The sequence below is a fragment of the Gracilibacillus pellucidus genome (assembly GCF_033949965.1).
Classification (GTDB): Bacteria; Bacillota; Bacilli; order Bacillales; family Amphibacillaceae; genus Gracilibacillus; species Gracilibacillus pellucidus.
In genome coordinates this window covers 115,343-173,013 of record NZ_JAWZSR010000001.1, presented here as the reverse complement: position 1 = coordinate 173,013, position 57,671 = coordinate 115,343, and the positions used below count along the sequence as shown (strand labels likewise).

60 protein-coding genes, 1 tRNA gene and 1 riboswitch (2 of these 62 running past the window's edge) are annotated in these 57,671 nt (G+C 36.3%); of the genes, 21 read left to right on the top strand and 40 right to left on the bottom strand.

Features of this window, described 5'->3' with window-relative positions; genetic code table 11:
* Positions 1 to 817 carry the 3' portion of a MerR family transcriptional regulator gene (locus tag SH601_RS00825; protein ID WP_319956318.1) on the top strand. 14 nt of this gene lie to the left of the window's left edge, so the window shows 817 of its 831 coding nt (coding positions 15-831); its start codon lies off the left edge, out of view; its stop codon occupies positions 815 to 817.
* 12 nt (positions 818 to 829) lie between these two features.
* Here the strand turns inward: SH601_RS00825 and SH601_RS00820 are convergent, their stop codons facing one another.
* Positions 830 to 2,137, bottom strand: coding sequence for a Na+/H+ antiporter NhaC family protein (locus SH601_RS00820; RefSeq protein WP_319956317.1), 1,308 nt, complete (start codon positions 2,135 to 2,137; stop codon positions 830 to 832).
* A 99-nt stretch (positions 2,138 to 2,236) separates the two neighbouring features.
* Positions 2,237 to 2,337, bottom strand: a riboswitch (SAM riboswitch).
* A 318-nt stretch (positions 2,338 to 2,655) separates the two neighbouring features.
* On the opposite strand from SH601_RS00820, the gene SH601_RS00815 reads away from it, so the two are divergent.
* On the top strand, positions 2,656 to 3,012 hold the full coding sequence (locus tag SH601_RS00815) for a cupin (RefSeq protein ID WP_319956316.1): 357 nt from the start codon (positions 2,656 to 2,658) through the stop codon (positions 3,010 to 3,012).
* A 40-nt stretch (positions 3,013 to 3,052) separates the two neighbouring features.
* Here SH601_RS00815 and SH601_RS00810 read toward each other — a convergent pair whose 3' ends face one another.
* From SH601_RS00810 to SH601_RS00790, 5 genes are all read right to left on the bottom strand, one after another.
* On the bottom strand, positions 3,053 to 3,544 hold the full coding sequence (locus SH601_RS00810) for a PTS sugar transporter subunit IIA (protein WP_319956315.1): 492 nt from the start codon (positions 3,542 to 3,544) through the stop codon (positions 3,053 to 3,055).
* 310 nt (positions 3,545 to 3,854) lie between these two features.
* Complete coding sequence (locus SH601_RS00805) at positions 3,855 to 4,616, bottom strand: sugar phosphate isomerase/epimerase family protein (protein WP_319956314.1); 762 nt, start codon at positions 4,614 to 4,616, stop codon at positions 3,855 to 3,857.
* Positions 4,617 to 4,628: 12 nt separating this feature from the next.
* Complete coding sequence (locus SH601_RS00800) at positions 4,629 to 5,669, bottom strand: Gfo/Idh/MocA family protein (RefSeq protein ID WP_319956313.1); 1,041 nt, start codon at positions 5,667 to 5,669, stop codon at positions 4,629 to 4,631.
* A gap of 17 nt (positions 5,670 to 5,686) precedes the next feature.
* Complete coding sequence (locus SH601_RS00795; RefSeq protein WP_319956312.1) at positions 5,687 to 6,655, bottom strand: sugar phosphate isomerase/epimerase family protein; 969 nt, start codon at positions 6,653 to 6,655, stop codon at positions 5,687 to 5,689.
* A gap of 123 nt (positions 6,656 to 6,778) precedes the next feature.
* A complete protein-coding gene (locus SH601_RS00790; protein ID WP_319956311.1) occupies positions 6,779 to 7,822 on the bottom strand; it encodes a Gfo/Idh/MocA family protein in 1,044 nt (347 codons plus the stop codon).
* Positions 7,823 to 8,022: 200 nt separating this feature from the next.
* On the opposite strand from SH601_RS00790, the gene SH601_RS00785 reads away from it, so the two are divergent.
* Positions 8,023 to 8,784: a helix-turn-helix transcriptional regulator gene (locus SH601_RS00785; RefSeq protein WP_319956310.1), complete on the top strand. Its 762-nt coding sequence runs from the start codon at positions 8,023 to 8,025 to the stop codon at positions 8,782 to 8,784.
* Between the two features lie 5 nt (positions 8,785 to 8,789).
* Here SH601_RS00785 and SH601_RS00780 read toward each other — a convergent pair whose 3' ends face one another.
* The 4 genes from SH601_RS00780 to SH601_RS00765 all read right to left on the bottom strand — a co-directional run bounded on the left by SH601_RS00780 (position 8,790) and on the right by SH601_RS00765 (position 11,899).
* A complete protein-coding gene (locus tag SH601_RS00780; protein WP_319956309.1) occupies positions 8,790 to 9,464 on the bottom strand; it encodes a response regulator transcription factor in 675 nt (224 codons plus the stop codon).
* Positions 9,465 to 9,503: 39 nt separating this feature from the next.
* Positions 9,504 to 9,836, bottom strand: a complete 333-nt coding sequence (locus SH601_RS00775) for a helix-turn-helix domain-containing protein (protein WP_319956308.1) — start codon at positions 9,834 to 9,836, stop codon at positions 9,504 to 9,506.
* A gap of 32 nt (positions 9,837 to 9,868) precedes the next feature.
* A complete protein-coding gene (locus tag SH601_RS00770; protein WP_319956307.1) occupies positions 9,869 to 10,975 on the bottom strand; it encodes a glycosyltransferase in 1,107 nt (368 codons plus the stop codon).
* Between the two features lie 483 nt (positions 10,976 to 11,458).
* On the bottom strand, positions 11,459 to 11,899 hold the full coding sequence (locus tag SH601_RS00765) for a DUF5392 family protein (protein ID WP_319956306.1): 441 nt from the start codon (positions 11,897 to 11,899) through the stop codon (positions 11,459 to 11,461).
* Positions 11,900 to 12,192: 293 nt separating this feature from the next.
* Here SH601_RS00765 and SH601_RS00760 point away from each other — a divergent pair, with 293 nt between their 5' ends.
* Entirely contained in the window at positions 12,193 to 12,912 is a 720-nt protein-coding gene (locus SH601_RS00760; protein WP_319956305.1) for a metallophosphoesterase family protein, read from the top strand.
* 14 nt (positions 12,913 to 12,926) lie between these two features.
* On the opposite strand, the gene SH601_RS00755 is transcribed toward SH601_RS00760, so the two are convergent.
* Positions 12,927 to 15,020, bottom strand: coding sequence for a heavy metal translocating P-type ATPase (locus SH601_RS00755; RefSeq protein WP_413775083.1), 2,094 nt, complete (start codon positions 15,018 to 15,020; stop codon positions 12,927 to 12,929).
* Positions 15,010 to 15,360 carry an ArsR/SmtB family transcription factor gene (locus tag SH601_RS00750; protein ID WP_319956303.1) on the bottom strand — a complete coding sequence of 117 codons (351 nt, stop codon included), beginning with the start codon at positions 15,358 to 15,360 and terminating at the stop codon, positions 15,010 to 15,012. The genes SH601_RS00755 and SH601_RS00750 overlap by 11 nt, the downstream gene beginning before the upstream one ends.
* A gap of 175 nt (positions 15,361 to 15,535) precedes the next feature.
* Between SH601_RS00750 and SH601_RS00745 the strand changes: the two genes are divergently transcribed.
* Genes SH601_RS00745 through SH601_RS00735 form a run of 3 tightly spaced genes read left to right on the top strand, consistent with a single transcriptional unit; the run spans position 15,536 to position 17,457 of the window.
* Complete coding sequence (locus tag SH601_RS00745) at positions 15,536 to 15,910, top strand: GntR family transcriptional regulator (protein ID WP_319956302.1); 375 nt, start codon at positions 15,536 to 15,538, stop codon at positions 15,908 to 15,910.
* On the top strand, positions 15,900 to 16,760 hold the full coding sequence (locus SH601_RS00740) for an ABC transporter ATP-binding protein (protein WP_319956301.1): 861 nt from the start codon (positions 15,900 to 15,902) through the stop codon (positions 16,758 to 16,760). The genes SH601_RS00745 and SH601_RS00740 overlap by 11 nt, the downstream gene beginning before the upstream one ends.
* Entirely contained in the window at positions 16,753 to 17,457 is a 705-nt protein-coding gene (locus SH601_RS00735) for a hypothetical protein (RefSeq protein WP_319956299.1), read from the top strand. The genes SH601_RS00740 and SH601_RS00735 overlap by 8 nt, the downstream gene beginning before the upstream one ends.
* Before the next feature lie 45 nt (positions 17,458 to 17,502).
* Here SH601_RS00735 and SH601_RS00730 read toward each other — a convergent pair whose 3' ends face one another.
* The 4 genes from SH601_RS00730 to SH601_RS00715 all read right to left on the bottom strand — a co-directional run bounded on the left by SH601_RS00730 (position 17,503) and on the right by SH601_RS00715 (position 20,309).
* On the bottom strand, positions 17,503 to 18,108 hold the full coding sequence (locus SH601_RS00730) for a histidine phosphatase family protein (protein WP_319956298.1): 606 nt from the start codon (positions 18,106 to 18,108) through the stop codon (positions 17,503 to 17,505).
* 13 nt (positions 18,109 to 18,121) lie between these two features.
* Positions 18,122 to 18,778 carry an HD domain-containing protein gene (locus SH601_RS00725; RefSeq protein WP_319956297.1) on the bottom strand — a complete coding sequence of 219 codons (657 nt, stop codon included), beginning with the start codon at positions 18,776 to 18,778 and terminating at the stop codon, positions 18,122 to 18,124.
* Positions 18,779 to 18,851: 73 nt separating this feature from the next.
* Positions 18,852 to 19,325: a tRNA (uridine(34)/cytosine(34)/5-carboxymethylaminomethyluridine(34)-2'-O)-methyltransferase TrmL gene (trmL, locus tag SH601_RS00720; RefSeq protein ID WP_319956296.1), complete on the bottom strand. Its 474-nt coding sequence runs from the start codon at positions 19,323 to 19,325 to the stop codon at positions 18,852 to 18,854.
* 159 nt (positions 19,326 to 19,484) lie between these two features.
* On the bottom strand, positions 19,485 to 20,309 hold the full coding sequence (locus SH601_RS00715; RefSeq protein WP_319956295.1) for an amidase domain-containing protein: 825 nt from the start codon (positions 20,307 to 20,309) through the stop codon (positions 19,485 to 19,487).
* Positions 20,310 to 20,417: 108 nt separating this feature from the next.
* Between SH601_RS00715 and SH601_RS00710 the strand changes: the two genes are divergently transcribed.
* The 4 genes from SH601_RS00710 (at position 20,418) to SH601_RS00695 (ending at position 21,785) form a co-directional block, all read left to right on the top strand.
* On the top strand, positions 20,418 to 20,618 hold the full coding sequence (locus tag SH601_RS00710; RefSeq protein WP_319956294.1) for a helix-turn-helix transcriptional regulator: 201 nt from the start codon (positions 20,418 to 20,420) through the stop codon (positions 20,616 to 20,618).
* Complete coding sequence (locus SH601_RS00705) at positions 20,615 to 21,073, top strand: hypothetical protein (RefSeq protein ID WP_319956293.1); 459 nt, start codon at positions 20,615 to 20,617, stop codon at positions 21,071 to 21,073. The genes SH601_RS00710 and SH601_RS00705 overlap by 4 nt, the downstream gene beginning before the upstream one ends.
* A 152-nt stretch (positions 21,074 to 21,225) precedes the next feature.
* On the top strand, positions 21,226 to 21,453 hold the full coding sequence (locus SH601_RS00700) for a hypothetical protein (protein ID WP_319956292.1): 228 nt from the start codon (positions 21,226 to 21,228) through the stop codon (positions 21,451 to 21,453).
* 185 nt (positions 21,454 to 21,638) lie between these two features.
* Entirely contained in the window at positions 21,639 to 21,785 is a 147-nt protein-coding gene (locus SH601_RS00695) for a hypothetical protein (protein WP_319956291.1), read from the top strand.
* Positions 21,786 to 21,805: 20 nt separating this feature from the next.
* On the opposite strand, the gene SH601_RS00690 is transcribed toward SH601_RS00695, so the two are convergent.
* From SH601_RS00690 to SH601_RS00675, 4 genes are all read right to left on the bottom strand, one after another.
* On the bottom strand, positions 21,806 to 22,318 hold the full coding sequence (locus tag SH601_RS00690; protein ID WP_319956290.1) for a methylated-DNA--[protein]-cysteine S-methyltransferase: 513 nt from the start codon (positions 22,316 to 22,318) through the stop codon (positions 21,806 to 21,808).
* Positions 22,319 to 22,321: 3 nt separating this feature from the next.
* Positions 22,322 to 23,464 carry a tRNA epoxyqueuosine(34) reductase QueG gene (gene queG / locus SH601_RS00685; protein ID WP_319956289.1) on the bottom strand — a complete coding sequence of 381 codons (1,143 nt, stop codon included), beginning with the start codon at positions 23,462 to 23,464 and terminating at the stop codon, positions 22,322 to 22,324.
* A gap of 1 nt (position 23,465) precedes the next feature.
* A complete protein-coding gene (locus tag SH601_RS00680) occupies positions 23,466 to 25,181 on the bottom strand; it encodes an ABC-ATPase domain-containing protein (RefSeq protein ID WP_319956288.1) in 1,716 nt (571 codons plus the stop codon).
* Positions 25,182 to 25,348: 167 nt separating this feature from the next.
* Positions 25,349 to 25,422 (bottom strand) — tRNA-Gly (locus SH601_RS00675).
* Positions 25,423 to 25,743: 321 nt separating this feature from the next.
* Between SH601_RS00675 and SH601_RS00670 the strand changes: the two genes are divergently transcribed.
* The gene (locus SH601_RS00670; protein WP_319956287.1) at positions 25,744 to 25,878 is read left to right on the top strand and encodes a lmo0937 family membrane protein; all 135 of its coding nucleotides are present in this window, start codon (positions 25,744 to 25,746) and stop codon (positions 25,876 to 25,878) included.
* A 25-nt stretch (positions 25,879 to 25,903) separates the two neighbouring features.
* Here the strand turns inward: SH601_RS00670 and zupT are convergent, their stop codons facing one another.
* The 9 genes from zupT to SH601_RS00625 form a co-directional block, all read right to left on the bottom strand.
* A complete protein-coding gene (gene zupT, locus SH601_RS00665) occupies positions 25,904 to 26,710 on the bottom strand; it encodes a zinc transporter ZupT (protein WP_319956286.1) in 807 nt (268 codons plus the stop codon).
* A 121-nt stretch (positions 26,711 to 26,831) separates the two neighbouring features.
* Positions 26,832 to 28,298 (bottom strand): PH domain-containing protein, encoded by a 1,467-nt coding sequence (locus tag SH601_RS00660; protein WP_319956285.1) that lies wholly within the window; start codon positions 28,296 to 28,298, stop codon positions 26,832 to 26,834.
* On the bottom strand, positions 28,291 to 28,773 hold the full coding sequence (locus SH601_RS00655) for a PH domain-containing protein (RefSeq protein WP_319956284.1): 483 nt from the start codon (positions 28,771 to 28,773) through the stop codon (positions 28,291 to 28,293). Before SH601_RS00655 ends, SH601_RS00660 begins: the two co-directional genes overlap by 8 nt.
* A gap of 101 nt (positions 28,774 to 28,874) precedes the next feature.
* Positions 28,875 to 29,627: a nickel pincer cofactor biosynthesis protein LarB gene (gene larB / locus SH601_RS00650; protein WP_319956283.1), complete on the bottom strand. Its 753-nt coding sequence runs from the start codon at positions 29,625 to 29,627 to the stop codon at positions 28,875 to 28,877.
* Positions 29,628 to 29,666: 39 nt separating this feature from the next.
* The gene (locus SH601_RS00645) at positions 29,667 to 31,130 is read right to left on the bottom strand and encodes a gluconokinase (RefSeq protein WP_319956282.1); all 1,464 of its coding nucleotides are present in this window, start codon (positions 31,128 to 31,130) and stop codon (positions 29,667 to 29,669) included.
* A 54-nt stretch (positions 31,131 to 31,184) separates the two neighbouring features.
* Entirely contained in the window at positions 31,185 to 31,985 is an 801-nt protein-coding gene (gene larE, locus SH601_RS00640; protein WP_319956281.1) for an ATP-dependent sacrificial sulfur transferase LarE, read from the bottom strand.
* 44 nt (positions 31,986 to 32,029) lie between these two features.
* Positions 32,030 to 32,800 carry an SDR family oxidoreductase gene (locus SH601_RS00635; protein ID WP_319956280.1) on the bottom strand — a complete coding sequence of 257 codons (771 nt, stop codon included), beginning with the start codon at positions 32,798 to 32,800 and terminating at the stop codon, positions 32,030 to 32,032.
* A 24-nt stretch (positions 32,801 to 32,824) separates the two neighbouring features.
* Positions 32,825 to 34,093 (bottom strand): nickel pincer cofactor-dependent isomerase, group 22, encoded by a 1,269-nt coding sequence (locus tag SH601_RS00630; protein WP_319956279.1) that lies wholly within the window; start codon positions 34,091 to 34,093, stop codon positions 32,825 to 32,827.
* Positions 34,094 to 34,192: 99 nt separating this feature from the next.
* A complete protein-coding gene (locus tag SH601_RS00625; RefSeq protein WP_319956278.1) occupies positions 34,193 to 35,116 on the bottom strand; it encodes an AEC family transporter in 924 nt (307 codons plus the stop codon).
* Between the two features lie 428 nt (positions 35,117 to 35,544).
* Between SH601_RS00625 and SH601_RS00620 the strand changes: the two genes are divergently transcribed.
* Both SH601_RS00620 and SH601_RS00615 read left to right on the top strand, forming a co-directional pair.
* On the top strand, positions 35,545 to 36,147 hold the full coding sequence (locus tag SH601_RS00620; RefSeq protein ID WP_319956277.1) for a TetR/AcrR family transcriptional regulator: 603 nt from the start codon (positions 35,545 to 35,547) through the stop codon (positions 36,145 to 36,147).
* A gap of 398 nt (positions 36,148 to 36,545) precedes the next feature.
* Positions 36,546 to 37,736, top strand: a complete 1,191-nt coding sequence (locus SH601_RS00615; protein WP_319956276.1) for a M14 family metallopeptidase — start codon at positions 36,546 to 36,548, stop codon at positions 37,734 to 37,736.
* A gap of 363 nt (positions 37,737 to 38,099) precedes the next feature.
* Here SH601_RS00615 and SH601_RS00610 read toward each other — a convergent pair whose 3' ends face one another.
* The 9 genes from SH601_RS00610 to SH601_RS00570 all read right to left on the bottom strand — a co-directional run bounded on the left by SH601_RS00610 (position 38,100) and on the right by SH601_RS00570 (position 46,978).
* The gene (locus tag SH601_RS00610; protein ID WP_319956275.1) at positions 38,100 to 38,771 is read right to left on the bottom strand and encodes an NAD(P)H-dependent oxidoreductase; all 672 of its coding nucleotides are present in this window, start codon (positions 38,769 to 38,771) and stop codon (positions 38,100 to 38,102) included.
* Positions 38,772 to 38,831: 60 nt separating this feature from the next.
* On the bottom strand, positions 38,832 to 39,461 hold the full coding sequence (locus SH601_RS00605; protein ID WP_319956274.1) for a LysE family translocator: 630 nt from the start codon (positions 39,459 to 39,461) through the stop codon (positions 38,832 to 38,834).
* Between the two features lie 84 nt (positions 39,462 to 39,545).
* Entirely contained in the window at positions 39,546 to 40,358 is an 813-nt protein-coding gene (locus tag SH601_RS00600) for a MerR family transcriptional regulator (protein ID WP_319956273.1), read from the bottom strand.
* Complete coding sequence (locus tag SH601_RS00595) at positions 40,348 to 40,935, bottom strand: histidine phosphatase family protein (RefSeq protein ID WP_319956272.1); 588 nt, start codon at positions 40,933 to 40,935, stop codon at positions 40,348 to 40,350. Before SH601_RS00595 ends, SH601_RS00600 begins: the two co-directional genes overlap by 11 nt.
* A gap of 80 nt (positions 40,936 to 41,015) precedes the next feature.
* Positions 41,016 to 41,933, bottom strand: a complete 918-nt coding sequence (locus tag SH601_RS00590) for an aldo/keto reductase (RefSeq protein ID WP_319956271.1) — start codon at positions 41,931 to 41,933, stop codon at positions 41,016 to 41,018.
* Between the two features lie 171 nt (positions 41,934 to 42,104).
* The gene (locus SH601_RS00585) at positions 42,105 to 42,974 is read right to left on the bottom strand and encodes an ROK family protein (RefSeq protein WP_319956270.1); all 870 of its coding nucleotides are present in this window, start codon (positions 42,972 to 42,974) and stop codon (positions 42,105 to 42,107) included.
* A 13-nt stretch (positions 42,975 to 42,987) separates the two neighbouring features.
* Entirely contained in the window at positions 42,988 to 44,370 is a 1,383-nt protein-coding gene (locus tag SH601_RS00580) for a glycoside hydrolase family 32 protein (RefSeq protein ID WP_319956269.1), read from the bottom strand.
* Between the two features lie 34 nt (positions 44,371 to 44,404).
* On the bottom strand, positions 44,405 to 45,790 hold the full coding sequence (locus SH601_RS00575; RefSeq protein WP_319956268.1) for a sucrose-specific PTS transporter subunit IIBC: 1,386 nt from the start codon (positions 45,788 to 45,790) through the stop codon (positions 44,405 to 44,407).
* 204 nt (positions 45,791 to 45,994) lie between these two features.
* Entirely contained in the window at positions 45,995 to 46,978 is a 984-nt protein-coding gene (locus SH601_RS00570) for a LacI family DNA-binding transcriptional regulator (protein WP_319956267.1), read from the bottom strand.
* Between the two features lie 179 nt (positions 46,979 to 47,157).
* On the opposite strand from SH601_RS00570, the gene SH601_RS00565 reads away from it, so the two are divergent.
* Complete coding sequence (locus SH601_RS00565; protein ID WP_319956266.1) at positions 47,158 to 48,882, top strand: ABC transporter ATP-binding protein; 1,725 nt, start codon at positions 47,158 to 47,160, stop codon at positions 48,880 to 48,882.
* Between the two features lie 265 nt (positions 48,883 to 49,147).
* A complete protein-coding gene (locus SH601_RS00560) occupies positions 49,148 to 50,239 on the top strand; it encodes a hypothetical protein (protein WP_319956265.1) in 1,092 nt (363 codons plus the stop codon).
* Positions 50,240 to 50,314: 75 nt separating this feature from the next.
* On the opposite strand, the gene csaA is transcribed toward SH601_RS00560, so the two are convergent.
* Positions 50,315 to 50,644, bottom strand: a complete 330-nt coding sequence (gene csaA, locus SH601_RS00555) for a chaperone CsaA (RefSeq protein ID WP_319956264.1) — start codon at positions 50,642 to 50,644, stop codon at positions 50,315 to 50,317.
* 380 nt (positions 50,645 to 51,024) lie between these two features.
* On the opposite strand from csaA, the gene SH601_RS00550 reads away from it, so the two are divergent.
* From SH601_RS00550 to SH601_RS00535, 4 genes are all read left to right on the top strand, one after another.
* Positions 51,025 to 53,313, top strand: coding sequence for a ribonucleoside-diphosphate reductase subunit alpha (locus SH601_RS00550; protein ID WP_319956263.1), 2,289 nt, complete (start codon positions 51,025 to 51,027; stop codon positions 53,311 to 53,313).
* 141 nt (positions 53,314 to 53,454) lie between these two features.
* Positions 53,455 to 54,504, top strand: a complete 1,050-nt coding sequence (locus SH601_RS00545) for a ribonucleotide-diphosphate reductase subunit beta (protein ID WP_319956262.1) — start codon at positions 53,455 to 53,457, stop codon at positions 54,502 to 54,504.
* Between the two features lie 63 nt (positions 54,505 to 54,567).
* On the top strand, positions 54,568 to 55,011 hold the full coding sequence (locus SH601_RS00540; protein ID WP_319956261.1) for a flavodoxin domain-containing protein: 444 nt from the start codon (positions 54,568 to 54,570) through the stop codon (positions 55,009 to 55,011).
* Positions 55,012 to 55,067: 56 nt separating this feature from the next.
* The gene (locus SH601_RS00535; protein ID WP_319956260.1) at positions 55,068 to 55,499 is read left to right on the top strand and encodes a small multi-drug export protein; all 432 of its coding nucleotides are present in this window, start codon (positions 55,068 to 55,070) and stop codon (positions 55,497 to 55,499) included.
* A gap of 38 nt (positions 55,500 to 55,537) precedes the next feature.
* On the opposite strand, the gene SH601_RS00530 is transcribed toward SH601_RS00535, so the two are convergent.
* On the bottom strand, positions 55,538 to 56,326 hold the full coding sequence (locus SH601_RS00530) for a CPBP family intramembrane glutamic endopeptidase (RefSeq protein ID WP_319956259.1): 789 nt from the start codon (positions 56,324 to 56,326) through the stop codon (positions 55,538 to 55,540).
* Between the two features lie 129 nt (positions 56,327 to 56,455).
* Here SH601_RS00530 and SH601_RS00525 point away from each other — a divergent pair, with 129 nt between their 5' ends.
* A protein-coding gene (locus SH601_RS00525) for a Na+/H+ antiporter NhaC family protein (RefSeq protein WP_319956258.1) crosses the window boundary here: on the top strand, positions 56,456 to 57,671 show its 5' portion. The gene runs 242 nt beyond the window's last position; 1,216 of the gene's 1,458 nt are visible here — the first part of the coding sequence; its start codon is at positions 56,456 to 56,458; its stop codon lies beyond the right edge, outside the window.

The following is a 57,671-nucleotide window of genomic DNA, read 5'->3' as shown; positions in this document are numbered from 1 at the left end:
TACAAAATATTTTACAACTGGAGAATTTGCTAAATTATGCAAAGTGAACAAACAAACTCTTTTTTATTATGACCAAATCGGGATCTTGTCACCTATCCGAAAAAATGAAAAAGGATACCGCTATTATTCATTTCATCAATTAGAGTTATTCGCAGTTATTGCCCTATTAAAAGACTTAGGCATGTCATTAGATGAAATAAAACAATACACTCAAAATAAATCACCAGAAAAAATGCTTAAGATCATGTATGAACAACAAGAAAAGATACTAGAAGAACGAAGGCGACTGGAAATGAAGGTTAACATGATAGAAGGACAAATTCAGTCGTTAAACGAAGCAACGAAGCTAGACTTTCAACAAATTAGAGTAGAACGACTACCTAAACAAACCCTTTATTTAAGCAACAATATTGAAAATGCATCAGATCAAGAATTTGTAGAAGCATTCCATAACTTTTTAGTGGAATTATCTGATGCATATCTTGATACAGGCTATCCGATTGGTACCATTACTTCTCGTGAAAATGCGCTAAAAGGGGATTTTACTAATTACAGTTATTTATATAACAAACAACTTGAACCGAAAATAGATCATTCTTTTTTTCAAACAGTTGATGGAGATTTTTTAGTTGGATACCATATTGGTGAATACCAACATGTCGGTCAAACTTACCAAAAACTTTTGCAAGAAATGGATCGAAGGCATCTAGAGATCGGGGAATATATTTTAGAAGAATATGTATATGAAGCTGCCGTCAAAAATCGCGAAGAAGAGTATGTCCTGAAAATTATGATACACGTGGAAAATAAAGAGTAGGACTAATGCGCCCTACTCTTGTTGTGATGCTTTTTGTTTAAATCGTGGAAAGCCAATTAAAATGGCGATGATACCACTAAGTCCTAATAAAATAGGATAGAAGGAATACGGTATGATGCTTAATGGTGATATGGCAGCTAACCCACTAGCAGCAAGCATTTGCGCACCATATGGTAAAATCCCTTGCCAACATGCTGCAAAAATATCAAGAATACTAGCTGATTTCCTTGGGTCTATTTGATATTCTTGTGCAATATTTTTCGCTAGCGGACCTGTCATAATAATCGAAATCGTATTATTAGCTGTACTAATATCTGCCGCACTGACAAGTCCAGCAATTCCAAACTCTGCACCTTTTTTGGATTTGATTCGACGTGATACAACATGTAACAAGTAATCAATTCCACCGTTATGCTGAATGATACCTATAATACCACCAATTAACAAAGCAATGATCGCAATATCTTGCATATTGATTATTCCTTCTGATGCTGTTTGAACTAAACTTGTTCCTGTGAAAGAGCCATCTAATAAACCAATAATTCCTGCAAAAACAATGCCACCAGTTAAAACGATTAGTACATTTACTCCCAATATTGCTACAATTAAAACAGCAAGATATGGAAGTACTTTTACAATTTGATAAGAATAATCTTCTTGAACCGTAAAATGACTACCAAGTGTAATGGCCCATAATATAATAATGGTAATAATAGCACCCGGAAGTATTATCCAAAAATTGGTTTTAAACTTATCACTCATCGTTGTATTTTGTGTCCTTGCTGCCGCAATCGTTGTATCCGAAATCATCGATAAGTTATCACCAAACATCGCTCCACCAATAATAGTCGCCATCGCCAAAGCCATTGAAATATCTGTTTGTTCTGCAATTCCGATACCAATCGGCGCAAGTGCAACAACGGTCCCCATTGACGTTCCCATTGTAAGCGAAATAAAACAAGCAATAATAAACAAACCTACCATCAACAAGTTTGCAGGAAGTAGAGAGAGACCAAGATTTACGGTTGCATCAACTGCTCCCATTCCTTCCGCTACTTCTGAAAAAGCACCTGCTAATATATAGATAATCACCATTAAAATGATATTCTCGTGTCCTACACCTTTTGTGAACACTTCTATCTTTTTCGACAATTTTTCTTTTCGATTTATCGCAATCGCTACTACTGCAGCAATCAATACCGCTACATTAATTGGCATACTGGAAAAATCATGCGTAACGATTCCCGATACAATAAATAATAATATAAAAACAAGTAATGGTAATAGTGCTACTGCATTACCTTTTGATTGTTTTTCCACTAGTTGTCCTCCTCGTTTTGCTATTTCTTGTGGTTTACAAACACAAAAAAAGAACCTCTATCTAGTATTAGAAGAGGTCCTTCAATCATTCATACTCTCTTCTTATCTGCTAGCTAATCGCTACTGGAGTTGGCACATTGCTTCATGGAGCTGTTGCCGAGGCTTCAAAGGGCCAGTCCCTCCACCTCTCTGGATAAGAAATGTTTAATTTTTAAGTATATACAAATGTACAAGTTTGAGAGGATAATGTCAAGTAGTTTTCGACATTTTTTTATACAGTCCCATAGGTTAATAACTTCGCACTTGAAACAAGCCCGACCACCTTCCAAAACATTACATTATATGGTAGTATAGAACAAGCCACAATCAGTGAACTATATCTTGATAAAGTGAGACTTATCAGGGAGTTAGCGTCCGTTTATCCCCCACTTAGCTTCCTAGTTTTCACCCGAACCTTGAAGTGGGGGTTTTACGGACGTTTACACCGTGATAAAATCTACATATGAAGGAGAGTTACTATGGAGATATTCCAACTGAACAAAGAAGTTGGTAAAAAAATCACCCAGTTTCACTCTGATTTTACCCTTTCACCTATAACCAAAACCGAAAAAACTACTCAAATTGCTTGTATTCATCTAGAACAGAACGGACTTATCGGATATCATCAAGCTGTTGTTCCACAACTGTTTATCGTTATTAGTGGAAATGGTTGGGTACGCGGTAAATCTGATGAATTTGTTGCTATTCGACCAGGAGAAGTTGTGCTTTGGAGGGAAAATGAATGGCACGAAACAAAAACAGATAAAGGACTAATAGCCATCGTCATTGAAGGTGAAAAGCTTGATACTTCTATGTTATTCAAGAAAAAAGAATGAGCTTTTTTCTTGATAAAAGCTCATTCTTAATGGTTAAATATTATTTCTTTTCAATACGGAAAAGTGTATCCGCACCTGCTGTCACAGCTTGTTCACCAGCTGCATTAGACAAAGAAAATTCTTCTCCATTTAATAAAATGATAGGAGTAATCGTTTGATAACCTTCTGCTTTAATGACATCTAAGTCGAATGTTGCTAAAGCATCACCTTTTTTCACTTTTTGACCGTTTGTCACATGAATCTCAAAACCTTTACCGTCTAACTGTACAGTTTCAAGTCCCATATGTATTAAAATTTCTGCACCACCATCAGTGCGAAAACTAATCGCATGCTTTGTCTTAAATACATCGACAACTTCCCCATCAATTGGTGATACAACTTGCTTATCAGTAGGTTCGATAGCGATACCGTCCCCCATCATCTTTTGTGAAAAAACTTCATCAGGGACCTGCGCCAACGGTACTACTTTCCCTGTCAGTGGCGTTACTAAATCTGTATTTGTCTCTTTCTTTTTAAAAAGCTTCTTAAACATATGACTTACCTCCAAAGATGTCTATTACCATTTCCCATTATAAACTATCAGAATCTAAAAAAACAGGAAAATGTTACTAATTATATAGTAAGAAAAGAAGCTTATACAGCATCAACAAACTTTCATTCGCCTTATGAGTGACCTTAATTTTGGTTCTGCTTCATTTTGGGCGTTCATCTGTTTACTTGTTATGGACAAAAATAAAGGGAAGCACAATACATTATGTCAGTAAATCTAGTTATTAACAAAAAAAGCTGAATTCATTGCCCTTTTTGTCAGCAAATCTAGTAAACGTTACCAATCACTTCATTCATTTATTAATTACTTGCTTTAAGTTCACGACATTTTCCTTTGCACTATCTAGTGGGTCTCCATCGAATTGTTCTTGTTCAATCACATACCAATGGACATCGGTAGATTCACCTGTTTGCCAAAGTGTAGCAATATCCAGTGATCCTTTTCCTATTTCAATACTACGTTTTTCGCCATTTTCTTCTACCATATCTTTAATATGCAAAGAAACAATGCGCTTGTCATGTTCTTTAATAATCGTTAATGGATCTATTCCTGCATGTGTTGCCCAATAGCAATCAAGCTCTATTTGCACATACTCAGGATCCGTCTCTTCAAATAAAATATCAAAGCCTGTCTTTCCATTACCAAGATCAAAGAACTCCATGTTATGATTATGGTATGCAAAAGTAAAGCCTGCTTCTGCACATTTCTTCCCTATTTCATTTAATGTAGCTGCTCCTTTATAATATGCTGCCTCATCTGTTCGCAATTCTTCGGGAAGTATCGGACAAATAATTAAGTCATTTCCAATCTTTTTATTATATTCAAGCGATTTTTCCAATTCTTCACCTGTTAACGTTTTAAATGGCATATGGCTGCCTGCAGCAACTAATCCAGACTCATCCATCACTTCCTTTAATTGCTCTGCGGGCGTATCAAAAAAACCTGCGAACTGAACTGCTTCATATCCCATATCTCCTAGCTTACGTAACGTACCTAAAAAGTCTTTCGTTGTATGCTCACGCACTGAATATAATTGAATAGCTATTTTCCCCATTTATATTCCCTCCTAGAAATATACGGCTTTACCAGTCTCCGCTGATTGATAAAGTCCATCAATAATTTTTTGAATGTTCGTTCCTTGTTTAGCGTAACGATCTGTCACATGACCTTCGATACAATCTCTAACAAACGTAGTAACTTCTACTTCATGTGCATGGTGTTGTGGTAAATAAGCTGGTGTTATATCAATCAACGTATCGTGTTTTTCTTGATACATTTTCAATGGAAAAATATCTGCACCGCCTTTACTGCCCATCAAAGAGACTTGCATATTATCCGCTTCTTGAACATTTGCTGCAAAGGCAGACTCAAGCACCAATGATGCCCCATTTTTAAATGTAATCATTCCAACAGCCATATCTTCAACCGTATAGTTTTCATAATCCCACTCACCTAATAAGCCGACACCTTTCTTCGTACCAAGAAACTGATGGGTTTGCCCAAGGATAACAGCAGGTTCTGGGTATCCCATCAAGTACAGTGCTGTATCTAACATATGAACACCAATATCAATCAGTGGCCCTCCACCTTGCAGTTCTTTATTCGTAAACACACCCCAACCAGGGATACCTCGCCTTCTAATTGCTTGAACACGACCAGCATAAATATCACCAAATTCGCCTGCATCAATAAACCGTTTTGCTGCTTGTGTCTCTGTTTGAAAACGATAATGGAAGCCATACATCAACAGTCTACTGGATGCTTTAGCTGCTTCCTCCATTTCTTCTGCCTCTTGTTGATTCATTGCTGGTGGTTTTTCACATAGAACATGACAACCGGCATTTAGTGCTGCAATTGCTGCGTCTTTATGAAATTTATTTGGCACACAAATACTAACGGCGTCCATATCAAGCTCTTTTAACATCTCTCCATAATCAGAAAAGGCTAGGTTAATACCGTGTTCATTCGCAACTGACTTTGCCTTATCATAAACAACATCAGCTACCGCAACTATTTCTACTTGCTCTGCTAACTTTTGATATGCAGGAATGTGTACACTTGTCGCTATACCTCCTGCTCCTATTAATCCCACTTTTAATTTAGCCATTTTCGAACTTCCCTTCGCTATGCCCACCACATATTTGTTGGACTTTCCTTAATCGTTACCGCTTGCAGGTTATCTACAGCACGAGCAAATCCCTCATCAATAGACATGATTGGATCCTCATGCTCAATGCTAATAACATAGTCATAGCCAAATGTTCTAAGTGCGCTAATGATATTAGACCAAACCTCTAAACTATGACCACAACCAACTGAGCGGAAATTCCACGCTCTAGTCTGTATATTACTGTATGGCTGCATATCCGTTAATCCGTACATATTGACATTATCTTGGTCAATATACGTATCTTTTGCATGGAAATGATGAATAGCATTTTCTTTCCCTAAAATTTTCACCGCTGCCACAGGATCAATTCCTTGCCACCATAAATGACTTGGATCAAGGTTCGCACCTATTGCTGAACTTGTATTCTCACGAAGTTTTAGCATGGTATATGGTGTGTGAACTAAAAATCCTGCATGTAATTCAATACCAATTTTCACATTATGTTGTTCGGCTAATTCTCCAATTTCCTTCCAATAAGGAATAAGCTTTTCTTCCCATTGCCAATCTAAAACCTCTGCATATTCAGATGGCCACGGTGCAACTGGCCAGTTTGGTACTTTGGCACTTTCCTGATCGCCAGGTGTACCAGAGAAGCAATTTACGACCGGCACACCAGTAAGCCCTGCAAGCTCGATCGTTTTACGTAAAATACGATCACTCTCTGCAGCGAATTGCTGATCAGGTGTTAACGGATTTCCGTGACAGCTAAAAGCACTAATCGTTAAACCACGCTCTTTCACTGCTTGTAAGTATTGTTCGCGTTTGTTTGTATCCGCTAATAATTGATCGATCTGACAATGCGCGTCACCTGGATAACCTCCTGTTCCAATCTCAACTGCATCTAATCCACTCATCTTCACATGATCAAGCATTTCTTCAAAATTTTTATCAGAAAACAAAACAGTAAATACCCCTAATTTCATTTATTTTTCCTCCTATCTATAAAGTGAGACTTCTATCAGCGGGAGTTTTTGAATCCCACTGATTGTTAGCGAAACTTATCAGGGTGTTAACGTCCGTTTATCTTCCATCTTTGCTTCTTTGTTTTACGGACGTTTGCACCGTGATAAAGAAATATTTTTCTTCGTTTCATTTGCTTCCAAAGCAGCTAGAATAATTTGTAATGACTTATATCCTTCTTCTCCATCAATCAATGGTTTCGTATCATTTCTCACACTATCAACAAAGTGATCAATAACACCTGTTGAAGTTTGACCACCACTATCATTTGTTTGAATTTGACCTAATTCATAGTTTACTGTGGATCCATCGGTGTAGGAAGCTACTAAACTATAAATCGGATCATCCTCAAGTCGAAGCATACCCTTCTCTCCATAAATTACGGTCGAATTATCTTCACCTGCTCGATATGCCCAACTAGCTGTTAACGTTCCAATGACCCCATTCTCACTTCGCAAAATAGTAATAGCTTGATCATCGACATCACTATTTTCTTTCGCAGACGATTCAACCATGGATGCTACTTCGGTAAACTCCGTTCCTAATACATAACGAATTACATCTGCTTTATGAACACCAAGATCTCCTAACGCACCTATAAATGCTTCTTTTTTACGGAAAAACCAACTGTCCTTTCCGTCAATACTCCATCCTTCTGGCCCTCCGTGTCCAAATGCGGTACGGAAACTATATACTTTTCCAATTTCACCATTCCCAATTAATTCTTTTGCTTTCTGATGACTTGGAACAAATCGTTGATTATGGGCTATCATTAACTTTTTGCCTGCTTTTGCGCTTACCTCTATCATTTGCTGAGCCTCTTCATGCGATGTAGCCATTGGTTTTTCACATAACACATGCTTACCATTTTCTGCTGCGAAAATCGATACCGGGGCATGTAAATAGTTTGGTAAACATACACTCACAAGCTCTGCACCAGATTCTGTTATCGCACGATGATAATCAGTATAAGCTACTGTCTGATACTTCTCCGCTGTATGTTCTGCTCGGTCCTCTTTTATATCACAGACAGCTACAATCTCTACATGAGGATTCGCTTGATATTCTGGTAAATGACGGTGAATCGCTATACTTCCACAACCAATTACTGCAACTTTTAATTTGTTCATCATTCATTTCCCCTTCTCATCCTTAGATTAGCTTGCTGATACACAAAATTGAAAAGGTTTACAAAACAAGTCATTCTATAGAATACTATTTGTGAACCTTTTCATTACTTATTTACTATCTTAAATTATCTAAACTTAATTGAACATAAATGATATAATCATAACATGAACTATATGGCTATATTTCGAGGAGTGTTGTTATGAAAATAAGCTTTTGTGGATATTCTTATCATCAAGATTCTTTTCACACATCACATCAATCACGCTATGCTTCATACTTATTTCGTTTACAAACAGAAGGTAGCTCATTACTGAAAGTACAAAACACAATGAGACAAGCTGAAAAAGGGGATCTACTAATCATTAAACCTGGTGACAATTATGAATTATTTGTCGAAGATGGACAACAAAGTGGAGATTTCCATTTATATTGTGAAGGCGATTGGATTGATGAACGTTTCAAGAATGCTCCTACATTTATCAATATTGCAACTGATGAGGCTGTGTTGGATTTATGGCATCATTTAATTATTGAAGAAAGAAGACCCGAAACAGAAAGGATAAGCGAACTAACAGATTATTTAGTTCGTGCATTATGTGTGGCATTAGAAAGAGCTATGGATAAAAAACAAGAAGTGTATCGCCCGTATGTCGTGACGAAAATGATGCGCTTTATTGAAGAAAACGCGACAAAACAAGAATTTCGAGTAGAAGACATTGCGAACCAGTGCAACCTTAGTGTATCAAGATGTGTACATTTATTTAAAGAACACGTCAACCAAACCATCATAAACTATGCTCAATCGATTCGAATGACTGCAGCAATCAATCAAATGAAATATACGACCATGACATTAGAAAATATTGCGCAAAATTGCGGATTTGGTTCTTATTCCTATTTTCATCGCGTTTTTAAAAAACATTATCACGTTTCACCTCGCAGCTATCGTGAGAAAATCTAACGCTATCACCCTATTAATTCTGTTAATAATTGTAATAATTCTACTCGACTTTTAATACCTAATTTTTTATAAATAATCGACAAATAATTTTTTACAGTTCCTTCACTTATTCCTAATTGGTCAGCAATCATTCGATTAGTCCAGCCCTTTTTGATCAACTGAATAATTTGTAATTCTCGATTATTCAAATCTTGATGTTGATTAAATGTTTCTTTAATGTAATGGAAGGAACTTTCTCTTTCGATTTTTTGTAATGCCTCTAATCGGTGAGAAAAGTATTTAACAAGACTTTGTGGAGCAACGAACTTCCCATCAACGATAAAACGTAATATTTCTTTAAACTCATCTAAACCAGAACTTTTTAAAATATAGCCCTCTGCTGATACAGATAAAATTGTTTCAATAGATTCTTCATCATCAAAAACAGAAAGTAGTACAACTTTAATATCGGGGTATAGCTGTTTAATTTTTTTCGCACATTCTAGACCATTCATAACCGGCATATGAATATCTAATAAAATTAAGTAGGGACGAATTTCTTTCTCTTGAATAAAATCGATAACCTCTTGTCCATTCGTTAACTTTCCAATCACCCGAAATTCGTCCATATCTTCTACAAAATTCGTAATCATATCGCGAAAAAGTGTTTGTGATTCTGCGACTACTACTGTGTGTTTCATTATACTGGCTCCCCCCTAAATGACTTTCATGACGAATCATTATTTACCTTTCTTATCTTTCCATTTTATAAATTCAAATATCACCCGATATTCTTCCACATTCTCCTGTTTTATACCTAACTTCATTAAATGTTGAGTAAATACTTTCCACTCATAATCTGAAATAAAAGGCTGTGTCTCCTCACCTAATAATGTAACTATTTCAACATTTAATACATCAGCTAACTTTTTTATAATATGAACAGATGGATTTTCGTTTAAATCACGTTCTATGTTACTTAAATAGGACTTAGAAATATTTGCTTTGTCTGCTAACTCTGATAATGTTAGCTTTCTCATTTTCCTTATCTCTTTTATATTCGATCCAATCATATTATTTAACCTCTTATCTTATTCACTTATGTTCAAATTCCATCATCCCTTAGTTGTAAGTATTTTTGTTCTGTTTGCTTTACAACATCGTTGAGACCATATCCTTTTTCTTCTAAAATGCCCCAATCTACCGGTTCACGTTTTCTTTCTACATACGCTTCATACATTGCTTCTAACCACCTACGCTTATTTGTTAATGGGATAAATTGAACTAGCCCCGTTCCTAAGTCTATCTTTCTCGTTGCAGTATCTGAAACAAGGACAGGAAGACCTGCTCCTTGAGCTTCAATCAGACTTAATGGGAATCCATGTAACAAGGAAGGGAATACAGCTAGATCAAACACTTGTATCCATTTATGTACATTCTTATTGTTCAACATAATAACGTGGTCTTGAAGGTGAAATTGTGCAATCTTTTCTTTTAATCGAACCTTAACATCCTCATCACCAACTAGGACTAATGTGGATTTTGGATATTTCCTCCGAAAACCAACAAACAACTCGATTAAATATGTATAATTTTTCTTTGAAATCAAGCTACCGATATGACCAACAACAAAGTAATCATCACTAATTCCGAGTTCTTTTCTTCCCTGTTCTCGCAATGATATGGAGTAATGAAAATGTTCCGCTTCAATTGACTTAAACATCATTTCCAAATTTTTCGCTTTCCATCTAAATAACGATTCTGCTTCCATATCTGAACTCGCAATATAGTGATTAGCATAAAACGGTATCATTCTTGCTACTATTTCTTTCCACCAATTCGAATTCTCTTCATTCACATGATGATTCTGTGCTACTCTAATCGGTATGCCGACACGCTTTGCTTCACGTAACGGAAAGTAACTCATTTGGTCTATATGTGAATGGACAATGATATAAAATCGATGACCTTTAAAAAATTGACGTAATGACCTTTTATATTTAATCATTCCCACACACTCTATAGACGGAATTTTAAATAGATGACCACCTAATTGTTTTATCTCCTTATCATAATCACCCTCGGCTGTTACTAAAAAGTCAAACTGAACTTCCTTTCGGTCTAGATGACGGTAAACATTCATGATTTTTGTACTTGTTTCGCTATTATTCATATTCGAAACAACATGCAAAACTCGTAACGCACTTCTCAACTTACTCTCCTCCAAAAGTTTCATTTTATTCTTTATAAAGAACAAGTAAACAGAATGATCCTAATTAACTAAAGTTAAGTCAACTCCTATCAAGAGTGACTTATCAAGAAGTCGGATCCCATTCGCCCCAATCTTATACTCCTAGTTTAAACTCGAACCTTGTAGTCGGGTTTTACAACATTTGAACCATGACAAATCACCACTTGGCAATTCACTATAAAGAACAACATTATTATATTCTCATGTTTTTGGATAATTGTCAATCACATACAAAATGCAACAAAAATAGAGCATCACCTTAACGACGTGCTCCATTCATAAAATGAGACTTCAATCAGTAGGAGTTTTTGACTCCCACTGATTGTTAGCGAAACTTATCAGGGAGTTAGCGTCCGTTTATCCCCCACTTAGCTTCCTCGTTTTCACGCGAAACTTGAAGTGGGGGTTTTACGGACTCATGCACCGTGATAAAAATTGATATATCTAGTCTTCCATCATTTTTCTGCGATCGTTCTCTTCTGTTAAGAAATTCATAAAAGTTTGCAAGTTTAATTTCGGCTGTGTTTTAATTATCGAAATATAGTCCTTTTTCTTACGTTCATTAAGAATACTGCTTTTTTCAATTCTTGTAACGATATATTCTGTTTCCAATTGCCTAATCTCTTTTTTAATATGTTTAGACTCTTTGTAAAGTGCTAATCCAACAGCTGCCATAAGCGCATAAATAACTGGTATAGCTAACATACTATTTTCAAAGCCTCCAAAGAACAAGAAAAAGATCAAATTAAAGACAGAGATAAACAATAATGGCATTGCAAACATCATATATTTAGCATTTTTCTTCATTAGCGGATTTATTTTTGCAAATAATTTTTCTAATTCATTTTTCATAAAAGCTGGTATATTATTAAACAACGAAGTCATCTAAAAAAACCTCCTTAACAACGTTCACCATAAAGTAAGACTTCAATCAGTGGGAGTTTTTGACTCCCACCTATGGTTAGCGAAACTTATCAGGGCGTTAGCGTCCGTTTATCCCCCCCACTTACCTTCTTTGTTTTAACTCGAATCTTGAAGTGGGAGTATTACAGACTCATGCAGCGTGATAAATAAAACTTACACTATATACTATTATTATATGATTTAGCTAGATAGAACGTCAAAATCTTTGCTTTACGAAAAGAAACTAGCTTACACTTAATAATGGAGGTGCCATAATGAAAATAGCTTTTATATCTGATATTCACGGAAATAGAGTTGCATTAGAAGCAGTACTACAAGATGTAAAGAAAAATGAAGTTGACCGTGTTATTGTCCTTGGAGATATCGCTTATCGTGGTCCAGAACCTGGTAAATCGATTGACCTTATTCGTAATTTGCAAACAGACGTGGTGAAAGGAAACGCAGATGAATGGGTTACACGCGGTGTCCGTCAAGGGGAAGTTCCAGATCACGCACTCACTATGATGCAAGAAGAACAAGCATGGATTAACAAGCAATTAAATGACGAACAACTTACCTACTTGAAAGAACTACCTTCAGAAATCTCCATCGAAGTCGAAGGTGTACGCATCCATGCTTTTCATGCAACACCTGATAGTTTATTTGATGTTGTTTTACCAGATGTAGCGGACGATACACTAATCGAGAAACTAACATCAAAAGAAGAAGCTGACCTTTATTTATATGGTCATATTCATAAAGCTTATCAGCGTATAGTAGGTGGTAAAACCATTATTAATTTAGGAAGTGTTGGCCTCCCATTCGACGGGATTGCCAAAGCATCTTACTGTCTTATCGATATAACGGATGGACAAGTTCAAACAAGTCATATCCGTGTACCTTATGATATCGAAAAAGTATGCAAACAATACGAAGAGGTCAATTATCCAAATATAGCAATGATGCAAAATATTATACGTACTGGTCGAAACTAATGGTAATACAACGCTCACGTGATCTCATGATGATCTCGTGAGTGTGAATCTATCTCAGCTGTTTTACGCATCAATCGTAATGCATTAGCCACAACTAATAATGTAGCTCCCATATCAGCAAATATCGCTAACCACAATGTTAACCAGCCAGGGATAACAAGTAGTAAAGCCACTACCTTTAGAGATAATGCTAATATAATATTTTCTTTTATAATACGTAAAGTACGTTTACTTAAGCTAATTGTATCAGCTAATTTCGATACATCATCTCCCATTAAAGCAATGTCAGCTGTTTCTAGGGCAACATCTGTCCCTGCTCCACCCATAGCTATTCCAACATGTGCTTCTGCCAAAGCAGGAGCATCATTGATACCATCACCAACCATTGCTACACGATAACGCTCTTTTACCCTTTTAATATGGGATAATTTCTCTTCTGGAAAAAGCTCAGCTTTTACTTCTGTTATTCCACTCTCTTCCCCAATTTGTTTTGCAACATTTTCTACATCACCTGTCAGCATAACAGTTTTAACGATACCTAATTGATACAGTTTTTGTACATGTTGTTTGATTCCCTTTCTCGGTTGATCTGCCACTTTGATATACCCTAATATCTGTTCATCAGAACCAACATATACGACAGTACCCCCTGATACTATTGGTAAATCATAACCTTCAAATAGTTTCGCATTCCCCACTTTATAGCAGACACCATCAATAAAAGCGACTATCCCTTTTCCCGTATAGGATTGAAATTGTGTTGCTTCTAAGAGTGAGACATCATGTGCTTTCTTCAAAATAGCACGTGCAATTGGATGCTCTGAATAACGTTCTAATGAACCAGCTAGTTGAATCAACTCCTCTTTCGTTCCGTGTATAGCATTCACCTCTACTACAACAGGCTTACCAACCGTTATCGTACCAGTCTTGTCAAAAGCGATCGTATTAATAGTAGCCAGCTGTTCTAGATGGATTCCACCTTTAATCAATACACCATTTCTTGCCGCATTACCAATTGCCGTTACGATAGCCACAGGTGTTGAAATAACTAATGCACAAGGACAACCAACAACGAGTACAGCCAAACCATTATACATCCATGTTTGCCACTCCCCACCTAAAAGTGGCGGTATTACCATCACCATTAATGCGATGAGCATAATAGCTGGCGTATAATATTTTGCAAACCGATCGACAAAAGCTTGCGTTGGTGCTTTTTTGGTTTGGGCCTCTTCCACTAAGTGAATGATTTTAGCTATCGTGGAATCTTCACTTAATTTGGTCACCTCAACTACTAAAGCCCCTTCTTCATTCACCGTTCCGGCATAGACTGTCGATTTAACTTTCTTCTCCACAGGAGCTGATTCGCCAGTAATAGCTGCTTGATTCACGAATGACCGTCCTTCTCGAACAATACCATCCATCGGGATTTTTTCACCAGGCTTCACTATCATCGTATCACCAATACGGACATCCTCTACACTAATCTGGACTAATTGCTTCCCTCTTTTTATCGTTGCATCATTCGGCGCAATTTCCATTAAAGACTTAATTGAGTTCCTAGCTTTATCCATTGAATACCCTTCTAATGCCTCACTTAAAGCAAACAGAAATACAATAACAGCGGCTTCTGCCCATTCACCAATAATCGCCGCACCGATAATAGCAATTGTCATTAGCGTCTTCATATCAAATTGCAGCTTTGCTATATTTTTAATCCCTGCCCTGATTAAGTCGTATCCTCCGACAATAATAGAAAGTAAAAATGCACCAACCGTCGCAACATGATTTTCACCTAATTGGAAGTAAAAACTATAGCCAACAATAATTAGTAATAAAGATGATAAAGTTAGTAGATTTTCTCGCTTTTTATATACAGGAATTCTCGGTGTCCCTTGATTATGTGCATATACTTTAATATGGTCGAATGCACCAGCTTGTTCTAATTGTTCAATCGTTGCATCTCCAAAAATGGTTAATTTAGCTGCAGAAAAATTAACCTCTGCTTCTTGAATACTTTCTATTTGACGAAGGTTTTTCTCAAAATTAGCAGCACAATTCGTACAAGATAATCCTTTTAATCGATAGACTTGTTTATCAGCCAACAACTACACCTTCTTCAGTACTTGCTATCGCAATCGAAACAAGCTGTCGGATGTTGTCATTTTTAAGAGAATAGAAAACTAGTTTTCCTTCTTTACGATAGGATGCCAATCCCATATTACGTAACATTCTTAAATGGTGAGATGCCGTAGCTGTAGAAGTTCCAATAATATTTGCGACATCACAAACACATAATTCTGTTTCTAGTGTTAAAGCATACGTTATCTTTAATCGTGTTGCATCCGCTAAAGCCTTGAAAATCAACTCTACACCAGTTGCTTTTTCCATTTCTGGTCGTAAACGTGTCACAACCTCTTCATTATAGCAATATATATCACAGCTCAAATTAGTCACCTCATTCAAATATTCATTTGATTATTAGTATATTGGATAACTATTTATTTGTCACGTTTTTGGTTTACATTACAGTAATATTTTTCAAAAAAATCTTGCATTTATTCGTTTTATGTTATATGGTTAGTTACATAAGTAATGAACCAACAAGGTGGTGAGCAATCCATTGACAGAAAGACTACAAGAAGATAAACCCATTTTTCAACAAATCGCGGAAATGGTGGAGACCAATATTGTGGAAGGGGAATTAGTTGCCAATGACAAAATCCCTTCTACTAATGAATTCGCAAAACACTATCAAATCAACCCTGCCACCGCTGCAAAGGGAATTAATTTATTAGTTGACCAAGAGATCATTTTTAAAAAGCGAGGGATCGGTATGTTTGTTTCAGAAAATGCTAAAGAAATCGTTCTTCATAAAAGAAAGGAGCGATTTTATGATCAATATGTAAAACCTATGCTGCAAGAAGCATCTCGAATTGAATTAACGACAGAACAACTAACAGAATGGATAAAGGAGGATTATCAAAATGGAAATTAAAACGACAAACTTACAAAAAGCATATCGAAAAAACTATGCGATTCAAGATTTTACCCTTGATCTAGAAGGGGAAAAAATCATTGGATTATTAGGAAAAAACGGTGCAGGCAAAACAACTTTCATGCGCATGCTTGCTGGTCATTTCCAGCCTACTAATGGCCAATTAACTATTAATGGTCAAACACCTTTTAATCATTATGATGTTACCAAAAATATTTGTCTCGTAATGGAAAGCAACAATTTTAATAATAAATTTAGAGTGAAGGACATCTTAGAAATATCCGCAAAATTTTATCCTAATTGGGATCATGAATACGCAGAAAGGCTAAGGCAAGTCTTTCGTTTAAAAGAAAAGCAAAAGATCAAAACATTGTCAAAAGGAATGTATTCTGCTCTTGGCATTATTGTTGGATTAAGTAGTCATGCACCGATTACTATTTTTGACGAACCATATATTGGGCTTGATGCATCATTTCGCTCTACCTTTTACGACTTGCTATTAGAGTCTTATCAAAAAAATCCTAGATTAATTATTCTTTCTACTCACCTAATTGACGAAGTGAGTAATTTATTTGAAGAAGTCGTTATTATGCAAGAGGGAAAATTATTATTACATGATACAGTGGATCATTTAGCTAGCAAGCATCTCGTGTTATCTGGTAATAAGGAAAAAATCGATCAGCTTACGAACGGCCTTGATATTTTGCATCAATCGTCAATGTTAGGTCAGAAAACGGTTGTTCTTTACGATGAGTTAGTAGAAGAAACTGATGGGGTAGACGTGAGCAAAAGTACGCTTCAAGAATTATTTGTTTATTTAACAAAAGAAGAGGTGAATACACATGCTTGAACAAACTAAGTTACATTTATATTATTATTGGAAAACATCTTGGACAACTATTTTGACATTTTGGGGTATTTATATATTTTTTATAGCATTAATGTTTATCGCTGCATTCTATGGTAGCAATGGGAGTATTATGATGACAGGAGTTAATATCGCACCAGGTCTAATATTTTCTCTCTTTTTTGGTATTTTTAGTTTTAAAGACACTTTTCCATATGTCATCGAACTTGGTCTAGATCGTTATAGTTTTATCCTTTCTTCCTTTATTTCGATTATTCTATATACAGTAGCGATGACATCTATAAGTCAAATAGTACTACATACAGTAGATTATTTGATTAATCTGTTTTCTCTTGAAAATTTTGAGTTTTCTGGATTAGAAATTGCGACAACAGATGCTACTAGTACAAGTTCAATTGTTTTGTACGAAGGCTTACTTTATCTCTTATTTTTCAGTTTTTCTATTTTGCTAGGCTCTGTGTTCTTTCGTTTCGGCTTAAAAATTGGCTTTACCGTGATTGCCATCTTCCCGATTATGATGATCATTCAGCCTATTGCACACAAAGTGCTTGACGCCCTTAAATATATTGCAATCGGGCATGAATTATATACGCCATTCGCCTTTTTCGTTCCATATGGCGTCATTGCTATCCTACTATATGTCATCGTCTATAATGCTAGTGCTGTTGGTAATAATTAACCGAAGAAAATCTGTTCACCGTTTTCGTTGTGAACAGATTTTTCTCTACATACTCCCTTTTGCACTATAGGCAGATAGGTGGTCTTTTTGATTAAAATGTTTGATTTGCCACGTTTCATCGACCAACTGCACATGACTAATGCTACCATTAGCAAGTCGACTTACTTTCTTACCTGTACCGGTACTAATCTCTCCATCCGTTAGGTGCGTAAATATCGCATTGATCACAGCACCATGTGCGACAACTAAAACCTTTTTACCTTTATGTATATGATCAATTTTAGCCATACCTTGCATAATCCGCTCTGTTAGTGCTTCGATGCTTTCCTGATGTGGGTAGATGCCATCTGGAAATACTTCCATTCTTTCCTCCACTGTCATTCCTTCTGCATCACCAAAACTTCTTTCTCTGAAATCATCCATTTCTGTTATCGGAAGATCTAGATATTTGTTAATAATGGATGCCGTTTCTTTAGCACGCTTTAATGGGCTTGATATTAATACATCCCAGTGAAAGTCTTGTAAATACAGGCCACATTCATTTGCTTGTGAGCGACCAGTATTATTAAGTGGAATATCTGTCTGTCCTTGAATCTTTCCTAAAGCATTCCAGTCTGTTTCTCCATGTCGTACAAACCAAATCGACGTCATTGCTACCTCTCCTCTATTCAGTTTTTTTATCCATTCCTACTTCTTGATAAAACATATCGAGAAATTGTTCCATAAATTGATGTCTTTCTACAGCTAATTGATAACCTGCATTCGTATTCATTAAATCTTTTAATTTTAGTAATTTTTCATAGAAATGGTGAATCGCACTTGAACTTCCAGTACGGTATTCTTCTTTCGTCATCTGTTCTCGTACATCTAAGGTAGGGTCATAGATTGGCCTGCCTTTCTTACCTGAATAGACAAAGCATCTAGCAATCCCGATTGCTCCAATGGCATCCAATCTATCAGCATCCTGTACGACTTGTCCTTCCATTGTTTGTAATGCTATGCCATTGCCACCTTTAAATGACATATTTTGGATAATCGTTACAATATGTTCGCTATCATCTGCCGACACTTCATGTTGTTCCAACCATTCCTTAATAGCTAGTAACCCTTGTTCTTCGCTTTCTACCACTTTATCATCTGCTAAATCGTGAAGCAATGCTGCTAGTGTGACGATAAAAAGATTGGCATTTTCTTTTTCAGCAAGCTGTTTCGCTGTATTTGTTACACGTTCGATATGATACCAATCATGGCCAGATCCTTCTCCTAACAATTGGTCTCTGACCATTTCTTCTGTTTTTCGAATAATTGTTTGTTGGTCCATTTCCTTCCCTCCTTTTTTATATAGAAAAACCACAACAATCAAATCATGCTGTGGTTTAGTGAGACCATAGTGGTTACTTAAGTCCCGGGAATCCTTGTTGTTTTAATACATCATAAACGATAATCGCTGCTGTGTTTGACAAATTCAAGGAACGAACTTTATCCGTCATGTGAATGCGTAAGCAACGATCTTCTTTACCTTTTAGTAATTCTTTTGGAATACCATTTGTTTCACGTCCAAATACGAAGAATAAATCTTTATCACTATCACTAAAATCAAAATCAGAATAGTATTTCGTACCGAAGTTCTCTATATAATAAAATTCTCCATTAGCATATTTCTCATACAATTCATCAATCGAATCGTAATAACTAATGGTTACATCATGCCAATAATCTAATCCTGAGCGACGTAACATTTTATCATCTGTTGAAAAACCAAGCGGTCGAATTAAGTGTAAATGAACATCTGTTGCTAAACACGTTCTTGCTATATTCCCTGTATTTGCAGGTATTTCTGGTTGAAATAATACGACATGGACTGCCACTGAAATTCACCTCTAATATTGCTTATTAACTTTGATATTATATCACAATCTTTTATAAGGCGCTAACTGTTGAGGTGACGACTCGATTTTCTAGCGGATTAGGCGCATTACTATCAACTTTTTATTTTTACTATCAACTTCAGCCTCTTTTCTATCAACTTACCCAATATGAAAAAAGCGATATTGACAATTTGGTGTCCATGCTGCGGAGTCTTCATATGTCCAATATCTATGGCGGCTATTATTCGTATGAGCATTCACTAACGGCATATGCTGACTATCTTTTGCAACAACAATTGTCGTATGATCCCATCTACCATCACCTTGAAAGTCATAGCAAATTACATCTCCAGGTGATAATTTTTCTGGATCACTTACTTCTGTTCCTTTCAGCCCTGATGTTGCGCCACTCAAATACCACCTAAAGGAATTAGCCACTGACCAACTAAAACTCCAATTATCACGTTGGTACCACCATCCTTTTGACCGATTAGGCGCACCATGCATTGGAGCTCCACCCGCTCTCAAGCATTGTGAAATATAATTTGTACAGTCATTATCCGCAAAATACTGATACGCTGGATTCGCATCATTCCACCAGCGTTCTGCATATTGAACCGCCACTCGTCTGTCATAATCAAACCGACTATCATTCACATCCACTTCTATTTGTTCAGGAATTTCTCGGATTGGCAAAGCGACCTCTTTATCGAAGGTTACCACATCATTTTCTACTTCAGCTACTCGATGCTCCATCACTTCCTCATGATAAAAGTACTCCCCATCCTCAATGAATAGTTTCACATGTAACAGATACGGGAATTCAGCGTGATGCTCATCATCTATTCTCATTTCAAGTTTTTTGCCGTGTATATGAATTCTTTTAATCTTCTTACCACATTTATGATGCAACTGTTGTTTTTTCCTCAACTTCTGCTTCCAATGCTCCTGCCAATAAGCTTTCAGCACATTCCATTCAGCCATTCAATCCCCTCCTTATTTTATTTATATTCACTCATATTGCATTTAGTCGCATAATGAAGTAATATATAGTTAACATATGTAACTTATAAATTACGTAAAGGAGGCATTATGAAAAACAGAATAAAAATTACACGAATTATGTTAAATATGAATCAAAAGGAATTGGCGAAACAAGTCGGTGTTACAAGACAAACAATTGGGTTAATTGAAAAAGGAGAATATAACCCTACTTTAAAATTGTGTATGGCTATTGCCAAAGCGTTAGACAAGACGCTAGATGAACTATTTTGGGAGGTAGATGATGAATGAAAACATGGATATCATTTTTATTACCTGATGATGAATATAAAGAAAAAAAGTTGCTACACTTTTACGCAGAAGGCGCCATTCTACTGATTATTTTTTTATTGACTACCATAATAGGAGCTAACTTCTTCTCGTTTGATTATCAATTTACTACTATTATTGCTATATGGTTATTTGGTATCTATGTCTTCATTCGATACTCTTTAGCAGGAATCGAGTTTACAGATATTGATACAAAACAAGCATATAAGAAACAATTAAAAGTACTTACTATCAAATCAATAGGTTTTTCCATTATATTTCTTGTACTCTATTGTTTTATCATTCAATTCCCTACAAAGCTTTCCGATTTATATAGCATATTAGGACTCACGTTATTAGCTTCTATTCTATTGTTCACGATTGAATTTATTTCACTAACAGCTTCCTATCGCAAAAACAAAAAATTAACCGATTAAGTTTACAAGATGATGTCTCTATTTTAAAAAAATTGCATTATTTTTACTGTATATTAACTAGATTACTATTTCATTAAATATCGCTTTTTTATGCTTATTCTGTTTCTTTTTTGGATATATGTATGGTGTAAGACAAAAAGGAGGAATTAAAAATGAAGAAAAAAATCTTAGCATTGTTAGGAATGTCTGTATTAACAGTAGGAGCTTTAACTGCTTGTGGAACAGACGAGGACCCTGCTCCTGGAGATGATGCACCGTTAGAAGAACAACCTCCAATTGAAGAAGAACCAACAACAGGTGATGACCCTGCAGTAGAAGATGAAACGCCAATGGATGAAGATGTTCCAGCAGATGAAGAAAACACAGACGAAAATCAATAAAGCGAGACTACTATCAGCAGGGGTTATACCCCTGCTGTTTTTTTTATGTTCGGTCAGTGGAGAACCCTATCTCCTTACGAATGTTAACTCTATGTAAACTATATTAAAAAACGTTAATAATTGGTATTTTTAGTTGAAATTATCAATAGCTATTTTTAGAATAGTTTTAGAAGGAGGGATACTAGATGAAAAAGAAATGGCTTTCATTATTAGCAGTTACTTTTTTAGCATTTGGAGCACTTACTGCTTGCGCTAACGAAGAAGATGGTAACGACTCCGAAGATCAAACAGAAGAAACGACTGAAACAAATGAAGAAGATGCAGCAGAATAAAGTTAATAGATGCGGAAGCGTTATGCTTCCGCATTCTCAAGTGCAAGCAAATATTCTTTCTTATCAAGACCACCACCATAACCTACTAACTTACCATTCTTACCTATTATTCTATGGCAAGGAATAATAATAGATATGGGGTTTTTATTATTCGCACCGCCAACAGCTCGAACTGCTTTTGGTGCATCAATTGATTGAGCTATATCTAAATAAGAACATGTTGTACCATAGCTTACTTCCGCTAATGCTTGCCATACTTTTCGTTGAAATGTTGTACCATAAAAAGTATATTCTATCGAAAAAGTTTTGCGATCGTTATTAAAATACTCCTCTAATTGTTGGACCACTTTAGCTAAGACTTGTTTTGATTCGAGCAAAACGGTAGGTAGGTTATATTTGCCTGCCCATGTAATGAGTTCTTTCTCATTATCTTCAAAAGTACCAAATTGAAGGGAGACAAGCTTTTGTTGATAACTTACAAGTAATAAACTGCCAATCGGTGATTCATATTGGTAATAATAAAGAGCTTCCACTATTTACACCTCCGATTTTTGTTCAAACTGCAAACCTTTTTCCATCTCCTTTATCACTTCCGTGTCTGCTTCATTCTGCATCGCTTCTTTTATTGCTCGGAATCCGTGGTCTTCGCCAATTTTCCCAAGAGCCCATGCAGCAGTTCCGCGGATCACTGGACGTGGATCTTCTTTCATTAACGCGATGAGCTGATCAACTGCTGACGTTTCCTTATAATGAGCTAATGCAAGAATCGCATTACGTTGAAGTGGTTTTTTCCCTCTCCAAGAACCAGCCATTTTACCAAATTTTTCTTTGAATTCACGATTAGATATATCAAGTAAATCTACAAGTCGTGGTTTCACTAAATCTGGATCGGGCTCAAATTCTTCATGATTGTGAAAATCAACTCCCCTATTATATGGACAGACAACTTGACATGTTTCATAACCATAAATGAAATTACCTAATTTATCTCGATGCTCATCAGGCATATACCCTTTTGTTTGGGTCAAAAATGCTAAACATTGCTGCGCATTCAATCTACCAGCTTCTACAAGTGCCCCTGTTGGGCATGCGTCAATACACTTTGTACACGTTCCACAACCATCACCTAATGGCTCATCAGGAGTAAAAGGTATATTAGTAATTATCTCACCTAAATAGGTGTACGTACCATATTCAGGTGAAATAATAAACGTATTTTTCCCACTAAAACCAATCCCTGCTCGCTCTGCCACTGCTCTATCCGATAATTCTCCTGTATCAACCATTGAACGAGATTCAAAGCCAGGTACTCTTTCTGCTAAAAAAGTTACAAGTTTGTCTAATTTTTCTTTTAGAACAATATGATAATCTGTTCCCCATGAAGCTCTGGCGAACATACCACGACGATCACCTTTAACACTTTTTCGGTCATTTTTTATTTTCGTTGGGTATGCTAAAGCAATAGCAATGATTGATTCTGCGCCAGGCATTAATCGTTTAGGCTCCGTTCTTTCGGCGATTGTTCCTTTTTCAAAGCCTGAGGCATACCCTAATGCCTGTTGTTCTTCTAAGCGTGCTTTTAACTCCGAAAAAGTGTCTGCACTTGTAAAGCCAATTTGATCAATGCCAATTTCTTTACTATATGCGATTAATTCTTCCTTTAATTGTTGATAGGCCATATTATTCACTACCTTGTCCATTAACTTTTGCTGTTCGCATTCGATTCAAGCAAGCTGCTATTTCATATCGTCGCGGCCTTGCTAAGTCACCTGGATGTTGCTTCGGAAACTTAGCGAACACACTCAAACCATTCTGGTCTACAATGTCTTCGATTTCATCTAATAATGTGACTAATGATTTTCCTTGTTTTAATGCCCCTTCTGCTTCCATATAGCGAAGTAGCTCAGCTATAGCTCTTGTTTGAGAAGAGTCCACTAACTGTTCCACATCCTGAAGTTGGATAGTTGATCTTCCCATCAAAATGGTGTCTAGACTTTTAGCCTGTACTTTTTTCTTCTGGCCTTTTTGAAGTTGAAGTGTTGATGGTAAGAAAACACGTTCATTTATTTTGTCTGTTAGTTGTTCTATTGTAGCCTGACGTGATGCAGGATATTGCTTCATGATTTCACGTGCTTTGTTCGTTACATTAAATGGTTCGTATTGATCCATCATGATCACTTCATCTGCTACATCAAAATAATCACCAGATCCGCCCATTACTAATATTGTAGAAACTTGTAAATCATCTCGTAATTGTTTAATTTTATCAATAAATGGTGTAATAGGTTCTTTATTTTGATGCACAAGTGCTTGCATACGCGCATCACGAATCATGAAATTCGTCGCACTCGTATCTTCATCGATTAACAATGTTGTCGCACCGGCTTCAATTGCTTCAATAACATTTGCAGCTTGTGATGTACTACCACTTGCATTCTCCGTTGTAAAATGAGTCGTTGATTGGCCGTGTGGTAAATCATTAATAAACGCAGAAATATTGACAGACGTTACTTGTCTACCATCTTCTGCTCTAATTTTCACCGCATCAGAATCTGTTAAAACATATTCACGACCATCTCCACGGATATGTGGATAGACTCCATTCTCCAAAGCTTGTAACACCGTACTCTTACCGTGATAACCGCCACCGACAATTAAGCTAATGCCTTTTTTAAGCGACATTCCTGTTAATGGTTGATTTCTGTGTGGAATATCCACTTCCACACGATTTTCTTCAGGACTTTTAAAAGATACGGCATCTTTTAATGGCTTACTCGTTACACCGCTCTCCCTAGGCAAAATCGCACCATCAGCAATAAATGCAATCCAGTTATGTTCTTTCATTTTTTTGCGAATAGCGACATGCTGGTCTGCCAATCGAGCTGATTCTTCTAGTTCTTGATCTGTTAGACTAAATATTGAGTGGCGTAGAACGGATGGCAAAATGGTGAAGAATAATTTTTCCGCTTCTTTACCATTAATACGCCGACCATTTGCAGGTAAGCCAACAGATAAACAAATAATCGTCTTATCTTGTTTAACTTGTACTGCGGTCCGTTCTAAAATTTCTTGACCAGGTTGATCAATGTGAACTAAGCCACTTTTTCCAGAACCACGTGATTGCTTTGTTTCTTGTTGTATCGCTTTCGCTACGGATCTAGTAATATGGTCCGCTACATATACCGTTCTTTCTTTTGACTGTTTCCATTCCTCTTTTAACGGACGATAGGCTTGAGGAATAATGATCCTAATTTTTGATGGTGATGCAAATGGATCCCCTTGTACATAATCAACTGCCAATTCATAACGATGAAAAGAATAACGTCCTTGAATGGATTTATATCCTTTATATCCTTTTCCGTCTATTGTTTTTAAGAGTTGTTGTAATTTTTTCATATTAATAACCCCTCGTATTTGTTCTCATTCATTTTCTACAATACAAGTTGTAAATGATAGGATGCAAGTATATTCTTTCGCTTTTTGCGAACCATTATAACTTTTGGATAGACTAAAAAAACGTAATGCTTCATTTTAAAACGAAACACTACGTTCAAACCTATGTATGGAGCGGGTGAAGGGAATCGAACCCTCAACATCAGCTTGGAAGGCTGGGGTTTTACCATTAAACTACACCCGCATAAATAACTACTTATAAATTTTCCTTTAAAATTACGCAAAACATGTTCCTGCATCTGCTAGTTTTTCAAAGATGAATATGCTTCGGAACAACTCGAAGTTTATTCGGTAGAAGTTTCGCTCGTGGCTGGGGTTTTGCCATTAAACTACACCCGCATCTTTTATATTAAAAATATATTAAAATTCGTTAACAATTCCTTAACGAAACCACGTTGATTATTATAACAAGCTATTTATATAAATGCAACATTTTTTCGAAAAAAGTTTAAAATTGTCGCTAAAAGGATACATTATAAGTACTAACATACAAGGAGCTGATACGATGATTTGGACGATTATTGGTATTTTATTATTAGCATGGCTGTTAGGTTTCCTTTTCAAAATAGCTGGTGGTCTTATTCATATTTTACTCGTAATAGCAGGGATTGTGTTCATCATTAAACTTATCAGAAAGTAAAAGCAGGGAGAATCCCTGCTTTTACTTAAATAAAGAGTAGTAAACTTAACGCCATCACCGCCATTCCAGTAATTAATCCATAAATCGGTGTATGTGTTTCATCATATTTTCTTGCTGCTGGTAATAACTCGTCTAACGAGATGAAAACCATTATGCCAGCAACCGCACCAAAAATAATCCCGAAAGTCACCTCAGATAAAAAGGGCATTAAAAATAAAAAAGCTATAATGGCACCAACAGGCTCCGCCAACCCTGACAAAAAGGACAACTTAAAAGCTTTCTTTTTATCTCCTGTCGCAAAATAAATCGGTACAGATACCGCAATCCCTTCAGGAATATTGTGAATAGCAACAGCTATTGCAATCACAACACCTAAAGCAGGGTCTTGTAATGCCGCTGTAAAGGTAGCGATTCCTTCTGGAAAATTATGAATCGTAATAGCTACCGCCGTAAACATACCCATTTTCAACAACTCATCATCTGTCTTCGTTTTCTTCTTCATATCTTCTACTTTTTTTAATTCATGTGGATTTCCTTGTTTAGGAATAAATTTATCAATTAACGCTATTAAAAGTATGCCACCAAAGAAACTAAGAACGGTTAACCAACTGCCATTCCTCTCACCAAGTTCAGCCACTAATGATTCTTGTGCTTTTACAAAAATATCTACCATCGACACATAAATCATTACCCCCGCCGAAAAACCTAATGCCCATGATAAAAATTTCGTATTTGTTCTAGATGTAAAAAACGCTAGTAAACTACCTACACCTGTTGCTAAACCTGCTAGTAACGTTAAGCTAAACGCCCAAATCACCTCTTCAAATCCCATTAAGCGCACACCTCTCTGTTATTAACTAACATGATTATGTATATGCCCATTAATGAAAAAGTTACCACTACAAAAAAAGATAATTAGTACTTCATTTTGTACTAATTATCCTTAATATACTTTACTCTGCTTTATCTCGAAAAGAGTACCAATCTGCTATCCGATCAACATCCTCTTGCCTTAACTCTCTTACAATAAAATGACGCCCCATAAATTTACTTAATATTGAAGCATCTAATGTCGCTAATTTTTGCTTACGATGTAATAGGTGTTGCTTCTTTTGAAGAGATTGTATTCTATTTTGTGGGACAATTGCTGTATCTTTCGTCAACATGCGACTCTGAATGATTATCTCTCTACCATTGATAAGATAACCTGTTGTTTTAAATTGAATATAGGCATAAACTACAAAAAGTAATATCGCGAGTGCCGGTATCCAAACAAACTTTGTTAGTGTGAAAGCAAAGACAATTGTTACAATTGTAGGTAAAATGATCGATCTTACTATATAATACGGAAGTGCTCTTGTCGGTAATTTAACTAATCCCTCCGTAGTATAGTGATACTCTGGTAAAATTTCTTGCAAAAATTTAGTTATATGCTTTTTACGCATTAATGGAAAAATCAAGGTATGTGTATCTTGCGTCTGCCCGATATCGCCACTTGCAATCTCAACATATAATGAAGCAAGTCCTAATGGTTGGCGTACGATCGATTCTTTCATGCCAACTGCTTGGATCTTTTTCAACGGAATAGTTGATTGTTTCTTCTCTAACAGACCTCTTGTAATAAATAATTCTTTATCATATCTCGTAATTGTAAAATTCCAATGTTGAATGACTGTTTGCAAAATCCCTATTAACCATACGATCAACAACGTGATAACACCATATATAACCAACAGTTGTGCCGCCTGTGAAATCAACCACTCTGTTGCTTGTGTATAATAACGATCAGGTATAAAGCTTTCAATAGAAGAAAAGAATACACCGAATAAACCTAAAATAATACCGAAACTTCCTGATGTAGATCCTGCTGCCACCAATGTTTGCAATGTAATTTTTTTGCTCGGGTATTTTTTCTTCGGTTTAGCCTCTACTTCTTCAGTAATTTCGCCAGATTCTTCTTTGATTTCATCCATCTCTACTCGTTTTTTGTATTTCAATTGATCATGAATCATTTTTCCATCAGCCATTGTTACAGCTGATAAAGCGGCATCTATATCATTGTCATTGCCTGCTGTATCAATCTGAACCTTTGTCAAACCAAACATTCTGTGGACGATGTTTTGTGATAAATCAATCGACTGAATTCTATGTTTCGAAATGGTTCGTTTCTTTCGAATAAAAATACCTTTTTCAATTCTAATCTGATCTTCTTCTAATTGATAAGTAAATCGCCACCATGATAATACACCACTCACTATAATCAAACCTAAAAACACAGCAGCTCCAATACCAAGGATAAGCCACTCACTATTTGCTAAAGCGATAGCGACAACTGGCAGAAAACCAAGAATAGAATGTCGGATAGCTAGTAAGATATCAAGTATCATGCCAGCAGGATGCAAACGCTTCGGTTCAGACATCATCTTGCTCCACCCTCGCTAATTCAGAGATTTGATCGCGCAAGGCTGCTGCTTCCTCTTCTAGTAAAGCTGGAATCTCATGTTTCGTTGCAGCAGTTGAAATCTGTAATGTTGCGAGTCCATACCTTTTTAAAATCGGACCTTGTTGTGTATCAACATGTTGCACTCGAATCATTGGAACTAAGGTTCTTGTTACAATTAAAATACCATTCTGTATGTATATTTCTTGATCATAAACTTGATATCTCCAGCGTCTCCACCTTATTTTTGGTATGATAAATGCACTAACAATCCAAATTAAAATGGATAATCCAGCAAAAATACTTGCCGCCCAATATGGTACAAAATCAAGAAAATAGACAGCGACAAACGCACCAATAGTTAGTAATAATAAAATAATAGCTACAAGATGCGCGGAAATTTTCCACGCCTTCATGGCATCTAACGCGATTCTTTCACTCGGTTGTTCTCTCATTTTCTTCCCCCCTCTATACATACTACGAAATAAATAAGGAAATAGTTTCACAATTTCCCAAAACTATTTCCTTACTATAACATGAAACTAATACTTGCTAATCATTTATGTAATGTTTGATTCGCTATCCGATGAATCATGACGGCATTATATGCTCCACCAAATCCATTATCTATATTCACAACACTTATACCTGATGCACAAGAATTCAGCATCGTTAATAGTGCAGAAATTCCTTGAAAATTAGCACCATAGCCTACACTTGTTGGCACAGCGATAATAGGATGTGAAACAAGTCCACCAACTACGCTTGGCAATGCTCCTTCCATCCCTGCTACTACAACAGAAGAAGTTGCTTCCCTAATTTCATCAATATGTGCGAAAAGTCGGTGGATACCTGCTACACCTATATCATAAAAACGTCTTACCTCTACACCATACGCTTCGGCTGTTTTAGCAGCTTCCTCTGCAACAGGTAAATCAGAAGTTCCCGCACATAAAATGGCAATATAGCCTTTAGTTAACGACATCTCATCACTATTTTTCATACATAACGTTCTGCTTGTATGATCATACTGAAAATCTGGTAATTGTTTGACAATTTCTTTCGCTTTCAAATCAGAAACCCTCGTTACTAAAATATTGTCTTTTTTCATCATCATTGCCCGGGAAATATCGATTATTTGCGAGGCTTCTTTTCCTTCACCGAAAATTACCTCAGGAAAACCTTGTCGTTTTTTTCGATGATGATCTACCTTGGCAAAACCTAAATTTTCAAATGTTGCTAGTTTTTCTTTCGCCTCAGCTGGTGATAACTCACCATTAGCTACTTTCTGTAACATTTCTTCAAGCATCTGATCACTTCCATATAATCTGACATATTTATCCTTATCTTAAAAATACTTCTCTACATCTTTTGCTAGTTGTTGGTATTTCTTGAATATTTTTTTATATTCTTCATGACGGTCCATATTGGGTTGAATGACTTTGTTGATCGGAATATTTTTTTTAATTTGTTCGAATGATTCTACTTGTTCAATTGCGACAAGTGCTGTCCAACCAGCTCCCCACGCGGCACTATGATGTGTATCTGCAAGCTGAATTTCTTTACCAAATACATCTGCTAATATTCGCACCCAAAGTGTAGATTTAGAGAGTCCACCATTAACTGAAATAGTTGTTGGCGCACCAGCAATCGCTTCTAGTGATTGAGCAATTTGATACAAATTAAAGACAATCCCTTCTAATACAGCTCGGACTAATTGTGGACGGCGGTGAGTAACACTTAATCCGTAAAAATTACCTCGTGCTTCTTGGTTCCACACAGGTGCACGCTCACCATTAACATATGGTACAAATAGCAACCCTTCTGCCCCAGGCTCTACATGTTCTGCACCGGCTAAAAATTGTTCATGACTTCCATCGTACTCCATTACATCTTTTAACCACTGTAATGCAATTCCACCATTATTCGTCGGACCACCAATAATCGATGTATCTGCTGTAAATGCATAACTAAATGTCTCGCCATTATCATTTACATGCTGACCTGAAATTAATTGCCGGATTGCCCCACTTGTCCCAACTGTTACTGCCACTTCTCCTGGCTCAATAGCACCGTTACCAAGGTTTGCTAATTGTCCATCTGCAGCACCAATGACTAGTGGTACTCCGTCCGGCCAACCTAGCTCTTCGCTTATTACTGGATTCAGTCCATCCACGATTGTTGTTGGCGCAACAATCTCTGCAAGTTGTTGACGTGTGATACCTGCATGTGCAAGCACCTCATCATCCCAGTCTAATGATTTTATATTCATCAACCCTGTAGCTGATGCCATCGAATAATCAACGACTCGCTTACCAAACCATTTGAACAAAAAGTATTCTTTCAACGACATAAAATAAGCTGCTTCTTGATAAGGCTGATAGTCACTTTCCTTCATCCACATTAATTTTAACAATGGTGACATCGGATGAATAGGTGTACCTGTTTTTCGATAAATGGTTTGCTTTAACTCTGCATCAAGATTTGCAACTAATTCACTACTTCTTCCATCCGACCAAATCGACATATTAGACAATGGAGTCCCTACTTGGTCGACACAAATTAAAGAGTGCATTGCACAAGAAACGCCAACAGCTAACACCTTATCATTACTTGTTTGCGCAAAAAGATTTGCTAATACAATACGAGTACTTTTATCAATTTCATCAGGCTTTTGTTCGACAAAACTTTCTGCAGGATAATATGTTTCGATTAACTGCTCTGCCTCATACAGAACCTTTCCTTGCAAGTTAAATGCAACAGCCTTTACACTTGTAGTCCCAAAATCTAGACCGATAACTACTTTTTCCATAGTAACCTCCTTATTAGTAAAAGCTTTGGAAAATTCCAAAGCTTTTACCTCACCTTATGATAAAGCACGGTTCATACTACCACTTTCATAACCTACTAAATCCATTGTAACAAATTTATATCCATAGCTTTGTAATTTCTCTGTTATACGACCATGATTAGCTAATACCCTCTGCATATCTTGTTCTTCTACTTCAATTCTAGCAATATCACCATGGGTACGAACTCTTACTTGACGTAGACCAATTGTTTTCAAAAAAGCTTCTGCTCTATCCACTTTCGTAAGCTTTTCCTTCGTAATGGTTTCACCATAGGCAATTCTTGAAGATAAACAAGCAAATGATGGTTTATTCCAAGTTGGTAAGCCAGCTTGCTTAGACAATTCTCTTATTTCTTCTTTATATAATTCTGCTTCTTGTAGAGGACCACGCACGCCTTTTTCCTTTGCAGCTTTCATTCCAGGGCGAAATTCATTAGCATCATCAGCTATAACACCATAGACAACATTTTGAAAACCTTTCTCCTCCATAATCGGCCTAATATGACTAAACAAGCTATGTTTACAAAAATAACAACGATTTGCTGTATTTTCTGTATACCCCGGAATCGCTAGTTCACTAGTTTCAATCACTTGATGTCTAGCACCAATATGAGTTGCTAATTGCTTCGCTTCTTCTAATTCACGTGTCGGATAGGTTTCTGAATCTGCTGTTACGGCAAGCACATTATCGACACCAAGTGTGTCTACAGCTACTTTCAATAAAAATGTACTATCCACACCTCCAGAGAACGCTACAACTACCTGCCCCATATCTTGAAGAATAGACGCTAGTTTTTGTTGTTTTTGTTCGATCATGATTGCTCTCTCCTTTTATGGTTTTGACTATCATTTCATACACCTTAAATCGTCATACTGCCAAAACCACCGTCAACTCGTAACAATTCTCCTGTAACAAATCCACTTGCTTTATCTGAAGCAAGATAAACAGTAGCCCCTTTTAATTCTTCTGGATCACCAAATCGTTTCATCGGAGTATGATTCATAATTGAATTCACTCTATCTTCACTCAAAATTTTACGGTTTTGTTCAGCTGGGAAGAAACCAGGAATAATACCATTAACACGAATATTATGTGGCGCAAACTCACGCGCTAAATATTGCGTTACACTATTAATCGCTGCTTTCGATGCAGAATAAGTAAACACTTTAGAAAGTGGTGTTGTTGAAGAAACAGACGAAATATTAATAATACTTCCCGAACGTTGTTGCTCTACCATTTTTTTCGCGAAAATTTGCGTAGCAAACACAATACCTTTTAAGTTAACATCCATAATTCGATCCCATTCTTCTGTAGAAAGTTCTAAGTATGGTGTTGTACTATTCATACCTGGTGCATTTAATAAAATGTCCCATCCACCTGACCAAGCTTCAATTTCTTTTGCTACATTTTCCACCGTGGATACATCGCTTACATCTGCTTGAAAAGCTTTTGCTTCACCACCTGCTGCTTGAATTTCTTTTACTGTCGCGTCTATCGTATCAACATTACGTCCGACAATTGCCACTTTTGCACCATGTTCTGCTAACCCTTTTGCCATAGCACCACCTAACGTACTATTTCCCCCAAGCGCTACTGCTACTTTACCTGTTAGATCAAATAATTTACTCATTTCTATTTCCTCTCCTTCGTTTATTTATTGTAAATTTCCGTGCTGATCAAATGTCCAATTGTATAAACCAGATATTTTTTCGATATTTTCATGCTTTGCAACATCTTCTAACATATTCTCCGATACTTCTATCTCACCGACTTCTAACGTGTTTTTAATGCGGACTACTCTTGCCTTACTAAAATCTAAAATATTACACGTTTTAATCGCCGCTTGAATAGCAGTTTGATCATTTGGCATCGCTGTAGAAATGTGTGTTGGTCCAACTACGGTTGACGTTAATCCGTTTGCATATGTAACCTCACGATTCATCTTATCAACAAGCTTTTGAGTGGTGAAATCCGCTGTACCTACACCATTTGCATTGCCTTCTGTCTCTTCTGTTAAATCTAAAACAACCATTTTAGATACTTCGGGTCCACCATATGCATAAGGGGTTGGATAGCGCCCTGTAATATTCGGGTCCATTCCATCACCACTAATGTTTTTACCGATTTCATCGATAATTAATACATCAATTTGGTCAAAATACAGCTTCGGCAACGATTTTTTTGCAAGTTTTTGCAATTCTGGTTCACGTTCTTCGATTTCTTCTGGTAATAACACTTCTAATTTCGCTACCTTATCAAAAGCATTTTCTACTGTTGCGACACCGAACATAATTGGTGTCTTATCAATAATAACTTTAGCCATTGCCGGTACATGTTCTGCCATATGTTTAAAACCTAATTGATGACAAGCTTCTGCACCTTTTTGTTTACCTAAACCAATACTAATCATTTTCATAATTCCGCTTTCTACCGGACCGCGAAAGGCAGTATGTGGTTTGACACGATTGATTACAACAATACCGTCAGCTTCTGAAGCAAGCTTATCAACGTAAATGGGCAAGCCATTTTGTAGCTCATCAATTTTGACTACTTCCATAGATGAACGAATTTGCGCACCTACCACTTCTTCTTTTATCCCTAAATGCTCTAAAACAGCTTTTTGACCGGGACCTGTAGCACCCCCATGACTTCCCATACACGGCACAATAAATGGTGTAGCACCATGCTCTTTCAAGAAATCAATTGTCACTTTGGTTGTTTCTACTAGGCGGTCAAGACCGCGACTACCTACTGCTACAGCAACTTCCATACCTGGTTTGATCTGATTGATAACTTCTTTTCGATTTAATTCTTCCTCCAATACTTCACCTAACTCTTCTATATAACGATCATCAAATGACTGTTTCACTTTCATCATTTTTGGAACAGGAATATGTTGAACTAATTCATGTAAAATCCCCATATAAATCACTCCTCACTTTTATGATAACGCTTAACATAAGTATATAATTAAGTATAGCACTGATTAGTTTGATGAACAAATTAATTCAAAACACCTTCATTAATATAATAATTGTGCCATGTATACCGTTACCGTTACCGTTAACATACTAACTATTGTGGAAAAAAGAACCGTTTGCGCAGCTAAGTCTGGATAGCTATTATATTCTTCCGCAATCACAGCACTATTAACAGAAGTAGGCATTGCAGCAGCGATTAGTAACGTTTGTGCTACTATTCCATCTAGTTGAAAAATATGAATGATCACAAACGCAAGTACAGGTCCCCCGATCAAACGCAATGTAACGCTTGCATAAACAATAGATAGCTTCTTCGAAAATTTAAGTCTAGCAACCTGTGCTCCTAATGTAATCAATGCAAGTGCAATCATCGCGTCTGCTATGTAATTAGCGGACGTCCAAATCGGTTTAGGAATAGGAATGTTTGCTATATTTAACAAAACACCAGCAAGCATCGCATATAAAACCGGCATTTTAAAATACCCTAAAGCCGCTTTCCACTTACCATCTTGCGCTGCTCTTAACGAAAAAATCCCGTAAGAAAACAAGAATATATTTTGCAATGTTAGTACAATCACTTGAATAGACATGGCAAATGGATCGCCACGGAAGACTAAATCATTTACAGGAACACCGTAATTACCTGAATTAAAAAACATCACACTATTAGCAAATGTTGTCCGCTTGCCATTTTTTATTCCCATTATTTTTGCCATTATAATCGCTAACAAATACAGTAACAAGACTAACAATAAGAAAAAAGCTAGGACTAGCACAAATAACTGAAGACTAAAATTTGCTTCATACAGTCGTACAAAGATAAAACCAGGTACAACAAAGTAAATATTTAATTTCGCAAGCGTTGCTAAATCAAGCTTAAACTTCATGTGTAAACAAAAGCCAATCACCAACAAGATAAATATCGGGAGAATTACATCCTGAAAGATGACGAGAAATTCTGTCAAACGCTCACTCCCTTTACACCGCAATCGTTTTCCTTTCAAAAATAACAACGTTGTTATTTTGATGATATCATATAAAATTGGATAAAGAAATATCCTTTTATCAAAAAGGATAACTTTTTTGTTATTAACAGGATAATTATTTAGTATGAGATGTTTAATACAAACTTTTTGGTTACTGATGATGGCAAGACTTCAATCAGTGGATATTTTACAAACGTTCACACTATGATAAAAGAAAACTTGTTTTTATGATATTGGTATTTTAAAAATTTATTATCATTCTTTCTTTATATTCTATGTTATCTAGCCGATATAATAAGAGATATTTTATTAAATCTAGAGATTACATTTTACATCATTGCAATAAAATAGTTTGCGCAGATGTGTTGACTCAATGTAAAAATAAAGAAGTAAAAGGGGTAACAAAAGTGCCAAACGCCACATTTTTCAACTTACCATCTGGAAAGAAAGAAAAATTATTAAATGCTCTTTATCAGGAATTTTCTACTGTTCCATTAACTAAAGCTTCGATTGCTAATATTATCGAATATGCAGAAATCCCAAGAGGTAGCTTTTATCAATATTTTGTTGATAAAGAAGACGCTTATTTTTATGTTTTTAACCAACAGACAAGTTTAGCGATGGAAAAATTTCTTTACATTTTAAAAAAAAATAAAGGAAACTTGTTTAATGCCTGTATAGAATTTTATCGAATACTTATAGAAGAGAAAGAACACTTCACCTTTTTCCATCATTCTCTATTACACATGGATCATAGAATGGAGGATGCTCTATTAAGTATATTTGCTAGTGATGAACATCTATATCATTTCCAGCGAATCGCACAACAAATAGATTTTTCTTCTTTAAAGATTGAAACAGACGAAGAATTATTTCCGTTAATGCAGTTAATTTCCGCTGTTACTATTCGTAACATGATCAACAAATTCTCTAAAGAAATTTCTTTGGAAGAAGCTCTACAAAAATATGAGTCACAACTGCAATTTGTTAAACATGGAGTTTTAAAGTAAGAGGATTACAGATACATCCACCGTGATAAATATATAGTTAAAATCGTCATTTTTTAGGAATGACGATTTTTTAATGAGGAATATTCCGCATACTAGTTCATATACTTAAATAATAATGCAAAAGGCGCTGCGTCAAACAGTTATACACATAAAGTGAGACTTCAATCAGTGGGAGTTTTTGACTCCCACTGATTGTTAGCGAAACTTATCAGGGAGTTAGCGTAAGTTTATCCCCCACTTAGCTTTTTTGTTTTAACTAGAACCTTGAAATGGGGTTTTATGGACTCATGCACCGTGATAAATCATGTTAACTGTCTGGCTTTTTTATACATAACATAAGTTCTTCATTATATTGTGCTGCTAAAGTAAAGTTATTAGTATAGAACGGAGGGCAACTTATGAAAATTAGCGTAATCCAAGGTGATTCCTTTTGGCAATTCAGTCAGCTTTTCCAACTTTCTCTACCAATTATCATCGCATCTAATAGTCAGTTAAATCCTAATCAATTAATGATAGGAGATGACGTGAATATTCCCGGTTTTCGTTCCACAAACTATACAGTCCAGGCAAATGATAGTTTGTGGACCATCGCACAAGCTAACCACCTTTCTGTAGATGTACTAATGAGAGTAAATCCTACTATCGATCCCTATCAACTTCAAATTGGGCAAACAATTATCGTCCCACAACGTGTAACGAATCTATTAATAGAAGATGTCAATAACTACACATACGAAAAAATGCTCCATGATATGCAACAGATTACAGAACTTTATCCATTTATCCAGCAACGAATAATCGGAAATTCCGTGCTAAACAAAGAAATCATTGAATTAACTATTGGTACAGGAAATCGGGTGAAACACATTAACGGGGCGTTTCACGCTCAAGAATGGATTACAACGCCTGTTATCATGTTATTTCTTAATCAATATGCATTGGCTTTAACCAATAATACATCATTACGAGGTTGGAATGTGCTAGATCTTTTCGAAGCCAATACGCTGTCACTCGTACCAATGGTTAATCCGGATGGTGTCAATCTAGTTATTAACGGAGCCACTGCAGCAGAGGACCAAGAAGAATTTGTTTTATTACTAAACAATGACAACCCTGATTTTTCTAGTTGGAAAGCCAATATCAACGGGGTAGACTTAAACAACCAATATCCTGCATTATGGGATATAGAACAAGCGAGAAAACCAGACACACCTGCACCACGTGATTTCCCAGGTTATCAGCCCCTGACAGAACCAGAAGCGATTGCTATGGCGAATTTAGCTCAAGATCGGCCATTTGAAATCGTTAATGCCTTTCACACGCAAGGCGAAGTTATTTTTTGGGGATATCAAGGAATGGAGCCACCTGCATCAGAAACAATAGTCACAGAATTCAGTCGTGTCACTGGATATGAACCGATTCAATATGTAGATAGCTATGCGGGATACAAAGATTGGTTTATCCAAGAGTTCCAACGGCCAGGCTACACTGTTGAATTAGGAACAGGGGTTAACCCTCTTCCTATTGAGCAATTTGATGATATCTATCAGAAAACACTTGGGATAATGCTAGCGACTTTGTATATGTAACAAGAAAGTTGGAATTATGTTTTCGAGAAGCTTTTTCAAAGACATAACTTTCTTTTTGAAGCGAGTTTTGTCTTCGAGACGGCTTCTCATGGACATAACTTTCTCTTTTTAGTGACTTTTGTCTTCGAGATGGCTTCTCACGGACATAACTTTCTCTTTTTAGTGAGTTTTGTCTTCGAGACGGCTTCTCACGGACATAACTTTCTCTTTTTAGTGAGTTTTGTCTCCGAGACGGCTTCTCATGGACATAACTTTCTCTTTTTAGTGAGTTTTGTCTTCGAGACGGCTTCTCACGGACATAACTTTCTCTTTTTAGTAATTTATGTCTTCGAGAGATACTTTCTCGAAGACATACTTTTCTATTTAAACAAACTTCACTACGTCATCAAATGAACGTCTACTTTTCGTTGGTACATCGCCTTCACGATAGCCAAACGCAGCCATCACGGAAATAGAGAAACTGTCATCTTCTAATAAACCTTCCTCACGTAATAGATCGTTCATTTCTTTGATTGGAAAACCTTCAATCGGACAAGAGTCTACACCAATCTGTGCAGCTGCTGTCATCATATTTGCTAGGGCAATATATGTTTGTTTCGATGCCCAGTCGAACATTCTGCGGTCATCTACCAATAAATCAAAATCTTCTTTTTGGAATTGTTCAATCATTGATAGTAATCCTTGTGCTCTGTCATCTGGTAACTTCTGAACTTGTTTAAGCTGGTCAGCAAGATATGCTGCGTCATATTTAGTGTCTTTTGCGGTTCTTGCTAAAAATATAACAAAATGGCTCGCATCCATTATTTTTCCTCTTGCTCCCCATGAAGTATCTTTAATCTTTTCACGTAATGCTGGACTTTGTACGACTAAAAATCGCCACGGTTCAACACCAAACGAACTTGGTGATAAATGGCCTGTTTCCAAGATAAAACGAAAATCTTCTTCCTCTATCTTTTTCGTAGGATCAAATTTTTTCGTTGCATGACGCATATGCATTGCTTCTATGATATCTTTTTTGATTGAATCTTTATTCATTATGTATTCCTCCTTCTTCTTCATTATACGAACAATTTAACAGTAAACAAAACCTTTTGCTTATAACTGTGTTGTTAATAGTTTTATCCCTAACCCAATAAAAATAATCATCGCTACTATGTTCAAATATTCATTAAAGCGTGGGCTTTGTAACAATCGTTCCCCAAACACTCCAGAAAAATAACCTAACACACTAAAAATAATAGCTGTCATGATAATAAAAACAATTCCTAAAATGAACATTTGTAACGGAATATGGCCTGCTTGATAATGAACAAATTGTGGTAGAAACGTCAAATAAAAAATTGCTACCTTTGGATTTAAAACATTCATCAGCAAGCCTCGGAAAAACAAACTTTTTGACGCCTTTTTCTCTACAGCTTGAAGTGTCATTTCATCCTTACGATGTTGAAAAGCTTGATAAGCTAGATAAAATAAATAAGCCGCTCCTACTATTTTAAATATAGTAAAGACCGTTACTGAAGTCATGATAATTAGCGACAAACCTAGCGCAGCTGCCAATGTATGAACAACATTACCTAAACTCAGTCCCATCGCTGTAGTAATTCCTGCTTTTTTACCATTTGTCATGCCTTGTGTAATCGTAAAGACTAAGTCAGGCCCTGGAATAATAATCAAAATAATGGCCGCTCCCATAAAAAGCAATATCGTTGATGTATCAAATAACATTATCTCACTCCCCTATACATATACTACACAAAATATAAACCCTCCAGTAAGGGAAGTGTCAATAGTTTTACGGATATGGAAGTATTACTTTATCGGAATTTGTATTTCCGTTAAATAGTCTTCTCGTTTACCAGAAATATAGTGATCAATAATCGTTCTCTCTACTGCATCACCGACTATAGAGAAGTGGTGTTTTTCTATATACTGTAGCAATATTTGATAATAGCTAGCTGAATCATCATGATTACCATTATAATATATACAAGCATACTGCCCACTTGGTAGTAAGGTTGTAACTGAACTATTCGTTCCTTCTTCTACTAAAATAAAAATCGAATTATATTCATGGAACTGTTGGGCCATTATATTATCTTTACTTACCGTCAACCCTACTCCACCTATAAAAATAGCTGATTTTAACCCAGCTTGATTTTCTAAATGACGAAGCGACAGCTCAAGCTCTCGTTCTGTACGAATTGTTTCCTTTAAACGAACGATTTTACGCTCATGAAGCTTTTTAATAGAAACAACACCTAATTGATCCACTTGTCTTGCACTCGTAATATCGTTGATTCTATGTTGAAAACGTCGCCTTAGTTTTTGAAGCTCATCAATTTTCTTTTCTGTCCATTCTTTTTGTTTCTCTATTAAAGTTAGAAACGCATCAATATTTCTATTTTCTAAGTGTTCCTTAATCTCTTTCAATGAAAAACCCAGTTCTTTCAAATAATGAATAGTATGAAGATGTTCAAACTGTTCTGTTGAGTAGTAGCGATAACCACTTTTCGGATCAACTTCGATTGGTTTTAACAATCCGATTTGGTCATAATACCGCAACGTTTTCACTGTTGTATGATGGAGCTTAGCCATCTCACCAATTGAAAATTTATTGTTCATTTCTCTCTTCCTTTATCGCTTGTCGATACCAAAGCCTGTTAACAGCCTCCAGCTTTTTCTGCTCAAATGTTACATGATAAACATCAGGCATATCAAGTGTTTCCCAGAAGTGTACGTCATATTTTTCATTAAAAAAATTCATGATAAGCGTAAGTATATTGCCATGTGTCGCTATCACGATATGTTGTCCTTCATACTTATCGAGTGTGTTTAGCAATCCTTGTACACCTCGCTTTTGTGCAATCACATTTGATTCTCCACCATCCCAAGCAAAAGTCGGTTCCTCCCATACTTTTGCTATAGCAAATGGAAAATCTTTCACTGGTTTTACTGATAATGTCCGCTCTTTAAAAGCTTCCTCTAGGATAATTTCTTTCCTTCTAGTTTTTGCAACTTTTTCTACTGTTTGGATTGCTCGCTGATATGGACTAGAAATAATGACATCTATTTTTTCTTTCTCTAGGATATCACTCACTCTTTTCGCATCAGCTAAACCTTTTTGTGATAATGGTCTTCCTAATTCATCTGGAGTATACGCCGAATGTGCATGTCTAACAAAGAAAACATGTGTTAACAATGTAACGATTCCTCCTTTACACAAGCGTTAAAATAGATAAAAAAGCTGCTTACCATCAAGATAAACAGCTTCGTTATTTATTATGGCAACTTATTCCCTGCTGTACGATACAGGTCATACCATTCTTCTCTTGTAAGTTCTATTTCTGATGCCTTCGCAATACCTTGCAGTCTTTCTGGGTTCATTGTACCTACAATTGGTTGCATATTTGCTGGATGGCGCAGTATCCATGCAATCGCAATCGCTGATTTTGTTACGCCTTTTTTATCTGCATATTCTTGTAATTTTTCATTTAATACTGGGAATTGCTTATTATCAACAAATACCCCTTCAAAGAAACCATGTTGGAATGGTGACCATGGTTGAATAGTAATATTGTTTAGTCGACTATAATCTAGCACCGCACCATCACGTACAATTGCTGGATCTTGTTCCATATTGACATTAAGCCCCGCATCAACCATCGGTGTGAACATCATACTGAATTGTAATTGATTAATGATTAAATCTTGTTCAACATGTTGCTTTAATAGTTCTATTTGCGTCGGATTATGATTACTTACTCCAAAGTGACGAACTTTTCCACTTCTCTTCAATTCATTAAATGCTTCAGCTACTTCCTCAGGCTCCATAAGCGCATCTGGTCTATGTAATAATAAAATATCTACATAATCTGTTTTCAAACGCTTCAAGCTTCCTTCAACAGAAGATACAATATGTTCTTTAGAAAAATCAAAAAACCCTTGTCTAATCCCGCATTTTGTCTGGATTACCATTTTCTCACGAATCGATGGATTCATATTAATCGCATCTGCGAAAATTTCTTCCGAAGTACCTGCACCATAAATATCAGCATGATCAAACATATCGATCCCAAGATCTAATGCGTTTTCAATTACACGGTTAGCTTCTTGCTTCGATAAATTATTCATGCGCATACAACCTAAAGCAATTTCACTAGCTTGTAATCCACTGTTTCCTAATTGAAGCTTTTTCACCTTATTCACCTCTCTAGATTTATCACGGGACAAACGTCTTTTCAATGTTCGAGGACGCTAACTCCCATTTATTTTTATTTTAGCATAGCATGAGTATGTAAGCGATTATATTGCCTGCTCTTCTATTAGAAAAAAAGGTTACTCTTCCATATAGAAAAGCAACCTTTTTCATTATTTCTCCATCGCTAAGTACAATGCACCTTTTACACCGGCTTCATCTGTAAGCCCAGGTGGTACAATATAGTTATCGATTTCTTCTTCTGTTAAATGTGGTGAACTAACATAACCATTCAACATTTCTAGTACATTTTTTCTGATCAACGGGAAAAGTTGTGGCTGTTTCATCACACCACCACCCATAACAATTCGTTCAGGAGATAAAATGTAAATATAATTGGTTAATGCTTGTGCTAAATAGAAAGCTTCCATTTCCCACACTTTATCGTTATCTGCTAATTCATGGCCTTTTTTCCCCCATCTCGCTTCAATGGCCGGACCTGCCGCCAATCCTTCTAAACAATCACCATGTGAAGGACATGTACCTTCATACGTATCTTCTGGATGACGCCTGACAAGAATATGGCCCATTTCCGGATGTGATAAGCCTTTTAATGTTTGACCATGGAAATAAGCGCCTGCACCAATACCTGTTCCTACTGTAATATATAAACACGTATCTACATCTGTTGCATTACCCCATTTAGCTTCAGACATTGCTGCCACGTTCACATCAGTATCAATAATAATTGGTACTTGTAATGCTTCTTTCAAGGCAGCTCCTAATGGATAGTCAACCCAATCTGTTTTTGGTGTTTTTTGCAGTTGACCATATGTAGAGCTTGTTTGATTAATATCGATCGGTCCAAAACCACCCAATCCTAATCGTTCAATACCTGTTCCTTCAAAGAAAGCTATAACTTTCGGAACCGTAATATCAGGATGTTCTGTTGGAATCGTTTGTTTTTGCAAAATGTCGCCTTGATCATTTCCTACCGCTAAAACAAATTTCGTTCCACCAGCTTCAATTGCACCTAATTTCACCTATACTACCTCCCTAAAACTTTTGCTTCAACGACCAGATAGATAGTTTACCTTCTGCTTCTACTTCTAGCGTTCTATTAGAGACATCACTAAACATTCTTGAAGTGAAAACCACTTCGCCTCCGTTAATAAATATTTCTAGAGAAGAATGATCAATGAATAAACGAATCTCGGTTAATTCACCTTCCATAATTCCTACTCTTTCTTCTAGTTCTCCATCATCAAATGCTGGTCGTGTCAGTCTAATCGTTTGCTTATGTTGATCAAACTCTATTGTAGCATAATCAAATAGCTTGATATATCCTTTTTCACTTGTTATTTCATTTAATACAAGTTCGCTTGCTTTCGGTATATCAGTATGCACAGAACCTACTTGGTTAACGATTAATTCATCACGTAGCTCCATTAATTCTGCTACTGGTTGTTGATAGATTTTCCCATTCTCTAGCACCAATTCTCTTGGTATGGTTAATTGGTGCATCCAGCTATAGTTTTTCGTCGGATGGTGCTCTTCCTCCTGATCAGGCACGCCCATCCAACCAAACAATAGTCGTCTTCCTTGATCATCTATTGTCGTTTGAGGAGCATAAAATTCAAAACCACGGTCTAATTCATGAAATTCACCGAATGTAAAGGACTCCTGCCAGCTACCAATTACATAACCACTTTGATACGTATTACGATAATCTATTCCATTAGCATCTAATCCTTGTGGAGAAAAGAGTAGTATATCGTACCCATCTAAAGAAAAGAAATCTGGACATTCCCACATATAACCGAAGCCTTCCGCTAAAATGCCTTGGAACTGCCAATCACTCAAGTCTTCTGATTGATACAAAACAACAGCTCCTTCTTCTTTATCTGTTTGCGCACCGATCACCATATAATACTCGCCATCCTGCTCCCATACTTTTGGATCACGGAAATGAGCAGTGAAGCCTTCTGGTAATTCAATTTGTACCCCTTTTTTCTCAAAGTGGATACCATCATTTGATACAGCTAAACATTGGTATGTTTCTCTCACTCCATCATTTTTTACATTTCCTGTATAAAAAAGCTTCAACTGACCATTATGCTCAATCGCGCTACCTGAATAACAACCATCTTTATCAAACCAGTCACTTGGCGTTAGAGCAATCTCTTCCTCCTGCCAGTCAACTAAATTCTGTGATGACACATGCCCCCAAAACTTAGCACCATGATCCGTCTTAAAAGGCATCCATTGATAAAAGAGATGGTAGACACCATTCCATTGCACCCAGCCGTTAGGGTCATTAATAAGTCCTGTAGGTGCAGCTATGTGATAGATTGGCCTGTATGGATCAGAAGAGACGATCGCTTTCTTTTTCTCTACTGCATCTCGTGCTTGTTGACGTAATTCTTGATCTTTATACATGCGATCATCTCCTTTAATAGTTACTGTTGACACGTTATTCCTTATCCTTATAACCAAATAAATAAGTTAACGTAAATGCAACACCAATTGCAATAATATTTACTAAAATATATAAGAATAACTGACTATTTAAATAAAGCAATGTACCTGGAATAACGGTAATAGCCATTCCTGTTGCCTTAAGGTTAAAGATAGATGCAACGAAACCTGCTACACCACCACCGACTAGTCCCATAATAAATGGTTTACCGTAACGTAAATTCACCCCAAAAACTGCTGGCTCGGTAATTCCTAAAAATGCTGATAAAGAAGTAGGGTATGCTAAAGTCTTCACTTTCTTCTGTTTTGTCTTCATCGCAACTGCAAGTGCCGCACCACCTTGGGCAGCAATAGAAGCCGTAATAATCGGGTTAAATGGGTTAAACCCTAAATTATCTAGCAATTGAATTTCTAAAAAGTTAAAGATATGGTGTACACCGGTAATAACAATTAATTGATTAAAGAAACCGATAATTAAACCACTAAGTCCAAATGGTAGTTCTAACAAAGCAATTGTTCCATCAAAAATCCAATTTTCTACTACGTGTAGAATTGGTCCTAATGCGAACAATGATAAAACAATCATAATTAACAATACTACAAACGGCGTTACAATTAAGTCTAACGCTTCTGGAACACGTTTACGGAAGAATTTCTCTACTTTCGCTCCGATTAATCCAGCGAAAAATGCTGGTAAAACAGAACCTTGATATCCTGTGACAGGGATAAAACCAAAGAAATTAAGCGGTTCTGCCGCTCCCTCTGCTACATCCCATGCATTTGGTAATGCAGGTGATACAAGCATTAAACCAAGAATTAAACCGATAATCGGCGTACCACCAAACACTCTAAATGTTGACCATGCTACAAGTGCTGGTAAGAAAACAAACGCTGTATCTGTTAGTACTTCTGTAAATAATAAGAAGTTTTCTGGAATACTATCAGCCGTTAAACCAAATAATGCAAGAATTTGATCTTGCGTTAAGAGACCTCTAAGTCCCATAAATAAACCGGTTGCAACAAGTACCGGAATAATTGGTACGAACACATCACCAAAAGTACGTATAGCACGTTGGAAGGCTGTTCCTTCTTTTTTGGCATCTTCTTTTACTTCTTCTTTCGCCCGACCTGACACCCCTTGATTTGTGACAGCTTCATAGATTCTATTTACTGTTCCCGTTCCAAAAATAATTTGATATTGTCCAGAGTTAAAGAATGCACCTTTTACTTTGTCAATCTCTTCGACTGCATCTTTGTCCACTTTCTCTTGGTCATGTACCATGATACGAAGTCTTGTTGCACAATGCGCAATCGACTGAACGTTTTCTTCGCCACCGATAGCTTCTATGACCTGTTTAGCAATTTCTTCATTACTTGCCATTTCACGTAACCTCCTATTGTTGTAAAAAGTGGGATTTTCTCCTGTATAGCGTTATCATAATCGTCCTTCACTGACGTTTAAACTAAGTTGTGGAAAAATAAACTTTAAACATTCATATGATGAAACACAAATGGAATCGTTCCCACATATATTAAAAATGTAACGAATGATGTGGTATCGTTCTCACACATTCGTCACAAAAGATTATAAACTATTTCCAGGCAATCGTCTATAGGTATGCGTTATTTTTTTCGTTTTATCTGTTTTAACTAATTGTTCCATTAATAATTTTGTAATGGCCATACCTGCTTGCTCATTTTGAAAATCAATCGTAGCAAGGATCGGCTCAATATATTTAGATAATCGGGATACACCTGTTGTTGCAATTCCCATGTCTTGTGGAAGTTGTAGGTTATTTTCTTTCAAATACTGCATCGCTCCTACAGCCATATTATCTGTCACCACAAATACTGCATCTGGCTTTTGTTTTGCACCCATAATGGTTTTCATTGCCTCATAACCAGAAGGAATACTAAAATCACCGTAAGCTATCCACTCTTTTTTTACTGGTAATTGATGCTCTTTTAATGTATCTAAGTATGCTTTTTTTCGAGTAATCCCTACCGCTGGGTCATCTTCAGGTACCCCAATAAAACTAATACGACGATATCCCTGTTCAATCATATAATTCACCATATTTTTGGTTGCATCATAATCAGGGTATTGAATCGATGTTGTTTCTGGCATATCTTGTCCTAATACAACAACCGGTACTTTGGCTTTTTTTATCTCATTTACTAGTGCATCATCCGTATTTGTTGCTAGTAAGATAATTCCGTCTACATGGCGCGCTTGTAATAATGGGATGAATTCTATTTCCTTTTCCTTGTTTAATAATGTCTGTGTTAATAACATTTGATAGTTATTTTCTTGTAGCACCTGATTAATACCCTCTACTACCCTACTGGCTGTTTCTGTACTGATTTTGGGCAAAATCACCCCAATAACACCTGTTTTTTTCGTTCGGAGTGATTGGGCTGATTGACTTGGGAGATAACCAGTTTCCTTAATCACTTTATCTATACGTACTTGTGCATCTTGGCTCACATACCCATTCTTATTTAAGTGACGAGAAACGGTTGACCTGGATACATTAGCCAATTTGGCAATATCATTAATCGTTGTCATGACAAACTCCTTTATACAATGGTCCAACTTTCTCTTTAGTATAGCAAAAGAGCGGGATTATCCAAAATATCTACTGATTCCTATCTATTTTTAAGATTATTCGAACAATTTCTGCTATAATACGTTATTAGTCATGCTCAAAAAGTGATATGACATAATTTTTAGCAAAGGAGTATCCCATGTTAAAGCAATTTTTTTCTTATTATAAACCACACAAACGACTTTTTATTGTAGATTTTACGAGTGCTGTTATTGTAGCAATATTAGAGCTTGCTTTTCCAGTTGCTGTACAATGGTTAATCGATGAATTGTTACCTGATCGTGACTGGAATCTGATTGTAACGGTTAGTATTTTATTATTTGCCGTTTACTTGCTCAGCACCTTCCTACAATTTCTAGTCAGTTATTTAGGGCACAAACTCGGTATTAATATTGAGACAGATATGCGTGAGGAATTATTTACCCATGTACAACGTCAATCATTCAAATTCTTTGATAATACGAAAACAGGCCGGATTATGAGTCGGATTACGAATGACTTATTCGATATTGGTGAATTAGCACACCATGGTCCCGAAGACTTCTTTATTGCGATTATGACGTTCTTCGGAGCCTTTTGGATTATGTTCACTATTAATCCTACATTAGCATTAATTGCTTTAGTACTCGTCCCATTACTCGCTGCCCTTGTAACGTATTGTAATATCGCGATGAATAAAGCGTGGAAAAATATGTACCATAATATTGCAGGTGTCAATGCTCGTGTGGAAGATGCCGTATCTGGTGTTAGAGTCGTGCAATCTTTTACGAACGAAGAATTTGAATTAGAAAGATTCAATCAAGATAACGGCTTATTCCGCAAAGCGAAAATAAAAGCTTACAAAGTAATGGCTGGAACTCATTCAAGTATTTATATGATGACTCGTTTTCTAACATTAATCGTACTTGTCGTAGGAGCATGGTTAACTTTTAATGGAAAACTTTCTTACGGTGAACTAGTCAGCTTTGTGCTTTATACAAACGTTCTGATTAAACCAGTAGATAAGATTAGTGCCTTGTTAGAGTTATATCCAAAAGGAATGGCAGGCTTCCGTCGCTTTAGAGAACTACTTGCTAAAGAACCTGACATCCAAGATAGACCTGATGCAATAGCTGTTGACCATCTAACTGGAGACATTCATTTTAATCAAGTTAGCTTTTCGTATGATGAAGAGAAGTCCATTTTGAACAATATTAATTTACAGATTAATCCTGGTGAAACGGTTGCTTTCGTTGGACCTTCTGGTGCCGGTAAAACAACGATTTGTTCTCTGATCCCTCGTTTTTATGATGTAAACGAAGGGGCGATTACAATTGATGCAATGGATATTCGTCAAATGACGAAAAAATCATTACGCTCACAAATCGGTCTTGTTCAGCAAGATGTCTTTCTCTTTACTGGTACTGTTCGTGAAAATATTGCATATGGTAACCGCCAAGCTACAGAAGAAGAAATTACCGATGCAGCGAAAAAAGCACACTTACACGAAGTTATTACAGAGTTACCTGATGGGTATGACACACAAATTGGTGAACGTGGACTGAAGCTTTCTGGTGGTCAAAAACAACGCTTAGCAATCGCGCGTACCTTTTTAAAAAATCCACCTATTTTAATTTTGGATGAAGCTACTTCCGCTTTAGATACAGAAACAGAGAGAATTATTCAGCAATCACTTGATGAACTTGCAGAAAATCGTACAACATTAGTAATCGCACACCGATTAGCAACTATTAAAGATGCCGACCGTGTTGTCGTTGTCACCAAAGACGGTATCGCTGAAGAAGGAACCTACCAAGAACTATTAGCAAAAGATGGCGTATTCGCTCGTTTGCATAAAATTCAATATCAACAAAAAGAAGACTAAAGGCAGCTGCTTTTAGTCTTCCTTATTCTGCTAATCAATGCTAATATGAGGGTGAATATTACAGGCTCATACATCCCTAGTTTATATATAAGTGACTTCATTTTTGGTTCTATTTGATTAATGCCTTATGAGTGACCTAAATTTTGTTTCTGCTTTCGTTCGGGCGTTCATTCGACTTATGAGTTACCTAATTTTTAATTCTGCTCTCCTTCGGGCGTTCATTCATCTTATGAGTACAGTAAAAATAATAGAAAAGGAGTTTATTATGAAAAAAGGGATAATTGTTATCATTATTTATGCAATAATTGGATTTGGAATTGGTATTGGCGGTGCTGCTTTGTTTGATAACAGTCTAATGGATATTTCCTTTACTACTTTATTTTTAATTATCGGCGTTATCATTCTTTCATATATATTACACATCATTATCCATGAGTTTGGACATTTTATTTTCGGAAAAATGACTGGTTTCACCTTTATATCTTTCCGTATTTTTTCAATCGTTTGGGTGAAGATGGACAAAAAACTTGTCGTAAAAAAAATACATGTCCCTGGAACACTTGGGCAATGTTTAATGATGCCACCAGTCGATTACCAAGGAATACGACCATTCAAATGCTATTTGCTTGGTGGAGGCTTACTTAATCTGATTATTAGTGGTATAGCATTCAGCATATCGTTCTTGTCCAACTTTCATTCTGTTTATCTGTATTGCTTTATAGTGATAGGTGTGTTCTTGGCAACTGTTAATCTTATTCCAATGAGTATAAATGATGGAATGCTACTGAAAAAAGCATGGAACAACCAGACTATACAAACACAACTATATAGTCAATTAACCTTTCATGCATTAACAACAACCGGAACCCGCTATCATGAAATAGATGAGGAATTAATAAAAATTCCCGAACAATTGGACTACCAAAATATATGGGATATTGGGGCAATGCTTATTCACTACAACCGAGCAATTGAAACCAATGATTTTAATCGAGCTAAAGAAATGATCGATAATTTATATAAAAATATAGACCGTCATAACTTTTTCTATATCGAAATAGCTAAAGAATGGGCGTTTTGTCAAATGTACTTTAACCTTCAACAAGAACATGTTATCACCTTGTTTAATGCTCGAAAGCTAAAAACAAATTTAGCTTATCCGATGACTAATAATTTACGCGTGCAAGCTATGTATGAATGGAAGATTAATCATAATCAACTAAAAGCGACAAAACTTTTTGAAAAAGGACTATCCTTAACAAATAATCTACCTAATAAAGCAGACATTCTATTTGAAACGGAATTGATTACTCATTGTTTAGATATAATGCAAAGCGAAAACCCACATGTCTCTTAATACGGCACAATGTGGGTTCATTCTATTTATCACGATGCATGAATCCGTAAAAATCACACTGACTGAAGTATCACTTTATGAGATTTTCGTTCCATTCTCCACTGCTTCATCAGGACTAAGTAGCACAACATCATCTGCACTAGGCATTCCGCCTAGTACAAGCACCTCGGATTTAAAACCAGCTATTCGCATTGGTGGAAAGTTCACAACTGCTGCTATTTGTCTGCCAATTAATTGTTCTGGATGATATCTTTTCGTAATTTGTGCAGAAGATCCCTTCACCCCTAGTTCACCAAAATCGATTTTCAGTTTTATCGCTGGTTTTCTCGCCTCTGTAAAATCCTCTGCTTCGATAATCGTACCAATCCGCAAATCTAACTTGGAAAAATCCTCTATCGTTACCACTCTATCACCTCTATTATTTTTATTGAAAATTTCAAAAAATCGCTATTTAAATCATACCATTTATTAACTTTTTTCGCGAAAAAAAATGCAGTTTTTAAAGTTGATACAAACGTCCCAATCAGATATACTATATCTCTCAACATCAACACTTTTACAAATTATTTGAATACTTTTCGTGATCATTTTTTCTTGTAAAAAATCGCTGAATAAGTTACAATACCATATATAGTTATTAGGTCGACACGAAATATCCATATATGGTGTCCTACACCTTTTTTATCTATCTTATGAAGTTTTATATATAAAAGATTATCATCGATCTTTTTTGAACAATATCGCTCCAACAACGGGGCTTTTATTATGTATATGGAGGTTTTTTCATGACAACTGAAGTCAAATCTATTAAAGAGTCGGTAACCAAAGCATTACAAGATGCAGAAGCGAAATTTGGGTTAGATACGAAAGAAATCCGACTCCGTATCGAAGAATCTACAAAAGCTGAAAACGAAGCTACACAAGAGGCATTATTCTATTCACTTAACCGTATAGCAATGGACGAGCCAAATTGGACTTTTGTTGCGGCGCATTTCCATTTATCACAATTGTATCAAGAAGCGGCTAACAATCGTGGCTATGATCAAGCTGATAAATATGGTGACTTTTATCATTTAATTCAAACATTAACAGATAAAGGCATCTATTCAACGGAATTATTAAATCATTATACAAAAGAAGATATTACTTCTTTACAACAAGCAATTGATGCAGATAAAGATAATCTGTTCAACTATATTGGATTATTCTTACTAGGTGACCGTTACTTAGCAAGAGACCATGATCGTAACCTTTATGAACTACCACAAGAACGTTTCATGATCATTGCGATGACATTAATGCAAAACGAACCACAAGAGAAAAGAGTAGAATTAGTAAAAGAAGCATACTGGGCATTAAGTAACCTTTATATGACAGTAGCTACACCAACACTATCAAATGCAGGTAAAAGCTATGGACAACTGTCTTCTTGCTTCATTGATACAGTTGATGACTCTTTAGATGGTATTTACTTAAATAATTGGGATATCGCGCGTCTAAGTAAAGACGGTGGTGGTATTGGTATCTATTATGGTAAAGTCCGTGCGTTAGGTTCTGATATTAAGAAATTCAAAGGTAACTCTTCAGGTGTTGTACCATGGATTCGTCTTATTAACGACACAGCTGTTAGTGTTGATCAATTAGGTCAACGCCAAGGTGCCGTAGCCATTTACTTAGATGTATTCCATAAAGATATTATGAACGGATTCTTAGACTTAAAAACAAACAATGGTGATGAACGTCGTAAAGCACACGATATCTTTACAGGTGTTTCTATCCCTGACCTTTTCATGGAGCAATTAAAAGAAACAGATGCTAGCGGAAAAAGTATCGGTGAATGGCATACATTCTGTCCACACCAAGTAAAACAAATGATGGGTTGGAAAGACGAGAACGGTAATCCACTTGGACTAGAAGATTTCTATGATGAAGAAGATAACAAATACTTCTCAGAAAAATATTGGGAAGCTGTCAATCATCCATTACTTCCTAGAAAAACATACCGTGCTATGGATATTATGGCTCGTATTATGGTTGCACAATTAGAAACTGGTACGCCATACATGTTCTATCGTGATGAAGTAAACCGTCAAAACCCGAACAAACACAAACGTGGTGTTGGTAAAACGTCTATCTATTGCAGTAACTTATGTACAGAGATTGCCCAAAACATGTCACCAACAACTATTTCTAAAGAATATCAAGATGAAGATGGAAACATTGTTATCGTTCGTAAACCTGGTGACTTTGTTGTTTGTAACTTATCTTCTGTTAACTTACCAAATGCAGTACGTGCAGAAGTATTAGATCGTCTTATCGCAATTCAAGTTCGTATGCTAGACAATGTTATCGACTTAAATACGATTTCAGTTGGTCAGGCACAAGTAACGAATAAGAAATATCGTGCAGTTGGATTAGGTACATTTGGATGGCACCACCTACTTGCATTAGAAAGCATTCATTGGGAATCTGATGAAGCTGTTGAATATGCGGATAAAGTATATGAAGACATTGCTTACTACACAATTAAAGCATCTATGGAATTAGCGAAAGAAAAAGGTGCTTATTCTGAATTTGCAGGCTCTGAATGGGAAACTGGTGTATACTTCGATCGTCGTGACTATCACTCTGATCGTTGGAACGAATTACGTAAAGATGTTGCAGCAAACGGTATTCGTAACGGTTGGTTAATGGCTGTAGCACCTAACTCTTCTACTGCGAAAATTGGTGGCTCAACAGATGGTATCGACCCAATCTACAATGTAGAGTATGCAGAAGAAAAGAAAAACTTTAAATTTAAAGTAACAGCACCAGATCTTGATCACGTAACATATAACTATTACCGTCGCGCTCGTCATGACCTTGATCAAGTATGGAGCATTAAACAAAATGCGAAACGTCAACGTCATATTGACCAAGCAATCAGCTTTAACCTATATGTACGTCATGATATTAAAGCAAAAGAATTATTAAACTTACACATGACAGCATGGGAAAACAGATTAAAAACCACTTACTATGTTCGTAGTACTTCTCAAACAGAAATTGAAGAATGTGAAGCATGCCATAGTTAAGGTCTTCCCTTCTAGTTGTAAGCAAACAAGACTGTGACAAAAAGGTTAGGGGATTAACCCCTCTCCTATTGTCATAGTCTATATATGAATATGACAAAAACGCACTTATATAATTGAAAATCAAAGGAGGGGCTATATAACATGTCACAAGCTGATAAACCTTTATCACAAATTAAATTATTGAATCCAACATATCCTAATAAAGCCACAGGCCTGATTAATGGCGAATCATCAGGTCTATTGAACTGGAATGATATTGCCTATCCACAAATGTATGATTTATATCAAACATTACTTGCCAACTTCTGGAAGGCACAAGAAATTAATATGCAAGATGACATCAAACAATGGGATAACTTAACAGATATCGAAAAAGATGTTTTCTTACGTGTTAATACCCAATTAGCTTCTCTAGATAGTTTACAAACACCGACAATGACACATGTGATGGATTATGTAACAGATTCAAGCTTTAAAGCTATTTTCGCTGTCATTTCACAACAAGAAGCGGTACACAATGAATCTTATTCTTACATCTTGAGTTCATTAGTACCTTTACGTGAGCAAAATGAACGATTTGACCAAGCGAAAGAAGATCCTATTGTTCGTAAAAGAAATCAATTAATCCTTGATAGCTATGAAGCATTCCGTGAAAATCCAACACCACAACGCTTATTTGAATTAGCAATCAATTCAATCAACCTAGAGGGTATTTATTTCTATGCAGGTTTTGCCTTCTTCTATCATTTAGCACGTCAACAAAAAATGCTAAAAACAAGTACAATGATCAGTTATATTCAGCGTGATGAAATGCAACATGCTTATTTCGTCTCCCAGTTTGTACGTATTTTACTAACAGAAAATCCTGAGCTAAATACAGAAGAAAACATTCAATATGTTTATCAAACAATTGATAAAGCTGTACAATTAGAAAAAGAATGGGCAAATTACATTCTTAAAGATATTGAAGGAATTGATCTAGATGAATTCCATGGCTATGTAGAATATTTAGCTAACAAGCGTTTCCGCCAAATCGGCTTAGACAACTATTATCCTGAACGAGAAAATCCAATGCAATGGATTCACGTTTTCAGTGATGAAATGATGAATGAAACAAAATCAGACTTTTTCGAGCAAAAATCTCGTACGTATACGAAAGTATCATCTTCTAACGGATTTGATGAATTGTAAGAAATCACTATTCGTAATAACTAAACCGTCATGCTCTCATTTTAATAAAGGAGGTTTATCCAAATGAAGGCCGCTATAATCTATACATCCGTCACTGGTAATACGTCTACTCTGGCAGATATTATCGGTGAGAAAATGAATCAGCATCAAGTGGAGACAGACTTAATTCCAGTTGATGAATTCCAAGCTTCTCAGCTTCATGACTACGATATCGTCACAATCGGTACGTACTCTTGGGATAATGGTGATTTACCAATGGAAATGGAAGAAGTCTTTGAAGCATTTGAAGAGGAAGATGTAAAGCATGTAACAACAGGTGTATTTGGAACCGGTGATAGCTTCTATCCTTATTATTGTGGAGCAGTTGACAGTTTTAGAGATATGCTCTACGTGCATACTAATCTTGCCGTAACGTTAAAAGTAGAATTAACACCTCAAGATGAAGACCTTCACCGTTGCGAAAAATTTTGCGAACGATTATTGCAAGAATTCGTTGTTGTTTCTTAATTTTAAGGACTGATGTTAGTTATAGCATCAGTCCTTTTTTAAAGGGGAGAAAATAAATGGTAGAATACCTGCTCATCTTTGTAGGTGCTGCAATACCTTGGTTAGAAATTGCAATTGTTATCCCTGTTGGTATTATCTCAGGGTTAAATCCTGCTTTAGTCATACTAGTTGCTTTCATTGGAAATATGGCAACGATTGTACCACTCATTTTCGGCTACGATAAATTTAAACGATGGCTCGCTAAACGTAATGAACAGAAGCAATCAAAACGTCAAGACAGAGCCAAAACATTATGGAATAAATACGGCTTGCCTGGAATGGTTATGCTAGGCCCTATCTTAATCGGTTCACATATCGCCGCATTTATCGGAATGACACTAGGTGCAACCAAACGCGCAACGTTATTATGGTCTACCTTTAGTATCGGTGTATGGGCATTAGCCTTCGGTATACTGACCGCTTTAGGATTTGATTTCTTTACCAGATAAAACGGTTATTTGCCTCTAATCTGTTTAGAGGCTTTTTATTATCCAAGTACTGATGCAAATAGCACATGAATGAATATATCTGCTGCCATATGCGCGATAATGGCGTATTCTAATCCTTTTTTCCAATATAAATAACCAAACCATAATCCTAGCATTCCATTCAATACTAACGCTCTAATCAAAAGGATTGGAGATAATTCACCGAACAACTGAATCGTTGCAGGCAAATGCCCTAAACCAAATAAAATGGTTGCAAGGATAATCCCTGTAACATAAAAGCTACGTGGAATGTCACTCCCTTGCTTTTGGGTTATTTTTGCTAATATCCAAACAATCAATGTCATCACAAATAATCGCAACATCAACTCTTCTGTTATACCACCATATAAACTTGCTAGCAGTCCTTCCCACCATACCATTGTTGTTGTATCTGCCTGAGATATGGTGATGAATGGCGTGAAGACAAATAAATCAAGTAAAATCGTCACAAGTGACCCGATGAAGGTAATCGCAATACTTATGCCAATCCATTTTGTAGAGATATGGAGCTCTTTTCTATCATATATCAACGCTTCGAAAATAGGTGCTCTCAGACTTGTTCTTTTTTGAAGCCGCACACCAAATAATACTAAGACGAATAAAAAGATTATTCGTATAATAGAATTAATCGTCATTACTAGTGAAGCTGGAACTGGATTTGGCAGCGATTGAGGCACCTCATCGTTCATTAATGCGGTCATTTCATATGGTATAATCGCAATAATACCTATCGCTCCAAGTAGTGTCAGTAACAAAGTAAGCTTCATTTTCCATTTGTTTTGTACCATCATATCCCCCTCCAGAAATAATCATCCATCATACACATTTTATCATGATTTAACCAAAAAAATCTTATTAATTCCTCTGCAATATATGGTACAATGTTAGGAGTCTTTTATAGAAAAAGGGGGATATCTATGGGACAAGATAAACAATTATCTCGTGCGACCGGGAATTCAAAAATAGAGAAGCTAGATTTTCGATTAGGTGCGTTTGGCGCAGCCGTTCCACTATTATTCTTTGTCGTCTGGGCAATAACAACAAGTGTATTACAATTATCATCCGAGATCGGACTTGTCCTTGGAGCAATTATAGGTATAACCTTAGGATTGTTCTTTTCCAAGAGTAAATGGTCAGACTATGCTCAAGGATTATTTGACGGACTTGCACAACCTATTGGTGTGATTGCAATGGTTGCCTGGTTCTATGCAGGTATGTTCGCTCAAGTATTGCAGGTTGGTGGACTTGTTGAAGGTCTGGTCTGGGTCGGGATGATTACCGGATTCACAGGTGGACTTTTTGTCGGTATGACATTCGTCCTTGCTGCCGTATTCTCTACTGCGGTTGGTACCGGTTATGGTACAACAGTTGCATTTTGTACTTTAATGTTTCCTGCCGGAGTAGCAACAGGAGCAGATCCAACGATTTTATTTGCTGCGATTCTTGCCGGAGCTGTATTTGGCGATAACTTAGCACCAATATCAGATACCACGATTGTATCGGCTACTACCCAAGGTGCAGATGTTCCTAGTGTAGTAAGAAGTCGTTTTAAATATGCTATTGCAGCGGCAATTCCAACATTAATTATCTTCGTAATTTTTGGTGGTGGTGGCTCATTAGAAAACCAAGCAAGTATCCAGGCTACTACAGATCCAACGGGATTATTAATGCTTATACCTTTTGCCGTCGTACTATTTTTAGCAATATCAGGACAACACATTATTACCTCCTTAACATGGGGAATTTTAATTTCTATCGTTATGTTCCTTGTCTTACCGGTTGGGTCTTTTAGTGATGTTATTCAATTTAATCCTGACTCAGAAAATATGGTAGAAGGTGCACTAATTAATGGTATTACTGGCTACATTACAATGGCAGTGTTAATTTTATTAATTGTGGCGTCTGCACATCTGTTACGTTTAGGTGGTACGATGCAAGTGATTACTGATACATTAATGAAATGGATTAAAAACTCTGTTCGACGTGCCGAATTGTCTATATGGGCAATTGTATCATTATTGAATAGTGCTATTACAATTAACGTAGCGGCCGAAATTGCTGCAGCACCGTTTGTTAAAGAAATCGGTGAGAAATATAAAATTCATAGTTATCGACGTGCAAACATGCTTGATG

Bases quoted from the DNA above. Each gene is read 5' to 3' on its own strand.
- SH601_RS00815 (WP_319956316.1), top strand. From the start codon at position 2,656: ATGGAGATATTCCAACTGAACAAAGAAGTTGGTAAAAAAATCACCCAG.
- SH601_RS00810 (WP_319956315.1), bottom strand. From the start codon at position 3,544: ATGTTTAAGAAGCTTTTTAAAAAGAAAGAGACAAATACAGATTTAGTA.
- SH601_RS00805 (WP_319956314.1), bottom strand. From the start codon at position 4,616: ATGGGGAAAATAGCTATTCAATTATATTCAGTGCGTGAGCATACAACG.
- SH601_RS00800 (WP_319956313.1), bottom strand. From the start codon at position 5,669: ATGGCTAAATTAAAAGTGGGATTAATAGGAGCAGGAGGTATAGCGACA.
- SH601_RS00795 (WP_319956312.1), bottom strand. From the start codon at position 6,655: ATGAAATTAGGGGTATTTACTGTTTTGTTTTCTGATAAAAATTTTGAA.
- SH601_RS00790 (WP_319956311.1), bottom strand. From the start codon at position 7,822: ATGAACAAATTAAAAGTTGCAGTAATTGGTTGTGGAAGTATAGCGATT.
- SH601_RS00785 (WP_319956310.1), top strand. From the start codon at position 8,023: ATGAAAATAAGCTTTTGTGGATATTCTTATCATCAAGATTCTTTTCAC.
- SH601_RS00780 (WP_319956309.1), bottom strand. From the start codon at position 9,464: ATGAAACACACAGTAGTAGTCGCAGAATCACAAACACTTTTTCGCGAT.
- SH601_RS00775 (WP_319956308.1), bottom strand. From the start codon at position 9,836: ATGATTGGATCGAATATAAAAGAGATAAGGAAAATGAGAAAGCTAACA.
- SH601_RS00765 (WP_319956306.1), bottom strand. From the start codon at position 11,899: ATGACTTCGTTGTTTAATAATATACCAGCTTTTATGAAAAATGAATTA.
- SH601_RS00760 (WP_319956305.1), top strand. From the start codon at position 12,193: ATGAAAATAGCTTTTATATCTGATATTCACGGAAATAGAGTTGCATTA.
- SH601_RS00740 (WP_319956301.1), top strand. From the start codon at position 15,900: ATGGAAATTAAAACGACAAACTTACAAAAAGCATATCGAAAAAACTAT.
- SH601_RS00735 (WP_319956299.1), top strand. From the start codon at position 16,753: ATGCTTGAACAAACTAAGTTACATTTATATTATTATTGGAAAACATCT.
- SH601_RS00730 (WP_319956298.1), bottom strand. From the start codon at position 18,108: ATGACGTCGATTTGGTTTGTACGACATGGAGAAACAGACTGGAATGCT.
- SH601_RS00725 (WP_319956297.1), bottom strand. From the start codon at position 18,778: ATGGACCAACAAACAATTATTCGAAAAACAGAAGAAATGGTCAGAGAC.
- SH601_RS00715 (WP_319956295.1), bottom strand. From the start codon at position 20,309: ATGGCTGAATGGAATGTGCTGAAAGCTTATTGGCAGGAGCATTGGAAG.
- SH601_RS00710 (WP_319956294.1), top strand. From the start codon at position 20,418: ATGAAAAACAGAATAAAAATTACACGAATTATGTTAAATATGAATCAA.
- SH601_RS00705 (WP_319956293.1), top strand. From the start codon at position 20,615: ATGAAAACATGGATATCATTTTTATTACCTGATGATGAATATAAAGAA.
- SH601_RS00700 (WP_319956292.1), top strand. From the start codon at position 21,226: ATGAAGAAAAAAATCTTAGCATTGTTAGGAATGTCTGTATTAACAGTA.
- SH601_RS00695 (WP_319956291.1), top strand. From the start codon at position 21,639: ATGAAAAAGAAATGGCTTTCATTATTAGCAGTTACTTTTTTAGCATTT.
- queG (WP_319956289.1), bottom strand. From the start codon at position 23,464: ATGGCCTATCAACAATTAAAGGAAGAATTAATCGCATATAGTAAAGAA.
- SH601_RS00680 (WP_319956288.1), bottom strand. From the start codon at position 25,181: ATGAAAAAATTACAACAACTCTTAAAAACAATAGACGGAAAAGGATAT.
- SH601_RS00670 (WP_319956287.1), top strand. From the start codon at position 25,744: ATGATTTGGACGATTATTGGTATTTTATTATTAGCATGGCTGTTAGGT.
- zupT (WP_319956286.1), bottom strand. From the start codon at position 26,710: ATGGGATTTGAAGAGGTGATTTGGGCGTTTAGCTTAACGTTACTAGCA.
- SH601_RS00660 (WP_319956285.1), bottom strand. From the start codon at position 28,298: ATGTCTGAACCGAAGCGTTTGCATCCTGCTGGCATGATACTTGATATC.
- SH601_RS00655 (WP_319956284.1), bottom strand. From the start codon at position 28,773: ATGAGAGAACAACCGAGTGAAAGAATCGCGTTAGATGCCATGAAGGCG.
- larB (WP_319956283.1), bottom strand. From the start codon at position 29,627: ATGCTTGAAGAAATGTTACAGAAAGTAGCTAATGGTGAGTTATCACCA.
- SH601_RS00645 (WP_319956282.1), bottom strand. From the start codon at position 31,130: ATGGAAAAAGTAGTTATCGGTCTAGATTTTGGGACTACAAGTGTAAAG.
- larE (WP_319956281.1), bottom strand. From the start codon at position 31,985: ATGATCGAACAAAAACAACAAAAACTAGCGTCTATTCTTCAAGATATG.
- SH601_RS00635 (WP_319956280.1), bottom strand. From the start codon at position 32,800: ATGAGTAAATTATTTGATCTAACAGGTAAAGTAGCAGTAGCGCTTGGG.
- SH601_RS00630 (WP_319956279.1), bottom strand. From the start codon at position 34,093: ATGGGGATTTTACATGAATTAGTTCAACATATTCCTGTTCCAAAAATG.
- SH601_RS00615 (WP_319956276.1), top strand. From the start codon at position 36,546: ATGAAAATTAGCGTAATCCAAGGTGATTCCTTTTGGCAATTCAGTCAG.
- SH601_RS00610 (WP_319956275.1), bottom strand. From the start codon at position 38,771: ATGAATAAAGATTCAATCAAAAAAGATATCATAGAAGCAATGCATATG.
- SH601_RS00605 (WP_319956274.1), bottom strand. From the start codon at position 39,461: ATGTTATTTGATACATCAACGATATTGCTTTTTATGGGAGCGGCCATT.
- SH601_RS00600 (WP_319956273.1), bottom strand. From the start codon at position 40,358: ATGAACAATAAATTTTCAATTGGTGAGATGGCTAAGCTCCATCATACA.
- SH601_RS00580 (WP_319956269.1), bottom strand. From the start codon at position 44,370: ATGTATAAAGATCAAGAATTACGTCAACAAGCACGAGATGCAGTAGAG.
- SH601_RS00575 (WP_319956268.1), bottom strand. From the start codon at position 45,790: ATGGCAAGTAATGAAGAAATTGCTAAACAGGTCATAGAAGCTATCGGT.
- SH601_RS00570 (WP_319956267.1), bottom strand. From the start codon at position 46,978: ATGACAACGATTAATGATATTGCCAAATTGGCTAATGTATCCAGGTCA.
- SH601_RS00565 (WP_319956266.1), top strand. From the start codon at position 47,158: ATGTTAAAGCAATTTTTTTCTTATTATAAACCACACAAACGACTTTTT.
- SH601_RS00560 (WP_319956265.1), top strand. From the start codon at position 49,148: ATGAAAAAAGGGATAATTGTTATCATTATTTATGCAATAATTGGATTT.
- SH601_RS00550 (WP_319956263.1), top strand. From the start codon at position 51,025: ATGACAACTGAAGTCAAATCTATTAAAGAGTCGGTAACCAAAGCATTA.
- SH601_RS00545 (WP_319956262.1), top strand. From the start codon at position 53,455: ATGTCACAAGCTGATAAACCTTTATCACAAATTAAATTATTGAATCCA.
- SH601_RS00540 (WP_319956261.1), top strand. From the start codon at position 54,568: ATGAAGGCCGCTATAATCTATACATCCGTCACTGGTAATACGTCTACT.
- SH601_RS00535 (WP_319956260.1), top strand. From the start codon at position 55,068: ATGGTAGAATACCTGCTCATCTTTGTAGGTGCTGCAATACCTTGGTTA.
- SH601_RS00530 (WP_319956259.1), bottom strand. From the start codon at position 56,326: ATGGTACAAAACAAATGGAAAATGAAGCTTACTTTGTTACTGACACTA.